Source organism: Paenibacillus sp. 22594 (genome assembly GCF_052044425.1).
Classification (GTDB): Bacteria; Bacillota; Bacilli; order Paenibacillales; family Paenibacillaceae; genus Paenibacillus_AQ.
The window spans coordinates 230686-288356 of record NZ_JBQENA010000002.1; the positions used below are offsets into that span (position 1 = coordinate 230686).

Sequence of the window (57671 nt, forward strand, 5' to 3'; positions counted from 1 at the left end):
ATACCGCTACCATAACCAATCCTATCATGTGGGCAGATGTTCCGGATGTTGACGTCATCCGGGTTGGCTCTATATTCTATATGGTCAGCACGAGTATGCATTCCATGCCGGGCTGTCCGATTATGAAATCAGTTAACCTAGTGAATTGGGAAATCGTAAATTATGTATTCGATACCTTTGAGGATAACGATGCCCACCGGCTGCTGGACGGAAAAGGTATTTACGGAAAAGGCTCATGGGCGGCATCGCTCCGTTACAAAGACGGGGTATTCTATGTTTGTTTCTCATCCAATGACATGGACCAGTTCTATATCTACCGCACCGGGGATATTGAACATGGGATATGGGAACGTTCGGTGATAGAGGGGCTTCACCATGATCCGGCCCTGCTGCTGGATGATGATAACCGCAATTATGTGATCTACGGTAATGGGGATATCCGGATTAAGGAGCTGACAGAGGATCTTACGGCTGTAAAGCCGGGTGGAACCGATCAACTGCTGTTCGAAGGCGATCGGATAGACATTGGTCTGCGGATCGAAGGTTGTCATGCGTACAAGCTGAACGGTTATTACTATTTGTTCTTTATTGAATGGCCGCGTACCGGAAATATGCGCAGGCGTCAAATATGCTACCGTTCACGCGAACTTCTGGGTCCCTATGAACGGGAAATTATTCTGGACGATGATCTGGGCTACCATAATAATGGTGTGGCTCAAGGCGGTATTGTTGATACCCCGGATCATGATTGGTATGCTGTGCTGTTCCAGGATCATGATGCTGTCGGGCGGATTCCCTGTGTGCTTCCTGTGAGCTGGAAGAACGATTGGCCGGTCATTGGGAATAATGGCTCAGTACCTCGAGTTTTTGAGACAAAGCTTCCTGTTGCGGAACCGATGCCTCTGGTCATCAGCGATGAGTTCGATTATGAGACCAACCGGCTGGCCCTGAACTGGCAATGGAACCATAATCCTGACCCTGGGCTGTGGTCTGTGACAGAGCGGCCGGGCTATCTGCGCCTCCACACCGGTCAATTCACAGACAGCATCCTATTCGCACGCAATACGCTGACGCAACGTACGGAAGGTCCGGCCTGCAGCGCGGAAACAGTGCTGGAGATCTCGGGAATGAAGCCTGGCGACCGGGCAGGAATGGTAGCGCTGCAGAATGGATTTGGCACGGTAAGGATCGCGGCCGGGGAGCCAGGACAGTTCAGCATCGATATGTGTGTTAACGGCGGTGACGGCTGCGAGGAGGCGGTGGAGAGCATCGTGTTCACCGGTGAACGGGTGTATCTCAGAATTGACTTCAATTTCGAGGATAGCCTTGACCAGGCACAGTTCTTCTATTCAGAGGACGGAACAGCGTGGAAGCCAATCGGCCGGACGCTGAAAATGAAATTCACGCTGGATCATTTTATGGGGTATAGAATTGGACTGTTCAATTACGCGACCCATCAGTCCGGCGGTTATGCTGATTTCGATTATTTCCATTTTATTAGGCCCTAAAGATTGAAAAGGAAACAGCCCGCTATGGTCAGATAAAATGCGTAATGTAGACGCTAGGAGTCATGGCGGTGATCCTTTTGAACATTCGTCCAAAGTACGTCAGGTTAGAAAAGCCGACTTTATAGGCAACTTCCTGGATAGAGTACCGGTTAAGCTGAAGCAGCCTGCAGGCTTCATGTATCCGAAGCATATTTACATATTCGATCAACGTTTTTCCGGTGTTTTTTTTGAATAAATGACAGAAATAATTGGGTGTTACACAGCAGATCCGGGCAGCTTCCTCTACCGTCAGCGGTTCATGGAAATGGTTGCTAAGATGGATCAATAAAGGCTGAATCCCTGCCTCCCGGTGCTCTGCCTTTGAGTTTGGAGAGGTGAATTCCGCCAATGGATACGCGAGGCCTAGGGAGGAGAACAGATCGCCTTTTATGCATAGTTCATAGCCAAAGGTTTTGTTCTGATAGCTGAGAATAATGCGTTCCATACATTCCCTGATAGACTTGGTAACCGGTTCATGGATGAGATAGAAGTCGGGCAGCAGAAGCTCACCGGCCAGAAGCGGACGGATGTACTGGATTTCAGTATAATCCCTCATTCCATTAAGCAGTGCTTCGTTAAAGACGATTGCATACAGCTCACTGCCATCCTCTGTTGGATAAGCCGCATGAATCTGGGGCTGGCCGACAAAGGCGACCTCTCCCCTCACTAATTCTCTGGAATTTGGGCCGACTTGGACCCGGAAGCTGCCTTTGGTAATCAGAATCCATTCGAGATGGTTATGCCAATGGGGCGGAATAATGCTCCGGTCCGGAAAGTAGATATGAAAAACGTTGATCGGAAACAGATTCTCCGGAATGTCAGTATGCTCTTTTTTCCACGGATAGGGCTGGTCTTCGAAAGATTCCATGGTTATAAACTCCTCCAATAAAACGTAATATCGTATGATAGATGCGTACTTTTATGAGTAGTATGGCGGTTCTGCAATCTTTATAATGTGGTTGCAACCTTATTATAGAACTGTTGGAGGTATCGTACTATGTTTCGTGAAGAGAATGGAAGACTGATTAGAGAATATGACCATGAAAGAGTCTGGATCGAACCTTGGGGAGAACATGCGCTGCGTGTCCGGGCTTCCTATTCGGAGATCACCGATGATGATTGGGCGCTCTTGCCTGCACCGGCGATTAAATGTGAGGTAACCATCGATAAGGGGAAAGCGACGATTGTCAATGGAAATATCAAGGCGGAGATCACTGACAAAGGGCAGATTTTCTATTATAACCAGCATGGCAAACTATTGATTAACGAAACGGAAGATACCTATCAATTAAAATATGGAGGAAGAGAACTCCGGGCCATTCCCGGCGGCAGTGATTTTTCCGTGAAGCTCCGGCTGGAAGCGGAGCCTTCCGAGAAGCTGTATGGAATGGGGCAATACCAGCATCAATTTTTGAATTTAAAGGGCTGCTCCTTGGAGCTGACCCACCGCAACAGCCAGATCAGTGTTCCGTTTGTACTCTCCAGTGCCGGTTATGGCTTTTTGTGGCATAATCCGGCAATCGGGCAGGCGCATTTCAGCCTGAATGTTACGGAATGGACAGCCCCGTCGGCCAAACAACTGGATTATTGGATCACGGCCGGTGATACTCCTGCAGAAATCGAGGAAGCCTATGCCAAGGCTACCGGAACGGTACCGATGATGCCGGACTACGGCATGGGTTTCTGGCAATGCAAGCTTCGGTACCGTACCCAGGAAGAATTGCTGGAGGTGGCCAGGGAGTATAAACGCCGGAATCTGCCTATCGATGTCATCGTGGTAGACTTTTTCCACTGGACGAATCAAGGAGACTGGAGATTTGACCCCGATTACTGGCCTGATCCTGAGGGTATGGTGCAAGAACTGCAGGAGATGGGGATAGAGTTAATGGTCTCCGTATGGCCGACCGTACAAACGGAGAGCGAAAACTATCAGGAGATGCTGGAAAAGGGATATCTGCTCCGCTCCGACCGCGGTGTCCGCACACAATTCCAGTTTCTTGGGCAAAACGCCATTTTTGATGCAACCAACCCTGAAGCCCGGCAGTTTCTATGGGGACTGATTAAGCAGAACTATTACGACAAAGGCATCCGGGTATTCTGGCTCGATGAGGCAGAGCCTGAACTGACTGTCTACGACCACGATATCTACCGTTACCATATCGGCTCCAGCAAGCAAATCGGAAATATCTATCCGGTGAAGTTCAGCCAGACCTTTTACGACGGCATGTCCGCCGAGGGACAATCGGGCATCATCAATCTGGTGCGCTCCGCCTGGGCGGGAAGCCAGCGCTACGGTGCTCTGGTATGGTCTGGAGATATCCACTCCAGCTTCAAGGTTCTGGGCATTCAGGTGAGGGCCGGCCTGAATATGGCCATGGCGGGAATTCCTTGGTGGACAACGGATATCGGCGGCTTTCACGGCGGCAATGCGGGAGACCCTTCGTTCCTTGAGCTGATGGTGCGCTGGTTCCAATACGGTGCGTTCTCTCCGGTTTTTCGGCTTCATGGGGACCGTCAGCCTTTTGTTCCGCCTACCGGAACGAAAGGGGGAGGCGTTTGTGGAAGCGGCTCGGATAATGAGGTATGGAGCTATGGGGAAGAGGCATATGCCATATTCAAGGAACTCATGCAGATCAGAGAGCGTCTGAAGCCCTATATCTCTGGTTTGATGAAGGCTGCTCATGAGAAGGGAACACCGCCCATGCGTCCTTTGTTCTATGATTTCCCTCAGGACCCGGAAGCCTGGGAAGTGGAAGACCAGTATATGTTTGGTCCCGATCTTCTGGTCGCCCCAGTGCTGTTCGAAGGGGTAAGGCAGCGCAAGGTATATTTGCCGTCCGGATCCCATTGGACCCATGCCTATACCCGTGAAAAATTTGCAGGCGGCCAGGTCATTATGTCGGATGCGCCGCTAAATCAGATTCCCCTGTTCTTACGTGATGATGCGGCGCTGCCTGTCCATGGTGAACCCGAAAAATAAAGAAGGGCTACCCTAGCTGAACCTGGGAGCCGCTCTCAAATCATTTGTCAGCCGGTTCCTTCGGTTCCTTGGAGGCGAGTGTTTCCCGGTAAGCCTTGGGGGAGTAACCCGTAAGCTGCCGAAACTGTCTGCAGAAATGCTCCACATTTGCATACCCGCAAAGGGTTGCGACCTCGGCAATTTTATGTGGACCAAAGCCAAGCTTTTCTTTGGCCAGCCGAATCCGGCAATGAATGACATCCTCCATGCAGGAGATTCCGAAGGTAGATTTATATATCGTCTGCAGATAGCCTGCACTGATATGCAGATACTCTGCCATTAAGGAAACGGTCCAAGGATGGCCGGGGTTATTGTAAAGCGTCTTACGCAAGCTTAGAAGATTATAGTATTGCGGGTTCAGCTTGTCTTGTGACGCTTCGCACAGCTTATTGAAGATAATTCGAAACAGGTAGTCGATGGACAGTTCCCTGTAATCATTCTGAAAAGTATGCTCAAAGGTCAGCAGTTGAAACAGCTGATGGCAATAGCTGGGGTCCGGCAGCGAGAATGGAACACCAACAGGCAAAGTGGTTTCAGTGATGTAGGATTCGTCCGCATCGAAACGGACCCAGTCGTTAACGTACTTATTGGAACAAGCACGATAATAGATAGTGTGCTTAGGAGGATAAAGAATAACAGAGTGGGCCGGATACTCTTTCAATTCTCCGTTCACTTCAAACAACGCCGCAGTTTGTGTGAGCACCAGAAGCCAGGCATCATGGCCATCGGGAATACTGAAGACAAAATCGTCAGGATGAGTAGCGTCAAATTCGACATAATGAATCTTGGGCATTGGCTTCTCCTTTCTTCGGATACATCAATTAATGGACAGGATAAATCATTGTTTGGAATTCGGTAATTCCCTATAATTTATATTGTAAATCAAGGGAATTTGAAAATATTTCTGGATTCTACCACTGAAATTCGAGTTTCTTGTCATTAGAAATTATCAATAATGAAGGAAGGTCATTTGTTAATGATACCACAACATAACGAAGATCGGAATTATATCCTTTGCTACACCCGGTTACCGCAGGAGGATATGGTATATGCTCCGAAACTGGCGCACAGCATGCACTTGGCTTATTGCAATGACGGGCTTCTTTTTCAGGAATTAAACCATAATTCGGGGGTTTTATTCGCCAAGGCGACAGAGAACGAGGATGGTACACTCCGGGCTAAGAGCCTGAAGAACCCGTACCTGTTCCACACCTCCGAGGGGAATTTCGGGGTGATCGCAGTCCGTACGGAGGCAGAAGGCGAAGCCGATGCAGAAAGTAAGGGGAAAGTGCTGGTGTTCTCCTCCGGTGACTTGCTGCAATACAACGAAGTTGGACTGCTGGAGCTTAAGGCGGATACTTTTGTAAGCGATGTCTCCTGCGAGTACGATGCCGGCCGGAAAGGCTACCTGATCCGCTGGATCGATGATCGGGGGAATGGTTATCAGAATTTTATAGCTGATATCATGAGTCTGAAGGAAATCTCAGCACCGGAAGCGGCGCAGCCTTTTACCCTGGAGGCAGTGCTTGCCGATATTGAGGGGGTCCTGCCGCGTAACTACATCCCGGTATCGAAAGAAATAGCCCGCAGGCTCTACTGTAAGCTTACGGTTCCAACCAACATTGCCATTGAAGTTCCAGACCGTGTGACAGCAGCATCGGAAAAGGACTTGGAAGAGATCCGGGCGACGGCTCTCTACAGTGACGGCACTCAAGCGCTGAAAAGAGTGGATTGGAATACGGAAAAAATCCATTGGGACAAGGCTGGAACCTATAGAATTTCCGGTGAAGTCCATCAAGATCATTACCCGTTTCCGGTTGCATTCGACCGTGCAGACCCCTGTATAGCGAAATGGAAAGGGAAGTATTATTTCATTGCTACCAACGATGCTGACCATAATCACACGCTATATATGCGGGAAGCAGATACCATCCCCGGGCTGGCAGATGCCGAGGAAGCATTGATTCTGGATTCGAATACCTATGAACAGATCGGCGGACTGCTGTGGGCGCCGGAATTTCACAGCATTGAGGATGAACTATATATCTTTCATGCGGCAACACCGGGAGAGTTCCTGCATGAAGAGTCGCATGTCATGAAGTTACGTGCAGAAGGAAATCCGATGTGTGCTGCTGACTGGTCGATGCCTAAGCGTGTAGTGAAGAAAGATGGTACATATTTATGCGAAGCAGGCAAAACCATTTCTCTCGATATGACTGTCATTCAATGGAACGGGGAGCATTACGCCGCATGGTCGGAGCGCCAGTTCGTGCCTGCCGATCTTGGAGCCTGGATCTATATCGCTACCATCGACCCGCAGGAGCCGTGGAAGCTGACCAGTGATCCGGTACTTCTGACCAAACCCGATTACGGGTGGGCCAATAATCATACTTTTGTAGATGAGGGGCCGTTTGCCCTCTACACCGAAGACAAATTATTCTTGACCTTTGCCAGCGCGGCAGTGGATGCAACCTATGTTGTGGGTCTCTTGACTGCCGATAAGGATGCAGATTTGCTGGACACCCGCAGTTGGACCAAAGGGAATTATCCGCTGCTGACCTCCAGAAGTGTTCCCGGAGAATATGGGCCGGGCCACAACTCCTATGTGACAGATGATGATGGGGTCATTTGGAATGCCTATCATGCAAGACCGGGGATTGACGGACCCAGAAGTTCCGGCGTGCGCCGTGTGCATTTTGACGTTGACGGTGTTCCGGTTTTGGATCTGACAGAAGATAAAGATCTGTGCCGGGAGTTAAAGAAGGTATCTATGGAAGTAACCGTGAAATAAACGCGGTTGCTTAAACAGAATAAGCAGATTCCTGTGTTCTTAAGCGCTGATATCCAGAGAGGAGTAATGGCATGTTAAGAGCAGTTCGTGTTGAAAATGGTATCGTTCAGGGGTTGCCGGCAGCTGATCCGCGTATTACCAGCTTCAAAGGAATTCCGTTTGCGGCCCCGCCTGTAGGGGAGAACCGCTGGCGTGCTCCCCAGCCTGTACAGAACTGGGAAGGGGAATTGAAAGCGTATGATTTTGCTCCTATTTCGATGCAGGCCCCGACAGTCATAGATGTGAATAATATTTATACCCGCGAATGGTCGGTCGATCCGGATCTTCCGATGGATGAGGACTGTCTTTATCTGAACGTCTGGACACCGGCCGTCAGCGCCCATGAGAAGCTTCCTGTCTTTGTATGGTATTTTGGCGGAGGACTCCAGGTTGGCCATACTGCTGAAATGGAGTTTGACGGCGAACGCATTGCCCGCAGGGGGATTGTCGTTGTGACCGTGAATTACCGCCTGAACGCGTTTGGCTTTCTGAGCCATCCCGAGATTACTGCGGAATCCCCTGATGCACCCGCGAATTTCGGACATCTGGATCAGCAGGCGGGCACACAGTGGGTGAAACGCAATATCACTGCTTTTGGCGGAGACCCGGACCAAATCACAATCGGCGGACAATCGGCCGGTGGCGGAAGTGTGCTGAGCCAACTGACCTCGCCGCAGAATGAAGGATTGTTTCAGCGGGCTGTGATTATGAGCGGGATCTTTACTCCGCTGTACCCGGACAACCCGGTGCCTCCGCAGCACCGGACCTTGAAAGATGCTGAAGAGGAGGGTGCAGCGTTCTTTGAATTTATGGGAGTGTCGACTCTGGAAGAGGCCCGCAAGCTGGATGCCGTCTATATCCGCGATAAAATGCTGGAGTACGGCAGCTTCTGGGGCACGGTCATGGACCAGTTGTACTGTCCGGGCGACCCGTATGACCTTTTTCTGAAGGGACAGCACCATAAGGTACCGGTCATGCTGGGAAATACCTCATCCGAATTTTTTGCTGTTCCAGGTGCTGGAAGCGTGGATGAATTCAGAGCCATGGCGGCTATAATGTTCGGCGGGGAAGCGGAAGAGTACCTTAAGCTATGCGGCGTTGATTCAGGAAAGCTGGAGGAAATGATACAGAAGGCTTCCGTGAGCAATATTGAATATGCGGTCCGTATTGCCGTTAAGGCCAATAGCGATTCCGGCAGCGGCGTTCCGATGTATTATTACACGTTTGATGCCGACATTCCCGGATGGGATGATCCAGGAACCTTCCATTCGGTGGATCTGTGGTTCCACTTCGAAACGCTGGCCAAATGCTGGCGGCCTTTTGTGGGCAAGCATTATGACCTTGCACGCCAGATGTGCAATTATCTAGCCTATTTCATTGGCACGGGTGATCCGAACGGCAAGGATTCCACCGGTGAGGAGTTGCCTCTATGGAAACCGTGTACGCCGGAAACGCCTTACGGTATGGCTTTTGGTGACAAGGCGGAATTTGAGGAGGAGCCTCCGGGTGAGGTTATGCAATTTCTGGTCGAGCAATATTTCAAACGGCAATCCATTCATATATAGGAGATGAGCGGCAATGAACGAGAGCAATCCAGAGTATAAGATGCAAACGGCACCGGCCGGATATGACAAGGAGAGGGAAGGCATTGCCCGGGGAATAATCCAAACCGTAGAATATCCCTCTAGAGTAGTAGGCAACACCCGGAAGGCAATGGTCTATACACCTCCCGGCTATTCCGCTGAGCAAGAATATAGCGTTCTGTATCTGCTGCACGGGATTGGCGGGGATGAGACGGAATGGTACAATCACGGCAAACCTCAGATCATTCTGGACAATCTGTATGCGGATCAAATGCTGAAGCCCATGATTGTGGTTCTTCCGAACGGCCGGGCGATGCTGAATGACCGGGCGGAAGGAGATCTTTTTGCTCCAGACAAGGTACAGGCGTTCGAAACCTTCGAATCGGATTTGCTTCATGATCTAATCCCCTATATCGAAGCGAATTATCCGGTCCGTACAGACCGGATGCACCGTGCCATTGCCGGATTATCCATGGGCGGAGGTCAATCCCTGAATATCGGTCTGAATAATATGGACCGTTTCGCCTGGATCGGGGCATTCTCACCGGCTCCCAATACGAAGCTGCCTGAACTGTTGCTTCCAGAGCCGCAGAAGGCCGCAGAGCTGCTTAGTCTGCTCTGGCTATCGTGCGGGGATCTGGACAGTCTCAAGAATGTCAGCGACCGGACGCATGCTTATTTGTCGCAGTATTCCGTGCCGCATATCTGGGTAGAGGAAAACGGTGACCATGATTGGCCGGTCTGGAAGAACGGTTTGTATCAGTTCTCCAAGCTCATTTTTTAGCGGACCAGTTCAAGAATTAATTAGAATATTCTAGTTATAGGACCGTTCTTGGGTCTTAAAGCCGAAAACATAGCAAAGCAGCGATTCTCCCATTATTGGAGGATCGCTGCTTGTGTTTTTGAAGAGTGAAATTCGTATCCCGCTTAAACAGCGGAGAGGACGGACTGATTGTGGAAAAGCGGTAGCGGTCGCTTTGGTCTCCAGATTTTCACCGCTAAGGGGAATGAAAAAATCTGGAGAGCGATTGGAACAACGGCCCGTTCACGCAGCGTCCACCCAAGCGAAAACATACATCCTAATCAAAACCAAGGGGCTATCCCAAGCCATTTCATGGCTTTGGGACAGCCCCCTTTCCACTTAGTTAGAACTGAAGAGATGCATGCTTTGGGGCAATAATAATCTATTTGTTGGCTACCGCATCGGCACGCATTTTAACGATTTTTTGTGCTCTTTCCGTATCTACGGCAAGAACATCATTCCAACCGAGACCCACTACATCGGACTGCAGCTTGGTCCAGAGCTTATCGAATTCTGCTTGATCCTTGGCGAATATCATTTTCCAGGATGTATTCTTTACATAATCCGAAATCTGACTGCGTTTATTCTTGATGTCCGAGGAGTCCGACCCGAGACTTGTATTAATATTTGGTACGATATCGATCATATTGTTTTTCTGATAGTACTCTGTCGGAGTGGTTGCATTATAAGCCTTCTGCCATTCCGTAGTCAGAACCGTCTTGTTCGCCTCGATGGTTGAGCTCCAGTAAGTGCTGTTGTAGAATTCCTTCGTGTCCGGATCTACCACAAAGTCACTCATAATCATAGTATTGAGCTTGCTCTGGCCGTCTTGATATCCGCCACCACCGTATTGTTCAGGAACAGGAGTGTTATCCTGGAAGGCCGTTTGTCCTACTTCAGTCAGTTTGAACTTGCCGTCAGCCGTCTTTTCATAGTTGAAGCCTTCGAATCCATTGGTATAGTAGCGCAGACCTTCCGGAGAGGACAGCCAATCCATGAATTCAATGATTCTTTCCGGATTCTTTGCTTTTGAACCAATAGCAAATACTCTTCCGTTTCCGAAGTAGGCATCACTATTCTGGATAATATGGGTATCGGCGATCGGAATGGCCACATTGCCGTCACCTTTATTGCCTCTTTCAATGGTATTGTAGAAGCCTCTTTCCCATGAATACCATAAGAGCAACACTTGTTTGCCCGTCAGCTTTTCATTGACTTTATTCCAATCCTGGGACGGGGAGTCAGGGTCAACCAGCCCCATCTGATTGGCGTCATAATAGAATTGGAGGATTTTCTTATACATACTGTTGTCGTCCACGAGAGGAACGATATCGCCTTTGGCATTTAACTGTATGGTCGAGGTTCCGTCTGGCTGCTCATAACCGTACCAGTTGCTTAACCAACGAACGTTCTCCATACTTCCGTTGTCCCAGTCCTTCCATAAGGTTATCGGAACAATTGGTTTACCGTCTGGTGTCTTGGGATACTTCTCTTGCATCTGCTTCAGTGCATTCAGAAGATCGGTCAGATTGTTCAGCTTAGGCGATCCAATTCCCTTGTAATAATCCCAAGGCATAAGTGGACTGGAGTAAGGGAGTTCTTCCGAGAACGTTGTCGGGGAAGTGTCCGATGTAAAGGTCGGCAGCGCATAAATCTTGCCATCAGGATTGATGCTCTGGAATGCAGCGTTGAAAGGCTTGAAGTGATTGTCCACATATTTGGACAGGTACTCTGTATTCTTGATCTTATCCGTGATATCCATAATCATACCCGCGGGAATCAATTCTTCCAGCTGACTGTTATCAATAATCAGGAGGTCTCCCAGATCTCCCGATGCCGATCTGGTCTTGTATAGCTGATCGCCGGCAACTTGCGGAGATAGAATATTTAAGGTGATATTGAATTTATCCTTAATCAGCTTTCCGTACCATCCGGTCTGCTCCCCCTGGTAATTTGCTGCGTTGTCAAACACAGTAATGGTCAGCGGTTTGCTGTGATCAATTCCTGTAGCCGGATTGGATGACTCGGTTGCTGTTCCCGGATCAGGTGATCCCGTTGCTGTAGCTGCATTGTTGGAATTGCCGCCGCACCCGCTCAATACCGTTGTTACCAGAAGTAAGGTGGTCCCAAACAGCATTGAGGATTTTTTTGCCAGCTTAATGTGTTTATTCATTTACAGCCCCCCAAATGATTGATTTATCATAATAGTGCAAATTAACCTTTGACTGCACCAATTATAATTCCTTTTACAAAAAACCTTTGGAAAATCGGATAAACCAGCAAAATTGGAGCGACCACGATGATGGTAACAGTCATGCGAATGGATGTGGTGGTCTGCTTGGTGGACAGACTGGCCATGGCGGTTGATCCGGCATTCTGCAGATTGACCATGGTGGATAAGGAGCTGGCCTGATTGATGTAGTTATACAGAATAAACTGCAAGCTATACAATTTGCTATCCGTAACCAACAGCAGCGTATCCTGAAAGGAATTCCACTGGTTCACTGCCGAGAATATGGCGACTGTCGCCAATATCGGTTTGCTGATGGGCAAGATAATTTTGTAAAAGATCGTGAAAATCCCGGCACCGTCAATGCTGGCCGCCTGCTGCAATTCCTTCGGCGTGGATTCCACGAACGTTTTTACAAGAATGATGAAGAACGGCGCTACGATGGACGGCAGGATGTATGCCAGGAAACTGTTGGTGAGGTGCAAGGATCTCATGGTCAAATACCATGGAATAATCCCGGCATTAAAAAACATCGTAATAATGGTAAAGCGGTACCAGAATTTTTTCCCCCACATATCCTCCTGGGCAAACATGAATCCCAAAAAGGCTGAGGCCCCGACCGTCAAAAGTGTGCCTATAACTGTTCTCCCCAAAGAAATAACAAATGCATTCCACAGTCCCGGTATTTTAAACACGTCAACATAGTTCTGGAAATGGATCCCCCTCGGCCAAAACGCAATTTCACCTTTGGCGCTGAGATCGTTGGCGCTTATGGTATTGATAATGATGGAGTAGAACGGATATACACACATAAATGCAAAGAGAGAAAACAGGACATAGATCACTGCAGAAATCATTTTGTCGGTTGCGCTGACCTGCATTTTTATTTTTTTGGAGATGCGGCTGTTATTGTCTGTGGCAATCGGTGCCAGTTCCGTCTGGTTGTCACTCATACGATGCCCTCTCCTCTTAACAATTTGGACAGCCCGTTTACGGAAAAGAGAAGCGCAACACTAATCAGGCTTTTCAGCATACTGATCGCGACGGAAACGGAATAGCTGCCGCCTCCCATGGCCAGGTTATATACATATAAATCCAATACCTGTATGGTGTCTTTGTTGAAGGCATTCTGGAAAACGAAATATTGCTCCAATCCATTGTTCAGGAAGCTGGCAATCTGGAGCATCAACAGCACGAAATATGTCGGCAGCATACTTGGCAAAACCACATGCCGGATGACCTGCATTCTTGTCGCACCGTCTACATAAGCCGCTTCATAAAGAGATTCATCGATCCCCATTATGGCTGCGATATACAATATGGCCGACCAACCCAGTCCTTTCCATGTAATCCATACCCACATCGTAACCCAAACATGTTCAGAGTTTTGAAGGAATAGTACAGGAGAATCGATAACCCCCAACTGGGTCAAAAATCCGTTGACGACTCCTTCACTGGAGAACATGGAAAATGCCAGGGAATAGACCAGCACCCAGCTGATAAAGTTCGGAAGGGTCGTAACGGTCTGGATGAATTTGCGGAAACGGACGGCTTTGATCTCAGTCAGGAAAATGGCAAAGATCATGGGGAGCCAAGAGAAAAGTATGCTCAGCCCGCTGATACCGAATGTGTTTTTGATGACCTGAAGCAGTTGATCGACCTTCACCTGGTTCTCTACCAGGGAATGAAACCATTTTAAACCGACAAAAGGCGATTGTGACAGCGGAATCGGCGGCATATAGTCAAAGAATGCATATACCCATCCATAGAGAGGATAGTACGCAAAGATAGCAAGTAAAACCATAAAGGGCGAAATATAAAGGAATTTTCGTATAGAATTGCTTCTCATGCTATGACTACGCATCGGTTCACTCCCCCTTTGTATAATTGGAGCCTTCAACAGGACTGCTATACCCTAAACCTAATGGCCGGTATGCACGCCTCCTTCCATTAACAATTTGCGATTTGCCTGCCGGGCTAATCTGAACGTTATAGTACCCTAACCACCCCTTAATGTTAGCGCTTACATAACTATGCAACTATAATAAGTTATCGTTTTCTTTCAAACAATGACCAATCCTCACGATTTATTGATCTATTATTAGATAAAACCGAAATGGGATAACAGTTCCCCTTCATTAATTCAAGTATTTAGTACAATTACAAAATTTTATATGTAACGGCTGCATTGTCTGGTAAAGGACGAGCAGCCGTTCGATATATTCCGTTCAAAGAATTGCATAAACAATCCAGCTCAGGCCGTGATGAAGCATTGCTTGCGGTATTCGTTCGCACTCGTCCCCGTATATTCTCTGAACTTTTTGTAGAACCAGTCCATTTCCGTATACCCGACAGCGTCCGCAATCTCATAGATTTTCATATCGGTGGTTTCCAGCAGCAGCTTCGCCTTCTCCATTCGCTGCCTCAGCAGGTATTCGTTGAAAGACATGTTCTCGTGCTGCTTGAATTTTTGTCCGAGATAAGCGCAGTTGAAATTCAGGGAATCGGATATCCGCTTCAGTGTAATATTCTGGTGCAGCTGATCATCCACGTACTGTTTTATCGTATTAATGATCGAACAGGAGGAGGCGGTGTCTCTTTCCTGGGCCGCTTCACCAACGGTTTGAGACGGAGTGTAGGATCTGCTCAGGGGTTCCAGTTTCCGTTTAACCGCTACCAAGCTTCTAGCCAGTTCTTCAGGGTTAACGGGGTCCGTCAAGTAATCGCTTACATCAAACGTCAGCGCTTTGCGTGCCAGATCAAAATCACTGCTGCCACCCAAAAGAATGATTGGAATCGAGCTTTCCCTGCGAATTTGCTCGCAGAGTCTCATGCCCGTCAAATGGTCGTTCCTAATATTAAGAAGAATGAGCGAGATACCTTCTCTCCGGATCAACGGGAGAATATCGGACGAATAATCGGTATGCAAGTGTATGCTGAAATCTGTAATCAAACCACCCGCCATATACGAAGCGATCTCCCTCAATTGGCTGTTTCGCTCGATACACAAGATTCTATACAATATGAAGACCCCGCTTTCCAAAGGAATTGAATGGAGTAACAATCAAGTGACTGGCTTCCAGGAATGATGACCAGGCTCATAAAATAGTGCTTACATTTCATTATGTGCAACAGAAGGAAAGGCTACAATGTGCATTTCTTGAGGCAGGTACCATTTGTTTACCAGATAAATTAAGTTCTTGAACAAGTGTACAGGGCTTTTAACCGGACCTATAATCTGTCGGGTGAACTGCTGAAGTTAGGCAGGTTGTTGCATGGGAATGTAAGCGCTAAACTTTCGAAGTAAGTCATTCATACTTGGGGGGGCACATAATGCGAGCAAAGAAAGTAATGTCAGTATTCACTAGTTTGATGTTAGTTGCTGCAATGACTGCATGCAGCGGGAACTCCGGCAACAGCGCCAATGCCGGCGGCGAGGCGTCAGCCAAGCCTACAGCTGCGGCGAATACATCGGGTACAGAGGCCAGCCCGGAAGCATCGGCGAGCGCAGAACCGACAAACGCCACACCTGAAATGGATTTTGATATGGGGGGCAAAACGATCAAGATTGTCTCCTGGTGGGATATGACGATTCCGGAGGATAACCCGGACAATATCCAGCGCCAGAAGAACCTGAAGGAGCTGGAAAAGAAGCATAATTTCAAGGTGAAGTACGTTGCACTAGACTATGGCGAATACCAGAAGAAGGTTGTGGCTTCACTGGTTGCCGGTGAACCTCTTGGGGATATTGTCAGAATGGGTAAGGCTTACATGATTCCGGCGCTGACCAAGCAGGACTTGTTCTGGCCGGTAGACGAGTATACCAAGAATGAGAATGCGTTCAACCAGGAGATGACCAGTAATTTCTCCCAATACAACGGCAAGGGATATGGCTTTTCAGAGAACACCGGCAATCTGATTAGCGGTATTTTTTATAACCGGACTCTGATGAAGAAGCTGGGAATGAAGCCGCTCCAGGAATATGTAGACGAAGATAACTGGAACTGGGATACCTTCACTCAAGTAGCGAAAGAGGCCAATAAGGATACTGATAACAACGGGAAACTTGATGTTTGGGGATTGGCTTCCTCCGGTTTCCTTGATATGGCACTTGCCTCGAATGAAACCGATCTTACCGTGGAAGACAAACAAAATCTCGATGATCCCAAAACCCTTGAAGTCTTCAAGTTCATCTCCAAGCTGGGAGCGGAGAAGGTAGGAAGACCGACAGAAGGCGGGGACTGGAAAGAGCCGGCTCAATTCTTCCGGCAGGGCAACACACTGATGTATGCCGGAGCGGACTATGAAGCCAGCGGCTTCAAGACAGATATGAAGGATTATGATATCGGCTTTGTTCCGTTTCCCAAAGGGCCAAGCGCTTCTGCTTATCACAGCGTGGAATCCAGTGTCCAGTTCCTGACCATTCCGAAGAAATCGGAGCATCCGGAATGGCTGCTCTATATCTGGGAGAAGATCAACGACATTGAATCGATCTACGATTATCCGAAACAGGCGTCTCTGGAAAGCACCTACGACAATGAGGAAGATATCAACAATGCGAAGCTGGTGGAGAGCGGAATGAGGCTAACGAACCATAACACATTCTCGACTATGCCTTACTACGACTTACTGGGCGAGCTTAATAAAGGAACTTCAGCGTCTACTGTCATCCAGAAGTACAAAGCGAAGGTTCAGGCATCTGTGGACGCCGTCTACAAAAAATAGACGGATAGCCTAATAAATCAACAGTCCCGGTAGGCTGCAAGCACCAGCCTGGCGGGCTGTTGTTCCAAATATGATCCATCGCTTAAGGGGAGGAGAACGTTGAATATTCGAAATAAGAGCACAGCGATTGTATTAGTTGTTGCACTGCTGGCCGGGGCGTTCTGGATGTTTAATTCCTCGGAGCCCCCCGTTCATTCCGATTCGCCACAGGAAGGTAAGTTTGCCGCGGTCTCGAATGATCTGACCGAAGGCGGCTATGAAGCTTACCTGAAGCAATATGAGAACGCTGAAAGGCCGAATCAGGATATCCGGATCGAGGGAGAAGCTTACTCCCTGACCCAGGGTGGGCCATTTGAAGTCAAAGAGCAGTTTGAAGGGCTAAGCGGTGCCGCAGTCATTACTCCCGAATCAGGAACGATCAGTTGGGATGTGCCGATTGCCGAAACCGGCCTGTACAACATCAGGATTCATTATTACCCGGTAGAAGGGAAAAGCTCATCTATTGAGCGCTCCTTCGCCATTAATCAGAAGCCGCCGTTCAAGGGCGCAGACTCTTTATTGTTCGACCGGGTCTGGGGCAACCGGGAGGCGGAAGTTAAACGGGATGACCGCGGCAACGACCTCCGTCCCAGACAGGTGGAGAAGCCGGTATGGCAATCCTCTGTGTTCGCGGACAGCGAAGGCTTCTATGAGGAGCCGTATTCCTTCTATTTGGAGAAGGGAAACCAGAATCTGTCGTTAACCGCTCTCCGCGAGCCTATGGCGATTGATTATATTGAGCTGTTCCAGGATCAGAAGGTCAAATCCTATTCGGAGGTCAAGCAAGAGTATGAGACCAAGGGGTTGCAGCCAGTAACTGAACCCTTTATCGAGGTTCAAGCGGAAGCGGCGTCCGCCAAATCCTCACCGACCTTATATCCGTTGTCCGATCATTCTAGCCCGACCGTTGTTCCTTACGATGTCTCGAGCATAAGGATCAATACGATTGGAGGCGTGAACTGGAAGCTGCCCGGTCAATGGATTGAATGGCAGATCGCTGCACCTGAAGACGGGCTGTACCGGATTGTACTCAAGGAGAAGCAGGATCAGCTTCGGGGCGTCTACGCCAACCGTAGTCTGACGATTGACGGTGAGTATCCGTTCACGGAAATGAAGCAGATCCGCTTCAATTACAGCCCCAGTTGGAAAATGAACGTGCTCGGCGGGGATGAGCCTTATTTGTTTCATCTCACCAAAGGGATGCACACGCTAAGGTTGACGGTCACATTAGGCGATATTGCGCCTCTGGTCCGTACCATCCAGTCCAGTGTGCTGACCCTGAATGAAATGTACCGTGATATTCTGGCGATTACCTCCAACAATCCTGACAAGTTCCGCGATTATCAGTTAGAGAAACGGATTCCGGATATGACCAAGGTGTTCCGGGAACAGGCAGATATCATTCGAAGTGTTGGTAATTACCTGGAGACTGCCACAGGGGAACGCAGCGACAAGGTGTCGATTCTATACTCCATGGTGACCCAGCTAGAGGATATGGTGAAGAATCCGGGCACGGTCGCCAAACGGCTGCTCTCGTTCAAAACCAATGTCGGTGGACTCGGAACATGGATACTTACCGTGCAGGAACAGCCGCTGACCCTGGATTCCCTAATCGTCTCGGCGCCCGGCAAACAGCTTCCCCGTGCGCAGGCCACCTTCTTCCAGAAGCTAAAGCATGAACTGGGTGCATATACCGCATCGTATACCGCGGATTATGACAGCATCGGGAATGTGGCGAAGAAGCAGAAGTCTATCACAGTCTGGATTTCGACCGGCCGGGATCAGGCGCAAGTGATGAAGAGCATGATTGACGATACGTTCACACCGGATACGAACATCTCTGTTTCGCTAAGACTGGTACCTCCCAATATTCTGCTGCCCGCGACGCTGGCGGGTGAAGGACCGGACGTTGCGATGCAGATCGGGGAGGATCTTCCCGTCAACTATGCGATGAGAAAAGCAGCGGCGGATCTATCCCGGTTTACCGATTTCAAAGAGGTGGCTTCCAGATTCCGCGACAGCGCTCTGACACCATACAAGTACAACGGAAGCGTCTATGGGCTTCCCGAGCAGCAGATATTCCCTATGCTGTTCTACCGGAAGGATATTCTGCAGGAGCTTGGTCTGGAGCCGCCCAAAACCTGGCAGGATGTATACAATGTGGTGTCCGTCCTGCAAAGGCATAATCTGGAGTTTTATCTTCCGCTTGAAGATACCCTGAACAATGCCACGCTGGTGCCGAATGCGGCCTTCACCATGCTGCTCTATCAGAATGGGGGGCAGTTGTATACGGACGACCAGAAGAAAAGTGCATTGGACTCAGAGATCTCCATGGGGGAATTCAACAAATGGACCCAGTTCTATACCAATTACAAGTTCCCGGTCAAGGCGGACTTTCCGAACCGCTTCCGCACAGGGGAAATGCCGATTGGGATTGCCGATTACACGATCTATAACAGCCTTACCGTTATGGCTCCAGAAATCCGCAATCTATGGGAATTCACCCTCGTTCCAGGTACTCCTCAGGCAGACGGTACGGTTGACCACAGCGTGGCCAGCCATACGACCGGTGTAATGCTGCTGGAGAACGCCAAGGACAAGGATTCGTCCTGGGAGTTCATGAAATGGTGGACAGACAAGGACACACAAGTCCAGTACGGACGTGAAATGGAAGGTCTGATGGGTGCGGCGGCCCGCTACCCGACCGCCAATATCGCGGCACTTGAGGAATTGCCATGGCCGGTGAAGGATTATATGAATCTGGAGAGCCAGTGGCAATGGGTGAAAGGCAACCCTCAGGTTCCCGGCGGCTATTTCACAGGCAGACATCTGGACAATGCGTTCCGCAAGGTTGTGAACGGGAACGTGAATCCGCGCGAAGCTTTATCGGATTATCTGATCAACATTAACGATGAAATTCAGATCAAGCGGAAGGAATTTAAACTCCCGTATTAGTTTGGAGGCTGTAAGCCGATGGTACAAATACAAAATGCCACTGAACCAGCCTTACATGGGCTGGCCAGTCCCGTCAAGAAGTCCCGCTTGGCGCTTTTATGGAAAGAAATGAAGAAGAGCAAGCATTATTATCTCATGATGAGTCCTTATATGATTATCTTTTTCTTGTTCACAGTCATTCCTGTGGTCGTTTCCCTGGGGTTAAGCTTCTTCTACTTCAATATGCTGGAAACGCCCCGCTTCGTAGGCTGGGAGAATTATTCAAGGCTGTTTCTGGGCGATGATGTCTTTATGATTGCGCTCAAGAATACCTTTCTGTTCGCCGTCATCACAGGCCCGTTAAGCTATATCGCCTGCTTCTTGTTTGCTTGGCTGATTAATGAATTGTCGCCCTTTGTCCGAGCGCTTATGACCCTGGTATTCTATGCGCCTTCCATTTCGGGCAATGTGTTCTTTATCTGGCTGATCGTATTCTCGGGAGACAGCTACGGTTATCTTAACGGTTTCCTGATGAAAATCGGCGTGCTGCTTGAACCGGTTCAATGGCTGCAGAATGAGAAATATGTTCTTGCTATTGTGATTATCGTTCAGCTCTGGCTCAGCCTGGGCACAAGCTTTCTGGCCTTTATCGCCGGGCTGCAGACCGTTGACCCATCACTGTTCGAGGCAGCAGCGATGGACGGGATCAAGAACCGCTGGCAGGAGTTATGGTTCGTCACGCTGCCATCCATGCGGCCGCAACTGATGTTCGGTGCCGTCATGCAGATCACTGCGTCCTTCGCGGTGGCTGATGTATCTATAGCGCTTGCGGGGTTCCCGAGCGTCAACTACGCGGCGCATACGGTCGTAACCCATCTGATGGATTACGGGACGCTCCGCTTTGAGATGGGCTATGCCTCTGCAATTGCGACCATACTCTTCGGCATCATGCTTGGAACCAATATGCTGACCCAGAAACTGCTGAGAAAGGTGGGTGAATGACCCTGTATGCGAGAGTTATAGGGGCTTTTCGCCCTCAAAAAAGACTGAACCGATCTTTTATTGTCAGCTTTATGCTATTTGGGCTGCTGCTGATGTTCGGCTCGTTCATGGTCCTTCCTTTGGTCTATGCCGTAAACAATGCATTCAAACCGCTTGACGAGCTGTTTATCTTCCCGCCGCGTTTTCTGGTGAGAAACCCGACAATGGAGAATTTCACGGATCTTGTATTAATTATGGGGAATTCATGGGTGCCTTTCTCCAGATATGTGGCGAATACATTGCTGATTACGCTGGTGGGGACCGCAGGGCATATCCTGCTCGCGTCTGCCGCGGCCTACCCCTTGGCCAAGTTCAGATTTCCAGGCTCCGGTATGCTGTTCAAGATTGTGGTGCTGTCACTGATGTTCTCGCCGCATGTTACCGCCATTCCCAACTATCTGGTGATGTCCCAGCTGGGGTGGATCAATACACAAGCGGCGATCATCGTTCCTTCACTGGCTTTCTCCCTGGGATTGTTTCTGATGAAGCAGTTTATGGAGCAGATTCCGGATGCACTGATCGAAGCTGCCAAAATTGACGGGGCGAATGAATACCGGGTGTTCTGGCAAATCGTGATGCCCAATGTCAAACCGGCGTGGCTGACGCTTATGATCTTGCAATTTCCGGCGCTGTGGGGCACGGATGGAGGCAATTTCATCTACAGTGAGAACCTGAAGACCCTTCATTATGCGTTAAGCCAGATTATTCAGGGAGGAATCGCGCGTGCCGGGGTAGGAGCGGCGGTGGCTCTGCTGCTGATGACTGTGCCGATTCTGTTGTTCATTATTTCACAGAGCAGTGTCATCCAGACGATGGCCACTTCCGGTATGAAGGAGTAGAAAGGAGGAACGGTAACCAATGGTCGCAAGCATGAAGAAACTAAAAGCCGGTCTGCTGGCCTTGTGCTGCCTGGTCAGCCTGGGGTTTGGAGGAGAACTTGTCCAGGCGGAGAGCGCGGCCCCTTCCTACAATTATTCATACTGGGGGGATAATGTGGCGGCTCCGTCCGCCTATGAGGCAACCACGCTGATCACGGGCACAAGCTCCGGTGCGGGCGAATTCAAGAATCCACAGGATATTCAGGTTACGTCCGACAAGCAGATTTACTTGCTGGATACAGGTAATAACCGGTTTGTTGTACTGGATCAGAACTATAAATCCGTCAGAACCGTAGACTCATTCCTGCTCAAAGGGAAGGCAGAGCATTTCAACAATCCGCAGGGGATTTTTGTGACAGACCAAAGGGAGATTTATGTCGCGGATACGGGGAATAAACGTATCGTTCATTTTGACAACCGGTTCAATGCAGTGGGTGTCATCGAATCGCCGAAATCCGAATTACTGCAGGCGAACTTTGATTTTCAGCCTGTTCGCGTAGCCGTAGATAAGGCTAACCGAATCTATGTCATGTCTGCCGGTGTTTTCGACGGATTTATGGAGTTCGGTGCGGACGGAGCTTTTAAATCGTTCATGGGCGCGAACCGGGTACACGTGGATCCCGTGGATTACTTCTGGAAATCCATATCGACCCAGGCGCAGCGCGAGCAGATGGTCATGTACACGCCAACCGAATTTACCAATCTGGATATTAATGATGAAGGCTTCCTGTATGCAACCAATGGTGACGAATACGGTGACCCGATCAAGAAGCTGAACGCGCAAGGCGCGGATATCCTGAGAAGAGAGGGCTACTACAAGCCCAGCGGCGATATCATGTATTCGACGCTCTCGGGCGGTGCTCCCCGTCTCGTGGATATTGATGTGGGCGACAGCGAGATTTATTCAGTGCTTGACGCCAAACGGGGCAGGGTCTTTACGTACAACGGCGATGGATACCTGATGTATATTTTCGGCGGGCTCGGCAACCGTCTGGGTGAATTCAATACCCCTACTGCCATAGAGCATAACGGCGATGACATCCTTGTGCTGGACCAGACGCTTGGGGAAATCACGGTATTTCAGACCACCGATTACGGGAGGACGCTGAACGATGCCGTTAGAAGCTATTACAGAGGTGATGAAGAACAGGCCTACCAGCTCTTCAGCAAGGTTGTGAACATGAACGCGAATATGGAGTATGCCTATGCCGGCATAGGCAAGGCTCATCTCCGGAAAGGTGAATACAAGGAGGCGGTTCAGTACTTCAAGCGAAGTATGGACCGGACCAACTATTCAAAAGCGTTCCTGCTCTACCGTAAAGAAGTGCTTCGCGAACATTTCTCCACCATAATGACCGTTGTCATCGCTCTGGTGATTATATGGCAGACCTGGAGAATGTACCGGAAAATGAAGGCAAGAAAGAAGGTTGTGCTCCATTGAACAGAGAAGCGTTGCAAACTCCGCTGTATGTCATTGTTCATCCGTTCAACGGATACTGGGATCTCAAATATGAATACAGCCAAAAAAAGAGCCTGATCCTGTCCTTCGGCATTTTGTTTATGCTTATTTTGACCAATATACTGGGCAGCCAATACAGCGGATTTCTGGTGAATCTGAATAATCCCAAGTATCTGAACAGCCTGCTGGAAACGGCCTATGTGCTGGTTCCCGTGCTCTTCTGGTGTGTGGCGAATTGGTCGCTGACCACACTGATGGACGGGGAGGGGAAGTTCGTGGAAATTTTTATCACCACCTGCTTTTCCCTGATTCCAATCGTGCTTATCAACTTTCCGTGGATTTGGATCAGCAATATCATTACTGCGCAGGAAAGCTCTTTTTATTATTTTTTCAAGAACTTTGCTGTGCTATGGTCGGGACTGCTGCTGTATGTGGGGATTATGACAGTCCACCAGTTTTCTCCGTCCAAGACGATCGGAACGATTCTTTTGACGGTAGTGGCCATGGCCTTTATGGCCTTCCTGGCCTTGCTTTTTTTCAGTCTGATTCAGCAGATTGTTGAATTTATCTCAACCATATACCAAGAAATTGTCTTGAGAGGATAGGAGGAGGACCGGGAATGAGGAAGCCGTTAATCATGCTGCTCACAATTCTCTTCAGCATGAGTGTGCTGGCAGGTTGTACACCGTCCGGTTCAAACAGCCAGGCGAGCGGGCGTGAACCGAATCTTGAAGTGTCCTTTGATAAAGGGGACAGTCTGAAATCCGCCTTTGACGATACACATGTGGACGGCATGAAAGGTGTTCTGGAGAATGAGCACCTCCGGCTGTTTATGGATGAAGCCACGGGCGGCATAGCCGTCAAGAACCAGTCGGACGGAACGGTCTGGTACAGCAATCCCCTCGAACGGGAAGCAGATGCACTGGCAAGCGGAGACAATAAAGATCTGTTGTCCGCGCAGATCAAGCTGGATTTTTACAACTATCTGGGACAGGTCAGCTCTGTTAATTCGTATACGGACAGCGTTGCCAATAAGCAAATGAAAATGGAACAGACGCCAGAGGGCGTCAAGGTCTTCTATCAGTTCGGAACCACCGCCAAAACGGCCGAAGATCTGCCGATGAAGGTGAGCAAGGAACGGTTCGAAGAGAAGATTATGAGCAAGATGGATAAAACCGGGCTGCGTACCATGAAAATCGCCTACACTCTCGATGAGGAGAAAGGTGTGTATACGCGCAACGATGAAGCGCTGAAGGGGCTTCAACTGGAGCGGACACTGAAGGGCTTTGAAAAAGCGGGGTATACGGAGGAGGATTTGCAGCAGGATATTGCCGAGAACCACTTGAGCCAAACCAAGCCGGTGCCCCGTATCTTCCAGCTATCGATTGAATATTCGCTCGACGGGGATCAACTGGTAGTGAAGGTTCCGACGGCAGATATCCGCTATCCCGCGGATTATCCGATCAATGATATCTCGGTCCTAAGCTTCTTCGGAGCGGGAGGGCACAATGAACAAGGTTCACTGTTTGTGCCGGATGGCTCCGGGGCGCTGATTCATTTCAACAACGGTAAAACCAAATATCCAGCCTACAAGCAGGCCGTTTACGGCAAGGACGGAGCGACGGAAACAACGGACGCTTACGCGCAGCAGCAGGAAATCAAGCTGCCGGTGTTCGGCCTGATCCGGAAGGAAGGCGCTTTGCTGGGCATTATTGAACAAGGAGCGCCGTTTGCCACCATTAACGCTGATACCAGCGGCAGAGTGAACAGCTATAACTATGTGTATCCGAGCTTCACGCTAATTGCCAAGGGTGATATCACCCTGACGGCGTCGGACCAGAACCGCACATTGCCGAGATTTCAGCAGGAAGTGCCCAAGACGGATTATGTAATCCGTTATGCGTTCTTGAGCGGAACAGATGCGTCCTATCAGGGTATGGCACGTTATTACCAGAATTATCTGACAGACCATGGCGGATTGCCCGAAGCGCAAAAGGCGGAAGCTCTGGTGAACACGCCCTTTTATCTTGAGATGGTGGGCGGAATCACCAAGACGAAGCATGTGTTCGGTATCCCTTATCGGTCGCTGGAGCCGCTGACCACATTTGAGGATGCCCAAACAGTCCTGGAGCAGATGAAACAGCGTGGCATTGGAAATATCATGCTTAAATATGCTGGCTGGTTCAATCGGGGACTGGATCATAAGGTGCCCGATCAGCTGTCTGTAGACAAGGCGCTCGGCGGCAGCAAAGGCCTGAACCGCCTGGTGGCATTCGCCAAGGAACAAGGGGTTCAGCTATTCCCTGACGTTGCACTCCTGAAGGCTAACCAGACATCAGGCTTCAAAATTAACCAGAAAGCCTCCAGAATGCTCAGTGAAATCCCGGCAGCCGTATATCCTTATAATATGGCGCTGAACAGGCGCGACCGTACCCGTACCCCTTCCTACATTATTTCACCAGAAAGGGTCGGCGGTTATGTGGATGCCACGCTGAAGGGAATGAAACCGTTTCATACGGGCGGAATCGCGCTGAGGGACCTGGCTGATGAATTGAACAGTGATTTCCGCAAAAATCATGAAGTCGACCGGGCGGAGTCCGAGCAGATATCCATTCAATCCCTGGACCGGATATCCAAGCAGTCCTTGCGCATACTGGCTGACGGAGGAAATGCCTATGCGCTTCCTTACCTGTCTGACATCACGGATGCACCGATGTCCAGCAGCCGGTTCAAGCTGGAGGATGAGGAAATTCCGTTCTATCCAATGGTCGTCCGGGGTTATGTGAACTACACGGGCAAGCCTTACAATCTGTCTACGTATACCAACTCGAAGCAATATATCCTGAAAAGTCTGGAATATGGCTCGGGCGTCTATTATGAATGGATTTATGAGCCTAACCACAAGGTGAAGGATACGGAATTCGATGACCTGTATGCGGTCAACTATGAACAATGGATTAACCAGGCCGCCGAGATGTATCTGGAAGTGAACGGGGTTTTGAAGAACGTTCAGAATCAGCGGCTGACCGGACACGAGAAGCTGGCAGACGGCGTTTATAAAAGCACTTACGAAAACGGCGTATATGTCGTTGTCAACTATAATCGTACTGCAGTGCTTGCCGAAGGCCGGACAATTGAAGCCGAAAGCTATATTACAGGTGGTGAGCAATTTTGAAATCCATACTGAGACTGAACCGCAGAACCTACAATGAGCAAAAGGCGCTATTAGGCTTTTTCTATGTGCTGCCCTGGCTGCTCGGATTTATCTTCTTCTTCCTGATTCCGCTTCTATCATCCCTGCGCTACAGTCTAAGTTCGGTACAGGCCAATTCCGACGGCTTGAAGATTCATTTCAGCGGCTTTCAAAATTATGTGGAAGCTTTGACGGTAAATACCGAATTCAACCGCTCCCTGGCGGATGCCATTCTGAACATGGTCATCAATGTGCCTCTCATTGTGATTTTCAGTCTGTTTCTGGCAGTGCTGCTGAATCAGAAGTTTATAGGAAGATCACTGGCCAGATCCATTTTCTTTCTGCCGGTTATCCTGGCTTCCGGCGTGATTCTGAACCTGGAGAGCACCAGCCTGATTCAAGCCGTCAACGAACAGAATGCTGGGGCCGGAGCCATTCACGGAATGGGTACCTTTCAGTTGGAAAGCCTGATGCTGGACGCGGGACTGAGCGAATGGATTGTCGATTATTTGAGCAGCGCCGTGAGTCGCATTTACGACATTGTGAGCCAGTCCGGCGTGCAAATCCTGATTTTTCTGGCTGGTATCCAGACCATCTCACCGCAGCTGTATGAAGCCTCCAAGATGGAGGGGGCGACCGGGTATGAGGCTTTTTGGAAAATAACCTTCCCCATGGTCAGCCCGCTCATCCTGGTAAATGTCATCTACACCATTGTTGATTCCTTTTCGAATAACAAAATGACCGATCTGATCCGGGAAACCGGCTTTACCCAGTTCAATTTCGGTCTTAGCTCCGCGATGGCGTGGATGTATTTTGTTGCCGTGACGCTGATCCTGGTCATCAGCAGCTTCCTGATTTCCAGAAAAGTCTTCTATTATGATTAAAAGGGGGATGGGCCTATTGTTTGCAACCCGGTTGCTGTCGCTGGAACGTTGGAAGAAATGGATCTGGTCCTTAGTGCGGCTGATCCTCCTTGCGGGCTTGTCGTTCGTTATCCTCTATCCGATTCTCCAGAAGATTTCTACTGCCGTCAAAGATAAAGGCGATCTGTATTCGCCGATCGTCATCTGGCTTCCCGAGCATTATACGCTCGACAACTTTATCAAAGCGATCGATATCATGGATTACTGGCAAGCGTTGCTCAATACGTTTACCCTTTCGACGCTGACTACGCTGCTGACGGCCATTTCCTGCGCACTCGCGGGGTACGGGTTCGCCCGGCTCAAGTTCAAGGGAAGTTCGCTTCTGTTCGCTGGGGTTATTCTTACGATTCTCGTACCGCCTATCACGATTCTGATACCGGTCTACCTGAATTTGAAAGATTTCAGCCTGCTTGGTCTGGTTCCGCTTCTGACCGGCAAAACTGTCAATCTGCTTAACACATACTGGCCGTTTATCTTAACATCAGGCACTGCCAACTCGTTGAAGGCGGGGCTGTACATCTTTATCTTCAGACAATTTTTCAGGGGAATCCCGAAGGAGGTCGAGGAAGCGGCTTATATCGACGGAGCAGGCGTGGGCAAAACCTTCTACAGAATAATGCTGCCCAATGCCATACCTTCCATTGTCACGGTACTGCTCTTTTCGTTTGTATGGCAGTGGAACGACAGCTTTTTCACGACAACTTATCTGACTTCAAGCAAGGTGATGGCTACTGAGCTTGGCTCACTGCCTTATAATCTGGCGAGTATGCTGGAGGACGGCGCCAATTCCAAGGCCGATCCATTCTACTTGAGCATGGTCCAGGATACAGGGATACTGCTTGCGATTCTGCCGCTGATTATTATTTACCTGTTCGTGCAGCGCTACTTCGTTGAAAGTATTGAGCGCACCGGCATTGTCGGTTAAAAGGAGGACAAAAGCGATGAAAAGTAACCGTAGGCGCGGGTTTCTGGCCATGTTCGCCTTAATTCTTGTACTTGCCGCAGCGTTCCTGTTGCCTTCCGGCCGGCCCGGCCCGGAGGAAGGCAACCCCCCGGCTTCTCTTTTGCCGGGGCCGCCGGGAGATCAAGCATTCTCTCCAACCCCGGAGCCGGACACGCCGCCGGAAGCTGTATCGGAGCAGCCTTCCGGTGAAGCGAAGCAGACGGTTGGAGCCGTATCCGCAGAAGATTCGTCTGAACCCCCGGTTCAGGCGGATCTTCTGTCGCTGTCCGCAGTCTATGCTGATTACTTCCGCATGGGAGCCGCAATTGAACCAGAACAGACGGAAGGACGGACAGCGGAGCTGCTGAAGCAGCAGGTCAATTGGATTGTTGCTGAAAATGCAATGAAGCCGGATGCGATTGAGCCTGCGGAAGGCAACTTCACCTGGGAGCGGGCCGACAGGATTGTTGCCTTCGCCAAGGCGAACGGCATGGGGCTGCGTTTCCATACCTTGGTCTGGCACAGTCAGACGCCGGAGTGGTTCTTCAGGGATGCAGCAGGCCAAGCCATGGCCGACGAGACCGACGCGAAGAAACGCGAAGCGAACAAGAAGCTGCTCCTTCAGCGCCTCGACACCTATATCAGCACCGTTGTCGGACGTTACAAGCATGACATTTCCTCCTGGGATGTTGTGAATGAAGTGATTGAGCCGGGAGACCCGGAAGGAATGCGGGCCAGCAATTGGTATAAGATTACCGGTACCGGTTTTATTGAGACGGCTTTCCGGGCTGCCCGCAAAGCCGGGGGACCGGACATCAAGTTATACATCAATGATTACGGAACAGACGATCCGGTTAAACGGGACAGATTGTACGATCTGGTGAAGGGAATGCTGGAGAAGGGCGTACCGATCGACGGGGTCGGGCACCAGACCCATATTAATCTGGAGTACCCTTCCACTCAGAGCATTATAGAATCCATGCAAAAGTTCCACGCATTAGGGCTCGATAATCAGATTACTGAGCTGGATATGAGTCTGTATGTCTATAATGACCTCAGCGATGTAGGCGCGGATGTTCCCGGGGATATCCTGCAGAAGCAGGCGGAGCGGTACGGAGAATTATTCGACGCGCTGAGAACCCACAAGGAGCTTCTAAGCGGGGTCATGTTCTGGGGGATCTCTGACGACCATACCTGGTTGAGCACGTTTCCCGTCGTGCGCACTGAAGCTCCGCTGCTGTTCGATAAGCAGCTTCAGGCCAAACCGGCATTCCAGGCGGTCACAGGGTTCTAGATAGGCTTCAAACCGGCCATGTGAAAAAGTGGTAAAGAATAGGTAAGCTAATCAAGAAATGCACCTTACATTTCCCTTCGATTTGCTTGGATAATATAATATTCCGGTAGATATATATTCTTGCAAAGTGAGGGTGCAACTGGTGCCAAAAATAATCATGAACCGAATCAATTGGACTATCGCAGCATGTATCGCCGTTCAACTGTTGACCGCTTGCAAGGGAAGCGGCAACCTTCCTTCCGAATATCCAGTCTCAGACGGAATAGAGGAGAAATCGTCTTTGTACCGGGAGCCTGGATTAAGCAAATACGAGCAGCCCATTCAGCTTTCTTTTGTGCGTGAAAATAATGATGCGCTTGAAGAAATGCTGAGGGAATTGCCCGGGGAGACGCTGGAGGATAACCGCTGGACGCATCTTTACGAAGATGTGCTGGGTATCCGGATTAAGTATGACTGGACCGCCTGGAGCTCCATCTATTCCCGAAAGCTCGGCGCTTCCCTGGCCTCCGGCGATATCCCGGATATTGTCCGGGTGAACGCTTCACAGCTGAGAGTGCTCAGCAACGCGGGATTGATTCAGAATCTTACCCAGGTCTACAACGATTATGCAACTCCGCTGACCCAAAAAGTACTGAGTCAGGAGGGAAGTGGCCCATTCGACACCGCAACTATTAACGGCAATCTGATGGCGATACCGGAGACCACTTCGTCTATTGAAGGGGCTATGTTTATATGGATCCGCACGGACTGGCTGGACCTTCTAGGGCTTAAGCCGCCGCAAACGATGGACGATGTTTTGGCAATTTCGAAAGCGTTTACAGAAAGAGATCCTGACAGAAACGGTCGGAGGGACACGTATGGCCTCGCTTTAACCAAATATTTGTGGGACCCCGTGATGGGGCTTACCGGGTTTATGGCCGGATATAACGCCTATCCCGGTATTTGGATCAAGGACAAGAGCGGAAAGCTTGTCTATGGAGGAATCCAGCCGGAGGTGAAGACCGCCTTACAGGTACTCCAGGAAATGTACCGTACGGGACAGCTGGACAGAGAGTTTGGTTTCAAGGACGGTGTGAAGGCCAGTAAACAGATTGAGAATGAACAAATCGGCATGCTGTACGGAGAGCAATGGAGTTCGTTTCTGGTTCAAACCAGCCGTGAACACAATTGGCAGGCGGAGTGGAAAGCTTTTCCGCTTGTTTCCGAGTCTGGAGCAGCTCCCAAGGTTCCGCTTCCGTTCAGCACCAACCAATTTCTGGCTGTCCGAAAGGGGTATGAGCATCCCGAAGCGCTCGTCAAGCTGTTCAACCTGCATCTCGAAAAAAACTGGGGAGTGACCGGCGATTATGAGACGTACTATAATACCCCTCAGGCGGTATGGAAGCTCTCGCCCGTGACTCCTTATCCGGTCTTGAAGAATCTGGAGGCCTTCCGCCAGCTTAAAGAATTCCGGCTCACCGGGGATGCAGCCGTCCTTAAGGATGAAGCGAAGACGATTCAGAAGAGAATAGCTGCTTATGAAGCCGGCGGTAAGGAAAGTGAGACGGGCTGGGGATGGGAATTGACTTATGGAGCTTCGGGGGCATTCTCCATCCTTGACCAGTATGAGAAAAATAATCAGCTTCTGTACGAGAGCTTCGTCGGAGCCCCTACGGAAACGATGATCGAGAAGCAAAATATTTTAAACAATCTCCAGATCAATGCCTTTCTGGATATCATTCAGGGAAGACCGATCAGTAAGTTCGATGAATTCGCCGCACAGTGGAACAAGCTTGGCGGTGAACAAATAACGGCTGAGGTCAATCAGTGGTATGCGGAGAAAGGCGGGGCTGGAAAATGAACAGGAACCCGAACCCGGAAGGCAACGGAGGCGGATGGCTTGCTTAAATTCCCTGCCGAGTCCATGCGCCATACTATTTTTATCCGGATGGTTGTTACTTATCTCGTTATTATTCTTCCGATTCTGCTGCTGGGTCTCTATCTGTACAATTGGAGCTATAAAAATGCAAGCCAGGATTTATCAAGAGCCACTATGTCGCAATTAACCTATTATTTGGAGGATCTGAACCGCGAGATTGAATGGATGGAAATCCAGCAATATGATCTTGCCCAGGACACCGAGCTGAACAAGATTGCTGTGACATGGGAGTTCATGGACGATGCCCAAAAAAGAGTGAGCCTGAATTACATTAATGGGCGGATCACTTCCCTAAAGAACAGCAGTGCTTACATCAGCGATGTATATGTGCATATTCGTACGATTCATAAAACGATTTCCGCTATGAACGCCATCGAAGATTTGGACAGCATGAAATTTAATTTCTTCCAGTCCGTTGATCTGAAAAAAGAAGGCCGGATCATCAACTGGAACAACTTTTTGGAGCTCAGCGTTGCAGAGTCCAGCGGTAAAATGGGGGAGCCTCCACTCTTTATCGTTCAGATTGAACTCGATAACGAGAAGCTGAAGGATTCCTTGAGGCAGATCAACGCCTACGCTGATAGCGGATCGCTGCTTGTTTCGATGCAGTCGGGTTATGCGCTCGGGACTGGAAGCAACGCTCAGGAGATGATTCAGAGCTATTACCAAGCTATGCATGAAGGGGACCTTAAGAAAACCCGGGTACTGGACGGTACGAGGTACCATGTTGACAGCTTCTCCTCCGACAAGCTGGGAATGACCGTAGCCACCTACTTGCCGGAAACGGCTGTCAAACGGCCGTTAACCAAATTTGTACTCTGGGCATGGCTGTTCGCCGCAGCGTCTTTTCTTGCTGTTCTTATTTATTCTTATGCTACTTACAAGCTCGTACAAAAGCCATTGCTTGTGCTGGTAAGAAGCTTCAAGAAGATGGAAAGCGGTTCGCTGGATATTCAGATTGTCCATGCGCGCAAAGATGAATTTGGATATTTGTATCTTCGTTTTAATCAAATGCTCAGCAGGCTCAGAATGCTTATTGATCAGGATTACACACAGAAGCTCATGATGCAGCGGGCAGAGCTTAAGCAGCTTCAGTCACAAATCAATCCCCATTTTTTATACAACAGCTTTTTTATCCTGAACTCACTGGCCAAGCAAGGGGATATTTCGCGGATTGAGGTGTTCTCCAATATGCTGGGCGAATATTTCAGATTTATCACCCGAAACGGAGAAGATAATGTCCGGCTGGCAGAGGAGACCCGTCATTCACAAATGTATACGGAGATCCAGAAAATGAGATTCTCCAGGCGCATTCATGTTCAATTTGACGAACTCCCCAAAGAATTGGAGCACATCCGGGTCCCTCGTCTTATTCTTCAGCCCATTATCGAGAATGCCTATGAGCATTGCCTGGAGAAGCAGGCGGATGAGGGAGAGCTTCGTGTTTCTTTTGAGAAGGAGGAAGCGGAAGTCAGAATTATTGTAGAGGACAACGGCAGCGGGATCACCGATGACGGAATCGAAATGTTGAGAAAACGGCTGGATCAAAAAAATGAATCGTATGAGATCACCGGTATGATAAATATTCACCGACGCATCCAATTGATCTACGGGGAAGGCAGCGGCTTGTTTGTGGATAGAAGCGGGCTGAATGGCCTCAGAGTCGTGATTAGAATCAGGCTGACAGGAGGCGAAGAGCTTGTACAGACTTTTGATCGTTGACGATGAAGAAATAATAACAGACGGCTTATACGAAGTGTTTAACCGGCTCCTTCCTGACAAACTGGATGTATATAAAGTATATTCAGCGAAATCGGCACTGGAATGGATTTCACGCACACGAATAGATATTGTGCTTACGGATATCCGAATGCCAGGGATGAGCGGACTCGAAATGTCCGAGCAAATCCGCAAATATTGGCCGCGCTCCAAGATCATTTTTCTGACCGGTTACAGCGAGTTCGATTATGCCTACAGTGCCTTACAAATTCCTAATGCCCGTTACTTATTGAAGACAGAAGGCTTCGACAAGATCATCGAGACGGTTCAGGAGGTGCTGCTGGAGATCGAACAAGGCAACAAGCTGAATGAGCTTCTGGAGAAGTCGCAGGAACAACGTCATGCGATGGAAGTTATTGCGCAGGGCAACTATCTTCATCACCTGCTCCAGGACAGCCATACCTTATGTCCAGATACACAAGTGCTGGAGTCTGAATTCCGCAAGCTCAAAATCAGTCTGGATGCGGAATCCCCGGTTATGCTGATTCTCGGACGTCTGACGTATCCCGGGGGTACCTCTTATTTGGATCGAAGCGAGATTGTAACCTCTTCCAGAGTCATCTGGAATTCATTTCTGGCGGAGATGGCACGGCATACCGGGATAGTCGACAGGCATGGGGATATTTTATGGCTGCTTCAACCCTTCCATAATGCGGAAGCCGCATTCAATGGCCATTTCTCACGGTATCTGGAAGGGACACTGGAGCTTATCCAGGATTCCTGCCGGGAGACGCTGGGGTTGACCATCGCTTTTGCCGTCAGTGGCTCGGCCTGTGAATGGAAGGAAATCAGCCGGCAATACGAAAGGCTCCACCGGCTTCAGCAAGTGAAAATTGGAGATGGCATCTCCATGGTGCTGATTGATCGAACGGGCCAGCTGGAGCCTGATGGGGCGAAAGAGGCTGGTGTTCGGCTCAATCAGCGGGTGGAGAATCTGGCAGCACATCTTGATGCCGGGAGGCAGGAACGATTCCTGGAGACGTTGGTTGAAATCAAGGAAGGCATTCATAGGGCCGTTTCTGTGGAAGCGGCTACGGAGATGTATTATACGGTCGCCCTTGTACTTCTATCCTATATGAACCGTTGGAATATCCACGGGCTTATCAATGATTATGGAAAGCTGATGCGGCTTGACGAGCATTTGTCCTTGAAAGAAGGCATTAACTATCTGGAGAAGCTTGCCGCCGGTATCTTCCGGCTCAGGAGTTCTAGTGAAAAGGAACGGTCTTCGGAGGTGATTGAACGGATATGCGATTATATTCACAGCAATTTGAGCGAGGACTTGTCACTGGTGCGGCTGGCAGAGCTACATTATTTTAACCCTACGTATCTGTCCCGGTTTTTCAAGCAGGAACAGGGCATTAACTTATCCGAGTATATCGATAACTGCAGGTCTGCTAAAGCGAAGGAACTGTTAGGCAATGACACGCTGAAAATACGCGATGTAGCGATGTGTGTAGGCTATGAGGCCCCTCATTCCTTTACCCGTTTTTTCAAGAAGACAACGGGCATGACCCCTCAGGAATACCGGGAGTCTCTGATTAACATATAAATCTATAATGTGACAGTCTAACAGCTATAGTTACACAGGTTGTTAACCCATTTCCAGAGAGAGTACAATTTACTTGTATACGTTTACAATAATTACAATATAGTGCTACTCTACAAAATTAAGGAGATGGGTATCTATGAAAAAGAGGAAAATGATTGGGTCAATCAAGCTGCTGCTAATGCTGGCGCTAATTCTGTCGCCGATGCTGTCTGGCGGCAACACCGCAAAAGCATGGGAGGGCATGCCTGTGTCCAAGCTCCATGTGAGCGGTAATCAACTGGTGAACAGCAGCGGACAGCCGGTTTTGCTCAGCGGCTGGCATCAGCCCAGCGGTGCTTACTGGACGTATCAGAACAGCAACTATTATTTGGACCGCAATGGAGGAAACCGGCACGCGGCAACCCTTGCGTATTTGAAGGACATCACGGACACCTTTACCAGCACCTCGGCCAAATACGGCAACAGCCACGGCTGGTACATGAATCAGGTTCGCCTGTTTATCGACCGCGAGGACATGGGCGATGTGGCGGCGGGTACGTATAATTTTGCCGGTCTGCAGTCGGTTACCCAGGACGTTATCATTCCTTATATCAATTACGCCAAGACGAAAGGTCTGTATGTCACACTTGGTCTCGACTTCACGCTTAAGGACAACAAGGCGACCACTCAGGGCAATCTGGACAAATTCAATCAAATCTGGGGTTATCTTGCTTCCCAGCCTGCCATAAAAAGCGCGGACAATGTGATGTTCGAGCTCATTAATGAACCGGTTCTGAGCGATGTGAACGGCGAATGGGGAGGAAATCCCTCCCAGCCTAATTTTCCGGCCTTTTGGAACTCCCTAAAAAACTTCCAGAACTCCCTGATCTCCACTATTCGGAGCAAAGGAGCGGATAACGTGATTTGGGCCTCGGGCCTTGGATGGGATCAGCATTATCAGTTGACTGCATCCGATCCGCTTACGGACCCACTGAACAATTATGGTTACGCTGTGCACTGGTATCCGGGTTACGGCGCCTATGACAATTACACACCGCTGCAGGAGATTTGGGACACTAGTATCAAGCCTTGTGCCGATAAATACCCGATTAATATCACAGAGACGACCTGGTTCAAGAAACAGCCGGGGGATTCTTCCTATTGGGATCTGTTCAACGGAACGAATGCGGGATTTGGCAAGAATACAAAAGCCATATTTACCGCAGCGGGAAATGTCAGCATTGCCGTCCATATGAACGGATTCCTGCTGGAGCCTGGAACAAGAAGCTCCTTCGCGGACCCGACAGCCGGGCTGCTCTATGATGGAAATACCGCCCGGGACGGAATGGCCCGGTTTATATTCGAATGGTACTATGAGCGGGCACAGTTTAATCCCTGGAACGGGATCTGGAATGGAGTGACTAGCGGGGCGACATACAAAATGGTCAACCGGGCATCGGGCAAAGTGATTGATGTCCCCGGCGGACAGAATACCAATGCGCTTCAGCTCCAGCAATGGACGGACAGCAATGTGCCAGCACAGAAATGGGTTGCCACGGATCTGGGCACATCCTACAATTATTACCGTCTGCGCAGCGTCAGCTCTTCCGACAACAAGGTGATGGATGTTCGCAACGGATCGAAGAATAACGGGGAAGCCATTCAGCTTATGCAGAATTTAGGCAATACCGCCCAGCAGTTCAGATTGATCAAACTAAGCAATGGCTATTGGAGCATCCTCAACATGAACAGCAACAAGGCTGTTGAGGTCACGGGAGCCTCCAGTGCTGACGGTGCGAAGCTGCAGCAGAACCTGTACCGCGGCGATTTAAATCAGCAATGGCAGTTAGTTAAAATGAATTAGCCGCAATCGGCCAGGAACGCCTGCAGTGGGATGAGGTTATATGGCACGAGGGAAGATCGTATGGCGTTCATGTAATTATGCGCCATACGATCTTTTGTATTGTCCGATACCAGGTTGATTTCTGCAATCTGCCGGTAGGCCTGCAATAAACGTATAAGATTTATAGGGAGAATTCTTTACTTTTGGTATGGGTGACGGCTGGAAGAGTACAGTACAATATGTATTGTAAGCGGTTGCTGAATAGGCTTCTATTATTCCTGCTGTCTTAATTTCAGTACGAAGAGATGTTCTTTCAAGCCAATATACTCAAGAAGAGGGGATTTATACATGAATCAGTTGCCCAAACCTAACGAGCCACTCGTAACCCACATCTACACAGCGGACCCGTCCGCACACGTATTTGAAGGCAAAATTTATATTTATCCTTCCCATGACCTGGATCATAATGGACCGGACAATGACAACGGTGACCAGTATGCAATGGAAGACTATCATGTCCTATCCATAGATAATTTCGAATCCCCTGTGACAGATCACGGGCAAGTGCTGCATCTGAGCGAGATTCCCTGGGCTTCGCAACAACTATGGGCGCCTGATGCCGCGTATAAGAACAATACTTATTATTTATTTTTCCCGGCCCGCGACCGGGAGGGGGTGTTCCGCCTGGGTGTGGCGACGGCTTCATCTCCGGCAGGTCCGTTCTCGCCGCAGCCGGACTATATTCCCGGCAGCTTCAGTATCGACCCTGCTGTTTTTGTGGATGAAGACGACCGGGCGTATATTTACTTTGGCGGCCTCTGGGGAGGCCAGCTTGAACAATGGCAGACCGGCACGTTCCGGCCGGGTGCGGAAGGGCCTGCCCTTGACCAGCCTGCATTAGGGCCGCGTGTGGCACTGTTAAGCGAAGATATGCTGTCTTTACAGGAGGCGCCGCAAGAGATTTCCATTGTGGATGAAGAAGGAAATCCGATTCTTGCCGGTGATGAGGACCGGAGATATTTTGAAGGGCCATGGGTTCATAAATATAATGGCCACTACTATTTGTCTTATTCGACAGGCACGAAGCATACCTTGGTCTATGCGGTCAGCAAGCATCCGGCGGGTCCTTTTACCTTCAAGGGTGAGATTCTGTCACCGGTTATCGGCTGGACTACGCACCACTCCATCGTTCAGTTTGAAGAGAAGTGGTATCTGTTCTACCATGACAGTTCCCTGTCTGAGGGTGTCAATCATAAGCGCTGCGTCAAATATACGGAGCTGCACTATAATCCGGACGGCACCATTCAGAAGATTAATCCGTACCCTTCTGGGGAATAGGGACCTGCAATCCACAACAGCTATGCTGTCCAGTAAAGGACGGTGTAGCTGGTGTAGCTGGATTACACGAAAGGATGAATACTTTGATGAACAAACAACAACTCGGCTTGACACCGCCCATGGGATGGAATTCATGGAACACCTTTACATGGGACATTAATGAGCAGCTTATCCGGGAAGCCGCCGATACACTAGTTGCAGAGGGGTATAAGGATGCGGGATATGAGTACATTGTTATCGATGATTGCTGGAGCCTGAAAGAAAGGGACAAGGATGGCAAGCTGGTTGCCGATCCGATCAAATTCCCGAATGGAATGAAGGCGCTTGCAGATTACATTCATGCCAAGGGATTAAAGTTTGGGATGTACTCTTGTGTAGGAACACATACATGCGCAGGATATCCGGGGAGCTTTGAACATGAATTTCAGGATGCGGAATTACTGGCAGAATGGGGCGTGGATTTTTTAAAGTATGATTACTGCTTCAAGCCCAGACATATATCGGGGGAACTGCTGTACAAACGAATGAGCCTGGCCCTCAAAAACTGCGGAAGAGACATCCTGTTCTCGGCATGCAATTGGGGTGAGGACAATGTATATCATTGGATTCGTGAATCAGGCGCTCATATGTACCGGTCCACAGGGGATATTCAGGATAGCTAGGATTCCATCAAGAGTTTAGCTTTGTCACAGCTTGATAAGGCCTGCTACACAGGAGCCTATTGTCATAATGATATGGATATGCTGGTTGTCGGCATGTATGGAGGCAGCAACAGCGACTTTATCGGAAGTCAAATCGGCGGTTGTAGTGATGTGGAGTACAAGACCCATTTTTCGTTATGGAGCATGATGGGGTCTCCGCTGATGATTGGCAGTGACATCCGGAAAACCAGCCAGGCCACCAGAGATATTCTGATGAACGGGGATTTGATTGCCATTAATCAGGATGTGGAAGGCCGTGGTGCTTATCGCATCAAGCCGGAACCGCAATGGTTCCATGCGGATGATGTATTTATGCTGGTGAAAGTGTTAACTGACGGAGATGTAGCGATAGGTTTCTTCAATTTAAGTGATGGTCAAAGGGAAATGTCGTTGCAGTTCTGGGATATCGGACTCCCCTATGCTTCCGGAAAATCGCTGTCGCTGTATGACTGCTGGGAGCATAAAGAAATCGGCGTATTCAGAGAAAGATATGCTCCTGTAGTTCCGGCTCATGATTGTCTGATTGTGCGGGCGAAATTGGTGTAAAGGATCACATGAACATGAATAGGACATGCAGAACATGCGGAGTTCCCTTAATGACGGATGATGTGGCGATTTACCTGAAGCTTGTTACGCGTAACGCCCAAGACTTCCTGTGTATAGACTGTCTCGGCGAGCAACTGAAATGCGGGCGCAGTCCCATTGAGAAATTGATCAAATATTTCCGGGAATCCGGGAATTGTGTGCTGTTTCGATAAGCTGGACTATGACTGGAGGAGTAAAAGAATGACAACTGCGATTGAACACAATTCCGTTACTTATAATAATCCGATTATGCCGGGTTTTTATCCGGACCCGTCAGTATGCCGGGTGGGGGAAGACTATTATTTGGTGACATCGACATTTGCTTATTTTCCTGGGGTGCCGATTTTCCATAGCCGTGATCTTGTCCATTGGAAGCAGATTGGCAACGTGCTTAACCGCCCTTCACAATTGAACTTACAGGGAGCGAGGCACTCAGGGGGAATTTTTGCCCCAACCCTACGCTACCATGAGGGCATGTTCTATATGATTACGACCAATGTAACCTATGGCGGGAATTTCGTTGTTACAGCAACCGATCCTGCCGGGCCATGGTCGGAGCCCTATTTTATTCAAGGTGCGGTAGGAATTGATCCTACGATTTTCTTTGATGATGACGGAAGAACCTATTATTTGGGCACAAGGCCTAACTCAACTGGAGTACGTTATGACGGCAACTGGGAAGTATGGATTCAGGAACTGAACTTGGAGACCATGGAGCTTGCCGGGGAGAGCTATGTCCTGTGGAGAGGTGCCATGACAGATGTGATCTGGCCGGAAGGGCCGCATCTGTACAAGAAAGATGACTTCTATTATTTAATGATTGCCGAGGGGGGAACAGGGCCGAATCACGCGGTGACCGTCGCACGCAGCCAAAAGCTGACAGAAGGCTATACCGGGAATCCGAACAACCCGATCATTACACATCGTCATCTGGGCAAACATTATCCGGTTATCAATGTGGGGCATGCCGATTTAGTTCAGGCTGAAGACGGTCAATGGTATATGGTGATGCTCGCCTCACGTCCTTATGGAGGCAGCTATAGTAATTTGGGGCGGGAGACGTTTCTTGCTTCAGTGATCTGGGAGGATGGATGGCCAGTAGTTAATGAGGGCCGGGGAATTCTGCAGGAGCAGGGGGTCATAGGATTGACGCCGGTTCCGGTGGAGCCGCAATTACGCTGCGACCATTTTGACAGTGACAACCTGGCACTCCAATGGATGTTCTTAAGAAATCCGCAGGCGGATTTATATTCATTGACAGAACGTAAAGGATATTTGCGGCTAAAGCTAAAACCTCAAACGTTTAAGGATCAGGACAATCTCAGCTTTGTCTGTTTGCGGCAACAGCATTTTGATTATACGGCTGCAGCAGTGATGGAGTTTGAGGCGCGGAGCATCCATGAATCGGCAGGTTTGGCTGTCATTCAAAATGACCTGTATCATATCCGCTTTGAGCGCGTGTTGCATGATGACAGACAAGCCTTACGAGTTGTGACCTGCATCAATGGCCTGGAGACGAATGTTGCACAGGCAGAGGTAGATGCTCAGCGTTTGTATTTAAAGATGGCTGCAAGAGGCCAGGAGCTGAGCTTCTATTACAGCACGGATGGAGAACAATATCATTTGGTTACAGAACATGTGGATACGAGGAGTTTGAGTACTGAGGTGGCAGGCGGATTTGTGGGCTGCTGCATAGGAATGTATTGTACGAGTAACGGTACGGCCTCTGACAATGCGGCAGATTTTGATTGTTTTGAATATAGCTCCTATTAAAGCTTATAATTGATGTGGCCGCAGCCGGGCGGAGGAAATCGGAATGACATGCGGCAGGTTTATGAAAGGATAGGGGAAAATGATTAAATACAGAACGGCAACTCCCGATGAGCGTGAGGAATGCATAGATTTGGCCAACTATGTTTTTCACTTGGATTTTGAAGCCCTGATGCCCAAAGCCTATGACAAGAACGTAGATTCATCAGCTATGCATAAGGTTGCTGTGGATGAAAAAGGCAGGCTGCGCGCACAGGTGGCTGTTTTTCCCGAGCCTCTGACGGTATGTGAGTATACGCTGCGAACCGGCTATTTGGGTACCGTATCGGTCCATCCGCGTGCGCGAGGCGAAGGGCATATGAAGGCGCTCATGGAGATGTGGCTTGAAGAACTGCGCAATACGTGTGATATGGTTGTGTTATATGGTCAGCGGCAGAGATATGAGTACTTCGGCTTCACGCTTGGCGGTGTAAAGTTCAAGTATTTGGTCGGAGAGGCCAATGTGCGTCATGGCTTAAGACATGTGAACGACACTGGAATATCCTTCAGCCCGTTATTCGAGATTGAAGGAGCAGAAGCCTTTGCGCACAGCATAAACACCTCGCGGCTGGCTTATATTGAACGTAATTCACAGCAATTGCCGCTTATTTTCAATTCCCTTCATCAAAAAGCACTTGGTGTCCTGGATAAAGGTAAGCTGATCGGGTATCTGATTGTAAACGAAGCAGGCGATGAAATATCTGAATTCGCGATGGCAAATGCGGACGATATTGCACGGACGATCAAGGCTTACATGGGGTATAGCAGAGCAGAGCGAATCACGATTTATACGCCGGAATATGACATTTCTCTGAATAAGGTTCTTGGCAGCATGGCTGACGATTATGTTATCGAGACCTCTGATATGTATCATATTCTGGATTTCGCCAATGTATTGAAGGCTTATCTGACGCTTAAGTTCAAGACCACAGGGATTGTCCAGGGGGAATTCTCCGCAGTTATGGACGGTCAGCCGGTTACTGCGCGAGTAGATGCGGGTGGCGTGACTGTCGAGCGGTCTGCTAAGCCGGGTGCAATTGTCCTCAACAAGCAGCAGGCTCAGGCTCTTCTTCTTACACAACACAGTCGTTATATGTCAGTGGAAGTGCCTACTGGATGGTTCCCGCTGCCTATATTCTGGTACAAGATCGATAAGTTCTGACTAATCATGTTTCAGGATAACCCCAAATTGGGCAATGGACAAGCCGGGGGCGGACACTTAATAGTCTGCCTCCGGCCTGGTTAGCCCCCCTCGGCTTCCTCCCCTTTTGTTCGCAGAATTTATATGCTCTACGCTATTAATTATCCTTCTATTAGATGGATTTCCGGAATTCCGCCGGGGTCATGCCGGCGAAGTTACGGAAGAGCTTGATGAAGTAGCTGACATTGTCATAGCCTAACTGCTCTGCTATTTCCACTACAGTGATGTTCGTTTGATTCAACAGATCCCGGGCTTGTTCCATCTTTACCTTGGTAACATATTCAATGAAGGTCAGACCGGTCTCAATTTTGAATAACCGGCTAAAGTGGGTGGGGTTCAAGCCCAGACGTTTGGCCATCTCATCCATACCAACCTTCTCCCCAATATGATTCATGACATAACGTTTAGCCTCGGCCACTTCTTTCCGGACATTCTGCTTCCACATGGATCTCAGCATCAGAATTTTATCCTTCAGGAATTCTTCAAGCCATTCCATCAGCTGATCGAGGGTTTCGAACTCCTGGATCGAGCGCTGATGCCGTTCACTGCTGAAATTGTTGACAAAGTTTTGCATCACAACATATTTCAATTCCAGCTCCATCACCATTTTGAGCAGCCAGCTTTTCACGCTTTCTACCGGATATTTCTTGTCCCCAATATAGGCTTTGATCTCCGTGACCGTAGCGGAAATCTGCGAACCATCCTCATGCTGGATACAGTCTCTTAACTGCTGAAGAATCACAGAGTAATGCACGAACAGGTCTTCGCTGGTCGTCTTCACGGGCTCCAGCTTCATAATCGCTCCCTCGGCTGTATAGAAGCGCAGAGCCTGGGAATCCAGTAACGCCTGAATCTGCTTCTTAATTTCAATCAGGCTTGGAGTGGTATCGCCGTAAAAGAATGATATTCCCATACGCAGGTGCAGCTTCGACATCTTCTGTACGTGCAGGAACTTATTCCGGAACTCCTCATAGAGATTGCGGATGAGAATACGAGGAAAAGGGATGAACAGGATGAACTTCCGTTCGTTTACAGCGAACTGAATGATTCCTTCTATCTCCAGAAATTCCTGTAGCACATTATCCATAACAAATTGCAGGTTCACGATTCCGCCGTACCGCCGTTCCAGTTCATAGGAACGTTCAGGAACCGCCAGCACGGGCAAGTAGGGAACCCCTTTTTGCAGGTGTATGCCCATCTCTTCGGCTTGTCCGATCCACTCGGCTTCATCCCAGACCGGCTGCTCGACAAACATGCGGATGAATCTCGTCCGGATGGCTGAGTGATTCTGACTCACCAGCTTCTCCATCTGGAGGTAGTTATTGCGGGAGTTCATCTTCATCTCCAGACGGGAGACCGCCTCGGCCAATACAGTAATCACCTGATCGATCTGCAGGCTTTCCTTCAATATATATTCAGCCACGTTCAATCTCACAGCCTTTTGGGCATATTCAAACTCTCCGTGGCAGGACAAGATAATGGTCTGAAGCTGGGGATTCACTTCCCGCGCCTTCTGGATTAATTCCAGTCCATTCATCGCCGGCATGCCGATATCGGTGAGCAGAATATCGGGATGATGCAGCTGGCAGGCTTCCCAGGCCTGTCTGCCGTCCGAGCACGAGGCTGCCAATTCCAGGCCAAGGGTATCCCAGGGGATGGAGGCGCTTAAATACTCCAGTACAGGGAAATGATCGTCGGCCAATACTACTTTATATACCATATTCATCCGCTCCAGTCTGCTTGACAGGTATTACTAATTGTACAGTTGTACGGTGCCCGTGAATGCTCTCAATGCTCATCTCGAAGCGGTCCCCGTAGATGAGCTTCAACCGCTGATAGACGTTAATTAATCCGATGCCGTGAGAGGCTGGGGTTACAGGGGGGGCGGCAATGTTCAAGGTATCTAACTCGATATCCTTCTGTTTAATATGCTTCAATAATGAGGCCAGTGTAGGCTCATCCATTCCGGTCCCGTTATCCTCGACGCTTATCTTAAGCATGGAATTTATTTTCTCAATGGCAATCATAATTTGCCCCCCGCCCTGCACGAACCCGTGCTTATAAGCATTTTCAATAATGGGCTGCAAAATAAACCGCGGCAGTATTTCCAGCAGCAAATCTTTGTTCACATGGACTACAGAGTCCGTAGGATATCTCATGGTAAATCGCATTAACTCCATATACTGCTTCGCAGAATCAAGCTCATAAGCAATGGAGACGAATTCATCCTGTTTAGACAAGCTGGCCCGCAGCATAGAGGATAAGGAGCCGACGATAAAAGCATTCTCCTCATCCTGCTTCATGAGCAGTTTCAGCCGGATCGAGCTTAACACGTTAAACAGGAAATGAGGATTAATCTGGGCCTGCAGCATGGCAATCTCGGCCTGGCGTTTCAATTCCTGTTCCGTCTCCACCTGTCTGAGCATCAGCTGTACACGGTCAAGCATGTTGTCAAAGGAAAGCCCCAGGCTGCCGATTTCGTCGGCTCCCCGAATGTTGGAGCGCACCATCAGATCCCCGTCCTCCACTCTGCGGGCAACCTTTCCCAGGACAAGCACGGGCTTGGTGAATTTTCGCAGCAGATAAGTTAACGCAAATAAAAAGCTGACCGCGAATATGGCCTGAATGAATAGGCCTGTCCGGTTAATCCCGTTCAATCTTTCCGTCAGTTGCTCATAGGGAGCTACGCTGATTAATCTCCATTTGGCATATTTAAGCGGCAGGGAGAGGAGGAGTTGATTCTCATCCTTGAATTCTACGATATCCGGGAACACCAGCTCATCGATGGACAACAGACTATTGAAATTGGAACCAATCAGGGCCTGGTTCCGGTTGGACAGAATCGTCTCCTTATCATTCAGCAGATACACATCTTCCTCTAATGAAGCAAAACGCTCGCGGATGGAAGCCTCACTGCGGCTGACGATAAGGTAAGCATAGGGGAGAGCCGTCGTTCCTTCTCTTAACGCCCGTGCAGTCATGAAGACAAACGGCTTCTCAGGCTCAAGGGATGTCAGGTAATTCGCTTCTGCTCCCAGAAATAAAGTGTCATACGGTGAGAGCTGCTCCAGCGTGGAGAACCAGCTTTGCTTAATAAATTGCCGCGGATCATAGTCGTAGAAGGAATAATCGGAATAAGCATGTCCCTCATTGTCCAGCAGCGTGATCCGTAGATCAAGGGTGTCTCCGGCTACCTGCTCCAGACGGCTCGTCAGGGTTCTCGCGGCAACAGGATTCGTCTTGGCATCCTCCAGCAGGGTTTTGATTTCCGGATCGAAATGGACGAAATTTGAGACCGATACCATTTCTTCAAAGATAACATCGATTTGCGACTGGACAATCGTGAGGGATTGCGTAGCTTTCTCCAAGGAATGCTCCCGGATAATGAGTTTGGAATAGACAATTGTAATATACAGCATCCCGAGCGCCGGTATAACCAGGCAGGCGATAGAGGTAAGGATAAGCTTTTGCCGGAAGGATAATTGACTGAGCCTACGTTTATCTTTCATTCGTTTCCCCTCCAGTACTAGAGACCTTCACAAGCTTATGGTACTTGATTACGCCGATAACCTCATCCAACAATTTTTTCATTTTAGAAAAAATAATGCTATACAAACTTTTCGCGATAGATAAATTCGTTGCATGTGCAATAAAAGGAGCACTTCTATAATGAAGATACAAAAATTAAACGAGGTGGAAAAAGTGGAGGTTATTCCTGAAGAGGGGACAATAAAACGATTGGGTAAGCCGGGAACGGGCAGAATGCGCAAGCAATCCTTTTACGACAATATTGCGGGGTATTTATTTATTTCACCCATGCTCATTCTAACCACTACATTAGTGATTATTCCTATTCTCTTATCTGCTGTGATCAGCTTCTCGGATTGGAATTTTGTATCCGGGCTGGAAGGATTTCATTTTGTCGGGCTGGATAATTACACACGGCTAATGCAGGATGAATCCTTTCATCGCTCGCTCATCAACAACCTGATCATGATTGCCGTAGTTCCGGTAGCGATGTTTCTGGCTCTGGTTCTGGCCGCGTTAATTAACAAAGCAACGTATTTCAAGACATTCTTCAAAGTGATTTATTTCATGCCCTTTATTTCAAGCTTTGTAGCCATTGCCTTACTATGGAGAGTCCTGTATCACCCCACCAATGGTCCAATCAACGGGTTCCTCCGGTCTATGGGTGTGGAGAATCCCCCCATGTGGCTGGCTGATCCCAAGTTTTCCCTGATCTCGGTCATGATTATCATGGTGTGGACCTCGCTGGGCTTCAATATGGTCATTTATCTGGCGGGCCTGCAGAATATTTCACGGGATTTATATGAAGCCGCCGATGTGGACGGTGCATCTCCGCTTAGGCAGTTCTTCAGAATTACCTTGCCTCTGCTATCGCCTACCTCCTTCTTCCTGTTAATTACGGGGATTGTCGGATCATTCAAGGTCTTTGATCTGATCATGGTGTTGACGGGTGGCGGGCCGGCAGGTTCAACCTCAGTGATTGTATTTTATCTGTATGAGGTTGCTTTTATTAACCTGGATTCGGGTTATGCATCCGCTATGGGGATTATCCTGCTCATGCTCATCCTGCTGGTGACCTTGATTCAATGGGTCGGACAAAAGAAATGGGTCAATTACTAGGAGGTTTAACATGCGATCGATCAAGCTTAGCCGCGTTATTGTAACTATCTTCATGGGGTTTGCAGGGATACTGTTTATTATGCCTTTCTTATGGATGCTCTCCGCCTCCTTTAAGCCTGAGCTTGATGTCATGAAGTATCCGATTCAGTGGATTCCGGCGAAATGGAATATGGTAGAGAACTATAAGCAGGTATGGGCGGGAGCCGTGCCGTTCACACTCTATTATTGGAACAGCACCAAGGTCACCCTGATGTCTACAGCGCTGTCTCTGATGATTTCCGCAATGGCAGCCTATGGTTTTTCCAAAATTGTCTTTAAAGGACGGGATGCCCTCTTCCTGGTTGTCCTGGCCACCTTTATGATTCCGACACAAGCCATTCTGGTTCCGCAGTTTATTATGTACCGCTGGCTTGGACTGTTTGACAGCCATATCGGACTGGTGCTGCTTGCCGCCTCAGGCGTGCTGGGAACCTTTTTGCTCAGACAGTTTTTCCTGGGCATCCATGATGAAATTATTGAATCGGCAAGGATTGACGCAGCGGGCCACTGGACCATATTCAGCCGGATAGCCCTGCCATTGGTGCAGCCAGCCCTTGCAACCTATATGATTCTCCGCTTTATCTGGACCTGGAATGATTACCAGAATCCGCTGATTTTCCTCCGGTCCGATTCATTGTTCACCTTGCAGCTGGGTATCAGGAAATTCGCTGATTTCAGCGGCGAATTCTACTCCTTAATGATGGCAGGTGCGGTTTCAGCCATTCTACCTCTCTTAATCATCTTCATCATCGGCCAGAAGCAGGTGATTGAGGGAGTTGCTATGGGAAGTGTCAAAGGCTAGACTAATTACACAACAGGGGGTTTTATCATGTTTAAGGCGAAACGTAAATTATTCATCGCAATCCCGCTATTATCCTTACTCATTTCCGGGTGCGGAGGTGCCAATTCAGAGGAGGGTGCGGGGGCAGCTTCCAATGTCGTAAAGGATGCGAATGAACCTGTAACGATCAAGCTGAGCAACTGGTATGCCAAAAAAATGGATAACTGGGATGTCGTCATTGCGGAATTTGAAAAACAGCATCCGAACATCAAGGTGGAGTTTGCTTCCGCTGAGGATAACAATTCCAATGAATTCTACAAGAAGCTCGATCTGGCCGTTGCCGGCGGCGATGATCTGGATATTATCATGTTCAGCAACATGACCTATCTGTCCCAACGGGCGGGGCTTGGCATGATCGAACCGCTGGATGATTATTTGGCTAAGGACGGAATTAACTTCGCGGATGAATATACAGCCGACACCAAGATTGACGGCAAGGTCTACGGACTGCCAGGCAAGTCCTCCCAGGGTCTCGTTATTATCAATGAGAATCATCTGAAGGAAGCAGGACTTGAGCTGCCCAAAGACTGGACCTGGGATCAGTATATGGAATACGCGAAGGCTATGACGAAAAAAGAGGGCGATAAAACCCGGTACGGCACCTATTTTCACAGCTGGATCCAATATGGCTATCTTGTGCAGAACTTCGGCCAATCGGTTAACTCGAATCTGACCACAGATGACGGAAAGACAGCTAATATTGACAATCCGTACATGCGCAAGTCGTTTGAACTGCGTCTTCAGGGAGAGAAGGAAGGCTCTGCCACACCATATTCGGAGGTGGTCAGCCAGAAGCTGAATTACAGACCGCAATACTTCAACCAGGATACCAGCATGCTTGCAACGGGCTCCTACCTGATACCGGAAACAGGCGGAACCGAGACCATTCCTGCCAGCTTCAAAACCGTGTTCGCTCCGATTCCCAAGCTGAAGGCCGAAGATCCGATCTCTGCGAATGTCAGCGGAGATGTACTGAGCGTATACAGCAAATCCAAGCATAAAGAGGAAGCGTATACCTTCATCCGCTGGTTCTCCACCGAAGGTATTGTTCTGCAAGGGAAGAATATCCCATCCTGGAAAAAAGCCGATCTGAACGATGTGGTTGACCGGATCATTGCAGGCAGTAAAAATCCGGAAATGATCGATAAAGCATCCCTGCTCTATGTTCTGGAGAATACCAAGTCTACTACGACAGCTACGGCAGTGCCTTATCACGCCGAGCTTGAGAAAGTACTTCTGGAGGAGTTTGATAAAATGATGCTGTCTGATCAAAGTATTGATGCGACCATCCAGAATGCACAAACCAAGATTCAGAAAATTATAGATTCCAAATCCTGAGTAAAAAAGGGATCAGATAGGAGTGCTGCACGTGCTGTATCCAATAATGACGGAAACCCGCAGTCTGTATGATCTGGGCGGGGTTTGGAATTTCAAGCTGGATCACGGCTTGGGATTTGACGAGAACTGGCATGCATCTAAGCTTACAGATACGATCCCTATGGCGGTACCCTCTGCTTATAATGATCTTGGCGTGAATCCGGAGATCCGCAATCATGTCGGCTGGGTGTGGTACGAGCGGGAGCTAGCCCTTCCACGTAACGTTAGGAATGAGCGACTTGTCCTCAGATTCGGCTCGGCCACACATAAAGCGAAGGTATTCATCAATGGAGTGTTTGTGATGGAGCATTCCGGCGGATTCCTTCCCTTTGAAGCCGTAGTTAATGACTATATCCGGTCTGGATCGAACCGGCTGACGGTTGCCGTTCATAATGTTGTGGATTACACGACACTGCCTGTAGGCCTGTACACAGAGACTGAAACTCCCGGTGGAAAAACTAAGCTGAAAAATCAGCCGAACTTCGATTTCTTCAACTTTGCAGGTCTGCAGCGGCCGGTCAAAATGTACTCTACGCCTCAAATCTTCGTTCAGGACGTTACTGTCGTAACCGATTATAAGGGTGAACAGGGGATAGTCCGTTATAGCGTTGACATTAGCGGAGAAGCGGATATCCGGGTCACGGTACTGGATGAAGAGGGTCACGCGGTCTGCTCAGGTACGGAGCTATCCGGTATACTGGACATACCCGGCGTTACCCTATGGCAGCCATTGAATGCCTATCTGTATACCCTGAAGATTGAGCTTCTTCAATCGGGAGAGTTGATTGATGTCTACGAGCTGCCGTTTGGCGTGCGGACGGTTGAAGTGAGGGACGGCCAGTTCCTGATCAACAACCAGCCGTTCTACTTCAAGGGCTACGGCAAACATGAGGATACTCCGTTTCATGGCCGGGGCCTGGATGAAGCTGTGAACATCATGGATTTCAATCTGATGAAATGGACGGGGGCTAACTCCTTCCGGACCGCGCATTATCCCTATGCGGAAGAAGTGATGCGGCTTGCCGACCGTGAAGGCTTCGTCGTCATTGACGAGACTCCGGCGGTAGGTCTGGATCTTAATTTCCTGGTAATGTTTACAGGGGGATCGAAGAAAGAGACCTGGAAAGAGGTGCAGACCTTTGAGCATCACCAGCAGGTTATCCGGGAGCTTATTGAGCGGGATAAGAATCATGCCTGTGTAGTGATGTGGAATGTGGCTAACGAACCGGCTTCTTATGAAGAGGGGGCTTACGAATACTTCAAGCCGCTGATTGAGCAGCTGCGGGATGAAGATCCGCAGCATCGTCCGGTTACCCTGGTGACGCATATTGAAGCCTCGCCTGCGAAAGATAAGATCTCCGAACTGATTGATGTGCTTGCCTTCAACCGTTATTACGGCTGGTATGTGGACGGGGGCGACCTTGAATCGGCCAAGGGCAAGCTGCGGCTTGAACTGGAAGCCTGGAGCAAGCGTTGTCCGGGCAAGCCGATGATGATGACCGAATACGGAACTGACACGGTAGCCGGACTTCATGATGTGGAGCCGATTATGTTCACGGAAGAATATCAGGTGGCGTTCTACCGGGCCAATCATGAGGTCTTCGACGAGTTTGCCGATTTTGTGGGCGAGCAGGTATGGAATTTCGCAGACTTTGCTACGAGCCAGGGGATCATCCGGGTACAGGGCAATAAGAAGGGAATCTTCACCCGGGAACGCAAGCCCAAAGCGGCGGCTCACGAGCTGCGCAGAAGATGGACCGCTATACCGGATTTTGGTTATAAGAAGTAAATCAAGCTTTTTGGTGCAACGCAAGCCTGCAAGCCTTCTGCTATGGAAGGCTTGCTTTTTTTTGTATATGACAACCCCCAGTTCGGCTGAGTCCGAATAGGGCTGATGAAAGCCACCGGCTAAAACGATCCAGTCCTGTCTCCCGCAGACACCGCGTCCGCCCGCTTCACTTCCCGCCGACAGTTTCTACAGTTTATTTTATTTAGTTATGTCATTGGTTCCTCCTTGGCGTATCTCCCGGGTGATACTCCGGCTATCTTCTTGAAACTCCTTATAAAATTAGCATAGTCGCTGAACCCGGACAGCTCACAGGCTTCAGCGACGGTCTTGCCGGCGGCCAGATGGCTCATGGCCAGTGAAATGCGTTTGTCGACAATATAGGACCGTATCGTAAGTCCGGTATGCTCCCTAAATTGCTGGCTTATATATTTGCCGCTGTAATGAAACTGCTGCTCCAGCTGCTCAGAAGATATAGATTCGACCAGGTGCTCCTTGATATAGGTCATGGTCTTGCTGACCAGCTCCGGCATGAGATTGTTCGATTGGTATGTGGAAGACTGATACAGGGTGTTGATGAACACAAGCAGTTGGGTTGCGTAGGATTCCGCTAGAAGATCCTGTCCATATGCCTCCGAGCTGAGGCAGGAGATCAATTTCTCTGCAAGCCCGCAATACATCACAATTTGGTCCTGGGAGAGCCGGATTAGATTGTTCTGTCCGAAGGGATGGGATTCGAAACAGGATAACAGATTAGAGCGATGACTTGAAAGCTTCTCCAAGGCTGACTTCTTGATATTCAGCCCAATTCGTTCATACATTTGGTTGTCGATACAGATACACCGGTGCATTTCGCTGGGGCTGATAATGATTAAATCGCCAGGGGCCAGTTTGTAGCAGGACTGCTCAAGATACATGTAAGCATTGCCTCTTAGGAACAAATATATTTCGTATGCATCGTGGCGGTGATAAGGCAAGGCCGGGTTGATCAGCTCCGTATCTGTTGTTCTATGAAAGCAAATCAATTCTTTTGTAATAGGTGCGAAAATATAGTTTGTATCCTGATCCATAGCGTTCAATCCTTTTATTGTATCTATTGGGATTATTGGTATCCGCGCAATATAGTAGCGTTTTTTTGCAAGGATTATACAGTAGATACTTATTATAATACAGGAAAAGGAAGCGCTTGCAAGTGCTGCAAGGAGTATGGACAAGCTTAGGTGAGGTACGGCTGCCGCTTCGATCAGACAGGAGGTGACAAGAGCAAGGTTTGGCGGAACTTACTCTATGAGGAGATGAGAAAAATGATATCAGGGGTAAAAAAATCACTGTGTACATTATTGGCATGTATAACTGTGCTGTCGGTAATGATGGTACCTGCACCTCCTAAAGTTTCAGCAGCAAGCGATGTGACCGTTAATTTATCAGCAGAGAAACAAGTGATCCGCGGGTTTGGAGGCATCAATCTCCCGGCTTGGGTTGGAGATTTGACTGCAGCTCAAAGAGAAACTGCTTTTGGTAATGGACCGAACCAGCTAGGGTTTTCTGTCCTGAGAATCTATGTGGATGACAATAAAAATAACTGGTACAAAGAAGTAGAAACTGCAAAATCTGCAGTCGCACACGGAGCCATAGTTTTTGCTTCGCCCTGGAATCCTCCCAGTGATATGACGGAGACCTTCAATCACAATGGCGATACATCAGCCAAACGGCTTAGGTACGATAAGTACGCCGCGTATGCGCAGCATCTGAACGATTTCGTTACGTATATGAAGAATAACGGTGTGGATCTTTATGCGATTTCTGTTCAAAATGAACCGGATTACGCGCATACCTGGACCTGGTGGACTCCAGCAGAAATGCTTACTTTTATGAAAAATAATGCGGGGTCGATTAACTGCCGGGTTATAGCACCTGAGTCGTTCTCTTATTTGAAGAATATGTCGGACCCTATCCTGAATGATTCACAGGCACTTGCCAATATGGATATTCTGGGTGCGCACACCTATGGCACTTCGTTTAATGACTTTCCTTATCCGCTTTTCAAACAAAAAGGGGCAGGGAAAGAGCTCTGGATGACGGAAGTGTATTATCCCAACAGTGACAATAACTCTGCGAACCGCTGGCCTGAGGCACTGGAAGTTGCTTATCATATGCACAATGCTATGGCAGAGGCGGACTTTCAGGCATATGTGTGGTGGTACATCCGCAGACAATACGGTCCGATGAATGAGGATGGTACGATCAGTAAGCGCGGGGATAGCATGGCTCAGTTCTCCAAATTCATCCGTCCTGGATACGTAAGAGTTGACGCCACAAAGAATCCAAATACGAACGTATACATTTCAGCATACAAAGGCGACAACAAAGCTGTCATTGTTGCCATTAACAAAAGCACTTCAGCTGTAAGCCAAAACTTTGTCCTGCAGAATGGTACGGCATCGAGCGTATCTACATGGATCTCGGACGCCAGCCGAAAAGTTGCCTCCGGAGCATCCATTAATGTGTCGAACAGCTCCTTTTCAGCCCAGCTTCCAGCTCAAAGTGTGACAACCTTTGTAGCTGCACTCGGAAACGGAAGCGGCACAGACACTGGCACCACTTATGAAGCTGAAACAGGCACAACATTAACGAATGCCGCGGCAGAAACGACCAATTCGGGCTATACCGGTACCGGGTACGTCAACTTCAATGTCTCAACCGATGCCTCCATTCAGTGGAGCAGCGTCTACTGTGCTATTGCAGGGACCAAAAATGTGAAATTTCGCTATGCACTGGAAACCGGCACAAGAAGCCTGGACGTGTATGTGAACGGAAGCAAGGTCATTAGCAATACCGCCTTTGCAGCAACTGGCAGTTGGTCAACCTGGGGAGAAAAAACCATTCAGGTTCCCATGAATGCCGGAACCAATACGGTTAAAGTGGTGACTACCGGTACGGAAGGACCGAATGTGGACAGTATCAATGTGACTGCCCAGTAGGGTTATGTAGTGTCATAAATGACATCGTCTAGCGTGAATTTTATCTTGGCCTGTAAATCAGCAGCTTACATAGTGCATTTACAGGCCGAGATTTTTTTGGAATATCCGAATTCATCGCGGCGAACTTCCCTGCAGGCGCGCTTGAATATTCTGAGAATCTCTAAGTCTTATCTTGGGCCAACCGAAAGGTATTACGTGAATGGAAGCGAGTGAAGTTACGAGAGGAACTAATCAGGTTCCGCCGGCGGGAAACCACCGGCGGAATATTTTTTGCCATTAGGAGGGAAATCATGTTCAAAGTGCTGTTGGTAGACGATGAGGTCTATGTCCGCAAAGGGCTGCTGGAGTTAATTCAATGGGAATCGCTCAAATTCAGCATAGTGGGAGAGGCAGATAATGGCGCAGAAGCGCTCGACATGATCAAACAGCTTGAGCCTGATCTGGTGATTACAGATATCCGTATGCCCACTCTGGACGGGCTGGATCTGATCCGTACCGTGAATGAACATGCTGGATTGGATCTGATATTCATCATTATCAGCGGCTTCCACGATTTCAAGTATGCCCAGCAGGCATTGCGCTACGGGGTTCACGACTACATTCTCAAACCCATTGATGAAGAGGAAATGACCGCTACGCTGCGGAAGCTGTCTTATGCCATGGGCAGGAAGAGGATCGCAACTCTGAATAATGATGATCTTACAACCAGTGCAATTATGGAAGCGCTGGTGCAGGAGAGTCTTCAGGCGGAGGATGCTGAACCTTTCGCAGCAGCATTGGGACTGGAAGGAGAGAACGGCTTTCTCTACACCATGATCGAGATTCATTCGGGCCAGCAGGACAAGCAAATCACCATGAAGCAATTCCAGGAGGCGCTGTATTCCCTTGAAGAGGGAGGTACCGGCATTCCTGTTCTTGAGCAGCAGCCGGGGACATTCGGAATGCTGCTCTGCATGGACCGGATCAAAGGCGGACGTGGCGGTCTTACACTTCATTTGGAGCGGCTTCGGGCAGCCCTTTCGGAACGGCTTAATACGGGGCTGAGCCTCTATGTGGGCGATCCCGTTGACACGCTGATCCATGTTCACCGTTCTTATTCGGAGGCTAACGAAGCAGCCAGGCACAAATATGCCGAGAATACGGGAGTCATTACGTATTCGCATGTGATAGATAAACCTCTATATGTATTCGATATGAGTCCGGCTCTCGCAAGCAAGCTGATCATACAGCTGGAAGAGGGCAACAAAAATGATTACCAGCAAACCGTGAACAGCATGTTCCGGTTGTTCCATGAGCAGCGTTTCACCCCTCTAGCCGTGACCGGTTCGCTCATCCGGTGTATGACGGGAATCATTGGCGTAATTAAAGAGATGGACGGCAACGATGAAGAAATCCTGCGGCTTAAGCAACTGGCTGAAAGGGGGCACTGGCATTGGAGTCTGCAGATGCTGGAGGAGCATTTCATGCAGGCTGTACAAGAAGCGGCGGAATATATTGCGCGGCTCCGCAAGGTTCATTGCCTGGGGGGGATTAAGCCTATCAAACGATACATCGATACCCATTTCCGTGAGAATATCAGCCTTAAGAGCATAGCAGCTGAGTTCTATATGAATGCTGTATATCTGGGGCGGCTGTTCCGCAAGACTTACGGCATCTATTTCAACGAGTATCTCCTGGAGCTTAGGATACAGGAAGCCAAAAGGCTGCTTCGGCAAAGCGATCTAAGAATGTACGAGATTGCAGGAAAAGTCGGTTTTCAGAATGCCGATTATTTCGTGACCCAGTTCGAAAAGCTGGAACAGATATCGCCGTCAGAATACCGGAACATGCTAATTGAAAAAGAATAGCGGGGCGGTCCTATGAAGAAATTTCTGAATTATTTGAAGCTGCGCGACAAGCTGCTGCTGATGTACGTGCTGTCGGTATTTATTCCCATAGTGTTGACCAATGTTGTGTTCTATCACGTGACCACCTCCAATATACGAAATCAAAAAATCCGCGATGCGGACATGGCATTGAACAATCTGAAAAACGACCTGCGGGTAATTATCGATCAAGGTGTAGGCTTTTCTTACTCCCTGTATGCCGATTCGATTTTCAACAAAACAATAACCCGCAAATTCACCAGCGAAAAGGACTACGTGGAAACCTTCAATTCTTACCTAAGGGGTGCTCTTGCCGATCAAAATGTGCAGGGGGTCCGCTGGTATATGGTGTATACGGATAATCCCACAATACTCTCCTCCGGTTATATGGACCGGTTAACCGGTGAAGTTCGCCAATCTGACTGGTATACACAGTCCCAGGCTTCTTCTGCTTCCTATCCCGCCTTTATTTATTCTGACCAGAATTTCAGCCTGATTCAGAGATTGAATAATTACTACACGAACGGCATCGAGCAGCTCGTCAAAATAGACTTGAACATGGAACGGATTCACCAGATCTTTTATGGAAGTGCTTTTAATGGCATGGTGTATTTGGTGGACCCCCAGGGGATAGTGCAGTTCATGAACGATACGGCGAACCTCACGGAGGATGTTCCTTTTAAGGACATCAGCTTTCCCAAGAAATCTCTTACATTTAAGAACGTTTATAGCGGAATTAATTATCTGGACGGATGGACACTGGAAGGGGTCATGGACGAGGAAAGTGTGCTGAAAGAGGTCCGTAAGTCGAGGTCCTTTGTCATATGGCTGGCGTGCATTAATTTTGTTCTGCCTTCCATCATCATAGCAGCCATGTCGAGGTCCATTCACGTACGGCTGGTGCGGATTCTCAAGCATATGAAGAAGGTGAAGGCCCAGAACTTCCAGACTATTCCCTCTGAAGAGGCGAGAGATGAAATCGGACAGCTAACCATCGAATTCAACCGGATGACCGAGACGATCAACAGTCTGATTAATGAAGTCTATGTCGCGGATATTCAGAAGAAAAATCTGGAGCTGAAGCAGCAGCAGGCGCAGCTTCATGCCCTGCACAGCCAGATCAATCCCCACTTTCTGTTCAATTCGCTGGAATCGGTCCGTATGCGAAGTATCATCAAGGGGGAAAAAGAGACGGCGAAGATCATTCAGCATATGGCGAAGATGTTCCGCCAATCGATCTCCTGGAGCCATAACTATGTTACTGTCCGCGAGGAGCTTACGCTTATTGAAAGCTTCCTGGAGATTCAGCAATACCGCTTCGGCGACAAGCTGGAATATAGTATCGTTGCTGACCCTGCAGCGCTCGGTCAACGGATTCCAAAGATGGTTCTGTTGCCGTTCGTGGAGAATGCCAGTATCCATGGTATCGAATCGAGCCCGGATAAAGGGATTATCGTGATCTCAGTCGCCGTGCAGGCGGATAAGCTTATCTTCAGACTCGAGGATAACGGGATTGGCATGCCCCCGGACAAGCTGGAGGAACTGCTCAGGTATCTGGAAGATTGCGACGACATCGGCGAGCGGGTCGGGATGAAAAATGCGTACTGCCGTATGAAGCTTTGTTACCAGGAATGCTTTGCTTTTTCAATGAATGCCCGTTATGGGGAGGGGACATCTATTGAAATCTCTCTTCCTTTACTGGAAGAGAAGCCGGAATGAGGATGGTACTTGGATATGTTTTTCAAAGTATGAGGTATGGTTTGTTGGGTAATCAAGAAAGCGTTTTCTTGTTATATTGAGGAGGCTTACAGGAGGGAAGGAATTCAAGAAATCTAAAGGGGGATTTAGTCGAAATGTTTAAAGGAAAAATTCTGACCGCTGGATTGGCACTCGTCTTAGCAGCGACTTTGACAGGCTGCAATAATGGCAACAACTCGTCTGGCAGTGCGGCGAATGGTTCAGCAGCTCCGGGAAATTCCGCAGCCGGAAG

General features: G+C 49.0%; 41 protein-coding genes and 1 pseudogene (2 of these 42 only partly in view). 33 read left to right on the forward strand and 9 right to left on the reverse strand.

Going from position 1 to position 57671, the window contains the following annotated elements; translation table 11 throughout:
- On the forward strand, window positions 1-1508 hold the 3' portion of the coding sequence (locus ACTJKB_RS07825) for a glycoside hydrolase family 43 protein (protein ID WP_440833029.1). The gene continues 4 nt to the left of window position 1, outside the view; 1508 of the gene's 1512 nt are visible here — the last part of the coding sequence; its start codon lies beyond the left edge, outside the window; the stop codon is at window positions 1506-1508.
- Between the two features lie 28 nt (window positions 1509-1536).
- On the opposite strand, the gene ACTJKB_RS07830 is transcribed toward ACTJKB_RS07825, so the two are convergent.
- Window positions 1537-2415, reverse strand: a complete 879-nt coding sequence (locus ACTJKB_RS07830) for an AraC family transcriptional regulator (protein ID WP_440833031.1) — start codon at window positions 2413-2415, stop codon at window positions 1537-1539.
- A 129-nt stretch (window positions 2416-2544) separates the two neighbouring features.
- On the opposite strand from ACTJKB_RS07830, the gene ACTJKB_RS07835 reads away from it, so the two are divergent.
- Window positions 2545-4527 (forward strand): glycoside hydrolase family 31 protein, encoded by a 1983-nt coding sequence (locus ACTJKB_RS07835; RefSeq protein ID WP_440833033.1) that lies wholly within the window; start codon window positions 2545-2547, stop codon window positions 4525-4527.
- A gap of 40 nt (window positions 4528-4567) precedes the next feature.
- Here the strand turns inward: ACTJKB_RS07835 and ACTJKB_RS07840 are convergent, their stop codons facing one another.
- Window positions 4568-5359 carry a helix-turn-helix transcriptional regulator gene (locus tag ACTJKB_RS07840; RefSeq protein ID WP_074085540.1) on the reverse strand — a complete coding sequence of 264 codons (792 nt, stop codon included), beginning with the start codon at window positions 5357-5359 and terminating at the stop codon, window positions 4568-4570.
- Window positions 5360-5542: 183 nt separating this feature from the next.
- On the opposite strand from ACTJKB_RS07840, the gene ACTJKB_RS07845 reads away from it, so the two are divergent.
- From ACTJKB_RS07845 to ACTJKB_RS07855, 3 genes are all read left to right on the forward strand, one after another.
- A complete protein-coding gene (locus ACTJKB_RS07845; RefSeq protein WP_440833034.1) occupies window positions 5543-7357 on the forward strand; it encodes a family 43 glycosylhydrolase in 1815 nt (604 codons plus the stop codon).
- Between the two features lie 71 nt (window positions 7358-7428).
- Window positions 7429-8961, forward strand: a complete 1533-nt coding sequence (locus tag ACTJKB_RS07850) for a carboxylesterase/lipase family protein (RefSeq protein WP_440833035.1) — start codon at window positions 7429-7431, stop codon at window positions 8959-8961.
- 13 nt (window positions 8962-8974) lie between these two features.
- Entirely contained in the window at window positions 8975-9763 is a 789-nt protein-coding gene (locus ACTJKB_RS07855) for an alpha/beta hydrolase (protein ID WP_440833036.1), read from the forward strand.
- Window positions 9764-10163: 400 nt separating this feature from the next.
- Here ACTJKB_RS07855 and ACTJKB_RS07860 read toward each other — a convergent pair whose 3' ends face one another.
- The 4 genes from ACTJKB_RS07860 to ACTJKB_RS07875 form a co-directional block, all read right to left on the reverse strand.
- The gene (locus ACTJKB_RS07860) at window positions 10164-11954 is read right to left on the reverse strand and encodes a hypothetical protein (protein WP_440833038.1); all 1791 of its coding nucleotides are present in this window, start codon (window positions 11952-11954) and stop codon (window positions 10164-10166) included.
- Between the two features lie 41 nt (window positions 11955-11995).
- The gene (locus ACTJKB_RS07865; protein ID WP_440833039.1) at window positions 11996-12964 is read right to left on the reverse strand and encodes a carbohydrate ABC transporter permease; all 969 of its coding nucleotides are present in this window, start codon (window positions 12962-12964) and stop codon (window positions 11996-11998) included.
- Complete coding sequence (locus ACTJKB_RS07870) at window positions 12961-13815, reverse strand: ABC transporter permease subunit (protein WP_440833041.1); 855 nt, start codon at window positions 13813-13815, stop codon at window positions 12961-12963. The genes ACTJKB_RS07865 and ACTJKB_RS07870 overlap by 4 nt, the downstream gene beginning before the upstream one ends.
- A gap of 450 nt (window positions 13816-14265) precedes the next feature.
- The gene (locus tag ACTJKB_RS07875) at window positions 14266-14976 is read right to left on the reverse strand and encodes a response regulator transcription factor (RefSeq protein ID WP_440833043.1); all 711 of its coding nucleotides are present in this window, start codon (window positions 14974-14976) and stop codon (window positions 14266-14268) included.
- Window positions 14977-15344: 368 nt separating this feature from the next.
- Between ACTJKB_RS07875 and ACTJKB_RS07880 the strand changes: the two genes are divergently transcribed.
- From ACTJKB_RS07880 to ACTJKB_RS07975, 20 genes and pseudogenes are all read left to right on the forward strand, one after another.
- Entirely contained in the window at window positions 15345-16736 is a 1392-nt protein-coding gene (locus ACTJKB_RS07880; protein WP_440833045.1) for an ABC transporter substrate-binding protein, read from the forward strand.
- A 99-nt stretch (window positions 16737-16835) separates the two neighbouring features.
- Window positions 16836-19730, forward strand: coding sequence for an extracellular solute-binding protein (locus ACTJKB_RS07885; protein ID WP_440833046.1), 2895 nt, complete (start codon window positions 16836-16838; stop codon window positions 19728-19730).
- A gap of 18 nt (window positions 19731-19748) precedes the next feature.
- Window positions 19749-20711, forward strand: a complete 963-nt coding sequence (locus tag ACTJKB_RS07890) for a carbohydrate ABC transporter permease (RefSeq protein ID WP_440833047.1) — start codon at window positions 19749-19751, stop codon at window positions 20709-20711.
- Window positions 20708-21589 (forward strand): carbohydrate ABC transporter permease, encoded by an 882-nt coding sequence (locus tag ACTJKB_RS07895; RefSeq protein ID WP_074085530.1) that lies wholly within the window; start codon window positions 20708-20710, stop codon window positions 21587-21589. Before ACTJKB_RS07890 ends, ACTJKB_RS07895 begins: the two co-directional genes overlap by 4 nt.
- Window positions 21590-21608: 19 nt before the next feature.
- Window positions 21609-23069, forward strand: a complete 1461-nt coding sequence (locus ACTJKB_RS07900; RefSeq protein ID WP_440833049.1) for a hypothetical protein — start codon at window positions 21609-21611, stop codon at window positions 23067-23069.
- On the forward strand, window positions 23066-23692 hold the full coding sequence (locus tag ACTJKB_RS07905; protein WP_440833050.1) for a YIP1 family protein: 627 nt from the start codon (window positions 23066-23068) through the stop codon (window positions 23690-23692). Before ACTJKB_RS07900 ends, ACTJKB_RS07905 begins: the two co-directional genes overlap by 4 nt.
- A 14-nt stretch (window positions 23693-23706) precedes the next feature.
- Window positions 23707-26262 carry a DUF5696 domain-containing protein gene (locus ACTJKB_RS07910; RefSeq protein WP_440833051.1) on the forward strand — a complete coding sequence of 852 codons (2556 nt, stop codon included), beginning with the start codon at window positions 23707-23709 and terminating at the stop codon, window positions 26260-26262.
- The gene (locus ACTJKB_RS07915; RefSeq protein ID WP_440833053.1) at window positions 26259-27164 is read left to right on the forward strand and encodes a carbohydrate ABC transporter permease; all 906 of its coding nucleotides are present in this window, start codon (window positions 26259-26261) and stop codon (window positions 27162-27164) included. Before ACTJKB_RS07910 ends, ACTJKB_RS07915 begins: the two co-directional genes overlap by 4 nt.
- Before the next feature lie 7 nt (window positions 27165-27171).
- A complete protein-coding gene (locus ACTJKB_RS07920; RefSeq protein WP_440833054.1) occupies window positions 27172-28128 on the forward strand; it encodes a carbohydrate ABC transporter permease in 957 nt (318 codons plus the stop codon).
- 16 nt (window positions 28129-28144) lie between these two features.
- Window positions 28145-29440, forward strand: coding sequence for an endo-1,4-beta-xylanase (locus ACTJKB_RS07925; RefSeq protein ID WP_440833055.1), 1296 nt, complete (start codon window positions 28145-28147; stop codon window positions 29438-29440).
- A gap of 157 nt (window positions 29441-29597) precedes the next feature.
- A complete protein-coding gene (locus ACTJKB_RS07930) occupies window positions 29598-31280 on the forward strand; it encodes an extracellular solute-binding protein (RefSeq protein ID WP_440833056.1) in 1683 nt (560 codons plus the stop codon).
- Window positions 31281-31319: 39 nt separating this feature from the next.
- Window positions 31320-33080: a sensor histidine kinase gene (locus ACTJKB_RS07935; RefSeq protein ID WP_440833057.1), complete on the forward strand. Its 1761-nt coding sequence runs from the start codon at window positions 31320-31322 to the stop codon at window positions 33078-33080.
- Window positions 33058-34689: a response regulator transcription factor gene (locus tag ACTJKB_RS07940; protein ID WP_440833058.1), complete on the forward strand. Its 1632-nt coding sequence runs from the start codon at window positions 33058-33060 to the stop codon at window positions 34687-34689. The genes ACTJKB_RS07935 and ACTJKB_RS07940 overlap by 23 nt, the downstream gene beginning before the upstream one ends.
- A 136-nt stretch (window positions 34690-34825) precedes the next feature.
- The gene (locus tag ACTJKB_RS07945) at window positions 34826-36532 is read left to right on the forward strand and encodes an RICIN domain-containing protein (protein ID WP_440833060.1); all 1707 of its coding nucleotides are present in this window, start codon (window positions 34826-34828) and stop codon (window positions 36530-36532) included.
- A gap of 327 nt (window positions 36533-36859) precedes the next feature.
- The gene (locus tag ACTJKB_RS07950) at window positions 36860-37849 is read left to right on the forward strand and encodes a glycoside hydrolase family 43 protein (RefSeq protein ID WP_440833062.1); all 990 of its coding nucleotides are present in this window, start codon (window positions 36860-36862) and stop codon (window positions 37847-37849) included.
- 74 nt (window positions 37850-37923) lie between these two features.
- Window positions 37924-38784 (forward strand): annotated as a pseudogene (locus ACTJKB_RS07955) (glycoside hydrolase family 27 protein); the annotation flags it as partial.
- A gap of 78 nt (window positions 38785-38862) precedes the next feature.
- Complete coding sequence (locus tag ACTJKB_RS07960) at window positions 38863-39096, forward strand: hypothetical protein (protein ID WP_440833864.1); 234 nt, start codon at window positions 38863-38865, stop codon at window positions 39094-39096.
- Window positions 39097-39146: 50 nt separating this feature from the next.
- Window positions 39147-39308, forward strand: coding sequence for a hypothetical protein (locus ACTJKB_RS07965; RefSeq protein WP_218618688.1), 162 nt, complete (start codon window positions 39147-39149; stop codon window positions 39306-39308).
- A gap of 28 nt (window positions 39309-39336) precedes the next feature.
- Window positions 39337-40908 carry a glycoside hydrolase family 43 protein gene (locus ACTJKB_RS07970; RefSeq protein WP_440833063.1) on the forward strand — a complete coding sequence of 524 codons (1572 nt, stop codon included), beginning with the start codon at window positions 39337-39339 and terminating at the stop codon, window positions 40906-40908.
- 79 nt (window positions 40909-40987) lie between these two features.
- Window positions 40988-42106 (forward strand): GNAT family N-acetyltransferase, encoded by a 1119-nt coding sequence (locus ACTJKB_RS07975; protein WP_440833065.1) that lies wholly within the window; start codon window positions 40988-40990, stop codon window positions 42104-42106.
- 151 nt (window positions 42107-42257) lie between these two features.
- On the opposite strand, the gene ACTJKB_RS07980 is transcribed toward ACTJKB_RS07975, so the two are convergent.
- The gene (locus ACTJKB_RS07980) at window positions 42258-43865 is read right to left on the reverse strand and encodes a response regulator transcription factor (protein WP_440833066.1); all 1608 of its coding nucleotides are present in this window, start codon (window positions 43863-43865) and stop codon (window positions 42258-42260) included.
- Window positions 43855-45654, reverse strand: coding sequence for a sensor histidine kinase (locus ACTJKB_RS07985; protein ID WP_440833068.1), 1800 nt, complete (start codon window positions 45652-45654; stop codon window positions 43855-43857). Before ACTJKB_RS07985 ends, ACTJKB_RS07980 begins: the two co-directional genes overlap by 11 nt.
- 160 nt (window positions 45655-45814) lie before the next feature.
- Here ACTJKB_RS07985 and ACTJKB_RS07990 point away from each other — a divergent pair, with 160 nt between their 5' ends.
- The 4 genes from ACTJKB_RS07990 to uidA are packed head-to-tail and all read left to right on the forward strand — an operon-like array spanning window position 45815 to window position 50838.
- Window positions 45815-46792 (forward strand): carbohydrate ABC transporter permease, encoded by a 978-nt coding sequence (locus ACTJKB_RS07990; RefSeq protein WP_440833069.1) that lies wholly within the window; start codon window positions 45815-45817, stop codon window positions 46790-46792.
- 10 nt (window positions 46793-46802) lie between these two features.
- Window positions 46803-47633: a carbohydrate ABC transporter permease gene (locus ACTJKB_RS07995; RefSeq protein ID WP_440833070.1), complete on the forward strand. Its 831-nt coding sequence runs from the start codon at window positions 46803-46805 to the stop codon at window positions 47631-47633.
- Between the two features lie 27 nt (window positions 47634-47660).
- The gene (locus ACTJKB_RS08000; protein ID WP_440833072.1) at window positions 47661-49010 is read left to right on the forward strand and encodes an ABC transporter substrate-binding protein; all 1350 of its coding nucleotides are present in this window, start codon (window positions 47661-47663) and stop codon (window positions 49008-49010) included.
- Between the two features lie 31 nt (window positions 49011-49041).
- Window positions 49042-50838, forward strand: coding sequence for a beta-glucuronidase (uidA, locus tag ACTJKB_RS08005; protein WP_440833073.1), 1797 nt, complete (start codon window positions 49042-49044; stop codon window positions 50836-50838).
- A 206-nt stretch (window positions 50839-51044) separates the two neighbouring features.
- On the opposite strand, the gene ACTJKB_RS08010 is transcribed toward uidA, so the two are convergent.
- Window positions 51045-51905, reverse strand: coding sequence for an AraC family transcriptional regulator (locus ACTJKB_RS08010; RefSeq protein ID WP_440833075.1), 861 nt, complete (start codon window positions 51903-51905; stop codon window positions 51045-51047).
- Window positions 51906-52139: 234 nt separating this feature from the next.
- Here ACTJKB_RS08010 and ACTJKB_RS08015 point away from each other — a divergent pair, with 234 nt between their 5' ends.
- The 4 genes from ACTJKB_RS08015 to ACTJKB_RS08030 form a co-directional block, all read left to right on the forward strand.
- Complete coding sequence (locus tag ACTJKB_RS08015; RefSeq protein WP_440833076.1) at window positions 52140-53816, forward strand: carbohydrate-binding protein; 1677 nt, start codon at window positions 52140-52142, stop codon at window positions 53814-53816.
- Window positions 53817-54106: 290 nt separating this feature from the next.
- Window positions 54107-55663 (forward strand): response regulator transcription factor, encoded by a 1557-nt coding sequence (locus tag ACTJKB_RS08020; RefSeq protein ID WP_440833077.1) that lies wholly within the window; start codon window positions 54107-54109, stop codon window positions 55661-55663.
- A 12-nt stretch (window positions 55664-55675) separates the two neighbouring features.
- On the forward strand, window positions 55676-57400 hold the full coding sequence (locus ACTJKB_RS08025; protein WP_440833079.1) for a sensor histidine kinase: 1725 nt from the start codon (window positions 55676-55678) through the stop codon (window positions 57398-57400).
- Between the two features lie 134 nt (window positions 57401-57534).
- A protein-coding gene (locus tag ACTJKB_RS08030) for an ABC transporter substrate-binding protein (protein ID WP_440833080.1) crosses the window boundary here: on the forward strand, window positions 57535-57671 show its 5' portion. It continues 1561 nt past the right edge of the window; 137 of the gene's 1698 nt are visible here — the first part of the coding sequence; its start codon is at window positions 57535-57537; its stop codon lies beyond the right edge, outside the window.

What these genes read in the sequence shown, in the direction of transcription:
- ACTJKB_RS07945 (WP_440833060.1), top strand. Translation starts at nt 34,826, where the DNA reads ATGAAAAAGAGGAAAATGATTGGGTCAATCAAGCTGCTGCTAATGCTG.
- ACTJKB_RS07985 (WP_440833068.1), bottom strand. Translation starts at nt 45,654, where the DNA reads ATGAAAGATAAACGTAGGCTCAGTCAATTATCCTTCCGGCAAAAGCTT.
- ACTJKB_RS08015 (WP_440833076.1), top strand. Translation starts at nt 52,140, where the DNA reads ATGATATCAGGGGTAAAAAAATCACTGTGTACATTATTGGCATGTATA.
- ACTJKB_RS07890 (WP_440833047.1), top strand. Translation starts at nt 19,749, where the DNA reads ATGGTACAAATACAAAATGCCACTGAACCAGCCTTACATGGGCTGGCC.
- ACTJKB_RS07930 (WP_440833056.1), top strand. Translation starts at nt 29,598, where the DNA reads ATGAACCGAATCAATTGGACTATCGCAGCATGTATCGCCGTTCAACTG.
- ACTJKB_RS07925 (WP_440833055.1), top strand. Translation starts at nt 28,145, where the DNA reads ATGAAAAGTAACCGTAGGCGCGGGTTTCTGGCCATGTTCGCCTTAATT.
- ACTJKB_RS07840 (WP_074085540.1), bottom strand. Translation starts at nt 5,359, where the DNA reads ATGCCCAAGATTCATTATGTCGAATTTGACGCTACTCATCCTGACGAT.
- ACTJKB_RS07865 (WP_440833039.1), bottom strand. Translation starts at nt 12,964, where the DNA reads ATGAGTGACAACCAGACGGAACTGGCACCGATTGCCACAGACAATAAC.
- ACTJKB_RS07995 (WP_440833070.1), top strand. Translation starts at nt 46,803, where the DNA reads ATGCGATCGATCAAGCTTAGCCGCGTTATTGTAACTATCTTCATGGGG.
- ACTJKB_RS07835 (WP_440833033.1), top strand. Translation starts at nt 2,545, where the DNA reads ATGTTTCGTGAAGAGAATGGAAGACTGATTAGAGAATATGACCATGAA.
- ACTJKB_RS07920 (WP_440833054.1), top strand. Translation starts at nt 27,172, where the DNA reads ATGGGCCTATTGTTTGCAACCCGGTTGCTGTCGCTGGAACGTTGGAAG.
- ACTJKB_RS07900 (WP_440833049.1), top strand. Translation starts at nt 21,609, where the DNA reads ATGGTCGCAAGCATGAAGAAACTAAAAGCCGGTCTGCTGGCCTTGTGC.
- ACTJKB_RS07870 (WP_440833041.1), bottom strand. Translation starts at nt 13,815, where the DNA reads ATGGTTTTACTTGCTATCTTTGCGTACTATCCTCTCTATGGATGGGTA.
- ACTJKB_RS07975 (WP_440833065.1), top strand. Translation starts at nt 40,988, where the DNA reads ATGATTAAATACAGAACGGCAACTCCCGATGAGCGTGAGGAATGCATA.
- ACTJKB_RS07970 (WP_440833063.1), top strand. Translation starts at nt 39,337, where the DNA reads ATGACAACTGCGATTGAACACAATTCCGTTACTTATAATAATCCGATT.
- ACTJKB_RS08010 (WP_440833075.1), bottom strand. Translation starts at nt 51,905, where the DNA reads ATGGATCAGGATACAAACTATATTTTCGCACCTATTACAAAAGAATTG.
- ACTJKB_RS07850 (WP_440833035.1), top strand. Translation starts at nt 7,429, where the DNA reads ATGTTAAGAGCAGTTCGTGTTGAAAATGGTATCGTTCAGGGGTTGCCG.
- ACTJKB_RS07910 (WP_440833051.1), top strand. Translation starts at nt 23,707, where the DNA reads ATGAGGAAGCCGTTAATCATGCTGCTCACAATTCTCTTCAGCATGAGT.
- ACTJKB_RS07895 (WP_074085530.1), top strand. Translation starts at nt 20,708, where the DNA reads ATGACCCTGTATGCGAGAGTTATAGGGGCTTTTCGCCCTCAAAAAAGA.
- ACTJKB_RS07845 (WP_440833034.1), top strand. Translation starts at nt 5,543, where the DNA reads ATGATACCACAACATAACGAAGATCGGAATTATATCCTTTGCTACACC.
- ACTJKB_RS07860 (WP_440833038.1), bottom strand. Translation starts at nt 11,954, where the DNA reads ATGAATAAACACATTAAGCTGGCAAAAAAATCCTCAATGCTGTTTGGG.
- ACTJKB_RS07980 (WP_440833066.1), bottom strand. Translation starts at nt 43,865, where the DNA reads ATGGTATATAAAGTAGTATTGGCCGACGATCATTTCCCTGTACTGGAG.
- ACTJKB_RS07950 (WP_440833062.1), top strand. Translation starts at nt 36,860, where the DNA reads ATGAATCAGTTGCCCAAACCTAACGAGCCACTCGTAACCCACATCTAC.
- ACTJKB_RS07875 (WP_440833043.1), bottom strand. Translation starts at nt 14,976, where the DNA reads ATGGCGGGTGGTTTGATTACAGATTTCAGCATACACTTGCATACCGAT.
- ACTJKB_RS07990 (WP_440833069.1), top strand. Translation starts at nt 45,815, where the DNA reads ATGAAGATACAAAAATTAAACGAGGTGGAAAAAGTGGAGGTTATTCCT.
- ACTJKB_RS07965 (WP_218618688.1), top strand. Translation starts at nt 39,147, where the DNA reads ATGACGGATGATGTGGCGATTTACCTGAAGCTTGTTACGCGTAACGCC.
- ACTJKB_RS07830 (WP_440833031.1), bottom strand. Translation starts at nt 2,415, where the DNA reads ATGGAATCTTTCGAAGACCAGCCCTATCCGTGGAAAAAAGAGCATACT.
- ACTJKB_RS07880 (WP_440833045.1), top strand. Translation starts at nt 15,345, where the DNA reads ATGCGAGCAAAGAAAGTAATGTCAGTATTCACTAGTTTGATGTTAGTT.
- ACTJKB_RS08000 (WP_440833072.1), top strand. Translation starts at nt 47,661, where the DNA reads ATGTTTAAGGCGAAACGTAAATTATTCATCGCAATCCCGCTATTATCC.
- ACTJKB_RS08020 (WP_440833077.1), top strand. Translation starts at nt 54,107, where the DNA reads ATGTTCAAAGTGCTGTTGGTAGACGATGAGGTCTATGTCCGCAAAGGG.
- ACTJKB_RS07960 (WP_440833864.1), top strand. Translation starts at nt 38,863, where the DNA reads ATGCTGGTGAAAGTGTTAACTGACGGAGATGTAGCGATAGGTTTCTTC.
- ACTJKB_RS08025 (WP_440833079.1), top strand. Translation starts at nt 55,676, where the DNA reads ATGAAGAAATTTCTGAATTATTTGAAGCTGCGCGACAAGCTGCTGCTG.
- ACTJKB_RS07855 (WP_440833036.1), top strand. Translation starts at nt 8,975, where the DNA reads ATGAACGAGAGCAATCCAGAGTATAAGATGCAAACGGCACCGGCCGGA.